The 57,671-nt window shown below is 46.4% G+C and carries 48 protein-coding genes (1 of these 48 running past the window's edge); 27 read left to right on the top strand and 21 right to left on the bottom strand.

The genetic code is table 11. From position 1 onward, the window contains the following. Positions 1 to 1,145, bottom strand: partial view of a glycoside hydrolase family 2 TIM barrel-domain containing protein gene (locus QUA43_RS19155; protein ID WP_333375900.1) — the start only. Its footprint begins 2,668 nt before the window's first position; the window shows 1,145 of its 3,813 coding nt (coding positions 1–1,145); it begins with the start codon at positions 1,143 to 1,145; the stop codon falls past the left edge of the window. A gap of 229 nt (positions 1,146 to 1,374) precedes the next feature. On the opposite strand from QUA43_RS19155, the gene QUA43_RS19150 reads away from it, so the two are divergent. The 6 genes from QUA43_RS19150 to QUA43_RS19130 all read left to right on the top strand — a co-directional run bounded on the left by QUA43_RS19150 (position 1,375) and on the right by QUA43_RS19130 (position 13,206). Beyond that, a complete protein-coding gene (locus QUA43_RS19150) occupies positions 1,375 to 6,498 on the top strand; it encodes a PAS domain S-box protein (RefSeq protein WP_333375899.1) in 5,124 nt (1,707 codons plus the stop codon). Between the two features lie 7 nt (positions 6,499 to 6,505). After that, a complete protein-coding gene (locus QUA43_RS19145) occupies positions 6,506 to 6,718 on the top strand; it encodes a hypothetical protein (RefSeq protein WP_333375898.1) in 213 nt (70 codons plus the stop codon). Positions 6,719 to 6,729: 11 nt separating this feature from the next. Further along, positions 6,730 to 6,981, top strand: a complete 252-nt coding sequence (locus QUA43_RS30895; protein ID WP_445301983.1) for a DUF6888 family protein — start codon at positions 6,730 to 6,732, stop codon at positions 6,979 to 6,981. After that, complete coding sequence (locus QUA43_RS19140; protein ID WP_333375897.1) at positions 6,968 to 7,453, top strand: DUF6887 family protein; 486 nt, start codon at positions 6,968 to 6,970, stop codon at positions 7,451 to 7,453. The genes QUA43_RS30895 and QUA43_RS19140 overlap by 14 nt, the downstream gene beginning before the upstream one ends. Positions 7,454 to 7,528: 75 nt before the next feature. Continuing rightward, on the top strand, positions 7,529 to 11,659 hold the full coding sequence (locus QUA43_RS19135; protein WP_333375896.1) for an ATP-binding protein: 4,131 nt from the start codon (positions 7,529 to 7,531) through the stop codon (positions 11,657 to 11,659). A gap of 206 nt (positions 11,660 to 11,865) precedes the next feature. Further along, positions 11,866 to 13,206, top strand: a complete 1,341-nt coding sequence (locus QUA43_RS19130) for a response regulator (protein ID WP_333375895.1) — start codon at positions 11,866 to 11,868, stop codon at positions 13,204 to 13,206. Positions 13,207 to 13,440: 234 nt separating this feature from the next. Here the strand turns inward: QUA43_RS19130 and QUA43_RS19125 are convergent, their stop codons facing one another. Next, a complete protein-coding gene (locus tag QUA43_RS19125; protein ID WP_333375894.1) occupies positions 13,441 to 13,980 on the bottom strand; it encodes a GIY-YIG nuclease family protein in 540 nt (179 codons plus the stop codon). A 59-nt stretch (positions 13,981 to 14,039) separates the two neighbouring features. After that, on the bottom strand, positions 14,040 to 14,366 hold the full coding sequence (locus tag QUA43_RS19120) for a hypothetical protein (RefSeq protein WP_333375893.1): 327 nt from the start codon (positions 14,364 to 14,366) through the stop codon (positions 14,040 to 14,042). A gap of 314 nt (positions 14,367 to 14,680) precedes the next feature. Here QUA43_RS19120 and QUA43_RS19115 point away from each other — a divergent pair, with 314 nt between their 5' ends. After that, complete coding sequence (locus QUA43_RS19115; protein WP_333375892.1) at positions 14,681 to 15,478, top strand: hypothetical protein; 798 nt, start codon at positions 14,681 to 14,683, stop codon at positions 15,476 to 15,478. Between the two features lie 171 nt (positions 15,479 to 15,649). Here the strand turns inward: QUA43_RS19115 and QUA43_RS19110 are convergent, their stop codons facing one another. Together QUA43_RS19110 and QUA43_RS19105 are read right to left on the bottom strand one after the other, a co-directional pair. Beyond that, a complete protein-coding gene (locus QUA43_RS19110) occupies positions 15,650 to 16,513 on the bottom strand; it encodes a sulfite exporter TauE/SafE family protein (protein ID WP_333375891.1) in 864 nt (287 codons plus the stop codon). Positions 16,514 to 16,621: 108 nt separating this feature from the next. Continuing rightward, a complete protein-coding gene (locus QUA43_RS19105) occupies positions 16,622 to 17,464 on the bottom strand; it encodes a pentapeptide repeat-containing protein (protein WP_333375890.1) in 843 nt (280 codons plus the stop codon). A 413-nt stretch (positions 17,465 to 17,877) separates the two neighbouring features. On the opposite strand from QUA43_RS19105, the gene ilvD reads away from it, so the two are divergent. Next, a complete protein-coding gene (gene ilvD / locus QUA43_RS19100) occupies positions 17,878 to 19,563 on the top strand; it encodes a dihydroxy-acid dehydratase (protein ID WP_333375889.1) in 1,686 nt (561 codons plus the stop codon). A gap of 249 nt (positions 19,564 to 19,812) precedes the next feature. Here ilvD and QUA43_RS19095 read toward each other — a convergent pair whose 3' ends face one another. Together QUA43_RS19095 and QUA43_RS19090 are read right to left on the bottom strand one after the other, a co-directional pair. Continuing rightward, on the bottom strand, positions 19,813 to 20,343 hold the full coding sequence (locus QUA43_RS19095) for a hypothetical protein (protein ID WP_333375888.1): 531 nt from the start codon (positions 20,341 to 20,343) through the stop codon (positions 19,813 to 19,815). 350 nt (positions 20,344 to 20,693) lie between these two features. Beyond that, positions 20,694 to 22,625, bottom strand: a complete 1,932-nt coding sequence (locus QUA43_RS19090) for an ATP-binding protein (protein ID WP_333375887.1) — start codon at positions 22,623 to 22,625, stop codon at positions 20,694 to 20,696. A 342-nt stretch (positions 22,626 to 22,967) separates the two neighbouring features. Here QUA43_RS19090 and QUA43_RS19085 point away from each other — a divergent pair, with 342 nt between their 5' ends. From QUA43_RS19085 to QUA43_RS19075, 3 genes are all read left to right on the top strand, one after another. Continuing rightward, on the top strand, positions 22,968 to 23,108 hold the full coding sequence (locus QUA43_RS19085) for a hypothetical protein (RefSeq protein ID WP_333375886.1): 141 nt from the start codon (positions 22,968 to 22,970) through the stop codon (positions 23,106 to 23,108). A 93-nt stretch (positions 23,109 to 23,201) separates the two neighbouring features. Beyond that, positions 23,202 to 24,845 (top strand): GTP-binding protein, encoded by a 1,644-nt coding sequence (locus tag QUA43_RS19080; protein WP_333375885.1) that lies wholly within the window; start codon positions 23,202 to 23,204, stop codon positions 24,843 to 24,845. A 234-nt stretch (positions 24,846 to 25,079) separates the two neighbouring features. Continuing rightward, complete coding sequence (locus tag QUA43_RS19075) at positions 25,080 to 26,009, top strand: phosphoribulokinase (RefSeq protein ID WP_333227394.1); 930 nt, start codon at positions 25,080 to 25,082, stop codon at positions 26,007 to 26,009. An 86-nt stretch (positions 26,010 to 26,095) separates the two neighbouring features. Here the strand turns inward: QUA43_RS19075 and QUA43_RS19070 are convergent, their stop codons facing one another. Beyond that, the gene (locus tag QUA43_RS19070) at positions 26,096 to 26,284 is read right to left on the bottom strand and encodes a hypothetical protein (protein WP_333375884.1); all 189 of its coding nucleotides are present in this window, start codon (positions 26,282 to 26,284) and stop codon (positions 26,096 to 26,098) included. A 110-nt stretch (positions 26,285 to 26,394) separates the two neighbouring features. Between QUA43_RS19070 and QUA43_RS19065 the strand changes: the two genes are divergently transcribed. After that, positions 26,395 to 27,375: an ABC transporter ATP-binding protein gene (locus QUA43_RS19065; protein WP_333375883.1), complete on the top strand. Its 981-nt coding sequence runs from the start codon at positions 26,395 to 26,397 to the stop codon at positions 27,373 to 27,375. On the opposite strand, the gene QUA43_RS19060 is transcribed toward QUA43_RS19065, so the two are convergent. After that, positions 27,360 to 29,210, bottom strand: a complete 1,851-nt coding sequence (locus QUA43_RS19060) for an ATP-binding protein (protein ID WP_333375882.1) — start codon at positions 29,208 to 29,210, stop codon at positions 27,360 to 27,362. The two genes, QUA43_RS19065 and QUA43_RS19060, sit on opposite strands and share 16 nt — an antisense overlap. A 364-nt stretch (positions 29,211 to 29,574) precedes the next feature. On the opposite strand from QUA43_RS19060, the gene QUA43_RS19055 reads away from it, so the two are divergent. Beyond that, the gene (locus tag QUA43_RS19055) at positions 29,575 to 33,783 is read left to right on the top strand and encodes a CARDB domain-containing protein (protein WP_333375881.1); all 4,209 of its coding nucleotides are present in this window, start codon (positions 29,575 to 29,577) and stop codon (positions 33,781 to 33,783) included. Between the two features lie 190 nt (positions 33,784 to 33,973). On the opposite strand, the gene QUA43_RS19050 is transcribed toward QUA43_RS19055, so the two are convergent. After that, a complete protein-coding gene (locus tag QUA43_RS19050; protein WP_333375880.1) occupies positions 33,974 to 34,519 on the bottom strand; it encodes a transposase in 546 nt (181 codons plus the stop codon). Between the two features lie 240 nt (positions 34,520 to 34,759). Between QUA43_RS19050 and QUA43_RS19045 the strand changes: the two genes are divergently transcribed. Beyond that, on the top strand, positions 34,760 to 35,056 hold the full coding sequence (locus QUA43_RS19045) for a hypothetical protein (RefSeq protein ID WP_333375879.1): 297 nt from the start codon (positions 34,760 to 34,762) through the stop codon (positions 35,054 to 35,056). A gap of 78 nt (positions 35,057 to 35,134) precedes the next feature. Here the strand turns inward: QUA43_RS19045 and QUA43_RS19040 are convergent, their stop codons facing one another. Beyond that, entirely contained in the window at positions 35,135 to 36,151 is a 1,017-nt protein-coding gene (locus QUA43_RS19040) for an adenosine kinase (protein ID WP_333375878.1), read from the bottom strand. A gap of 153 nt (positions 36,152 to 36,304) precedes the next feature. Between QUA43_RS19040 and QUA43_RS19035 the strand changes: the two genes are divergently transcribed. The 4 genes from QUA43_RS19035 to QUA43_RS19020 all read left to right on the top strand — a co-directional run bounded on the left by QUA43_RS19035 (position 36,305) and on the right by QUA43_RS19020 (position 39,727). Beyond that, a complete protein-coding gene (locus QUA43_RS19035; RefSeq protein WP_333375877.1) occupies positions 36,305 to 37,864 on the top strand; it encodes an AAA family ATPase in 1,560 nt (519 codons plus the stop codon). Between the two features lie 86 nt (positions 37,865 to 37,950). Next, on the top strand, positions 37,951 to 38,277 hold the full coding sequence (locus tag QUA43_RS19030) for a hypothetical protein (RefSeq protein ID WP_333375876.1): 327 nt from the start codon (positions 37,951 to 37,953) through the stop codon (positions 38,275 to 38,277). A gap of 141 nt (positions 38,278 to 38,418) precedes the next feature. After that, positions 38,419 to 39,213, top strand: coding sequence for a YdcF family protein (locus QUA43_RS19025; RefSeq protein ID WP_333375875.1), 795 nt, complete (start codon positions 38,419 to 38,421; stop codon positions 39,211 to 39,213). Positions 39,214 to 39,493: 280 nt separating this feature from the next. Next, positions 39,494 to 39,727, top strand: coding sequence for a hypothetical protein (locus QUA43_RS19020; RefSeq protein WP_333035767.1), 234 nt, complete (start codon positions 39,494 to 39,496; stop codon positions 39,725 to 39,727). Between the two features lie 92 nt (positions 39,728 to 39,819). On the opposite strand, the gene QUA43_RS19015 is transcribed toward QUA43_RS19020, so the two are convergent. Both QUA43_RS19015 and QUA43_RS19010 read right to left on the bottom strand, forming a co-directional pair. Next, positions 39,820 to 40,053: a ferredoxin-thioredoxin reductase variable chain gene (locus tag QUA43_RS19015; RefSeq protein ID WP_333085253.1), complete on the bottom strand. Its 234-nt coding sequence runs from the start codon at positions 40,051 to 40,053 to the stop codon at positions 39,820 to 39,822. A gap of 279 nt (positions 40,054 to 40,332) precedes the next feature. Next, entirely contained in the window at positions 40,333 to 43,104 is a 2,772-nt protein-coding gene (locus QUA43_RS19010; RefSeq protein ID WP_333375874.1) for a DUF3536 domain-containing protein, read from the bottom strand. A gap of 550 nt (positions 43,105 to 43,654) precedes the next feature. On the opposite strand from QUA43_RS19010, the gene QUA43_RS19005 reads away from it, so the two are divergent. The 5 genes from QUA43_RS19005 (at position 43,655) to QUA43_RS18985 (ending at position 46,137) form a co-directional block, all read left to right on the top strand. Continuing rightward, positions 43,655 to 43,870, top strand: a complete 216-nt coding sequence (locus QUA43_RS19005; protein WP_333375873.1) for a hypothetical protein — start codon at positions 43,655 to 43,657, stop codon at positions 43,868 to 43,870. A gap of 55 nt (positions 43,871 to 43,925) precedes the next feature. Beyond that, positions 43,926 to 44,066, top strand: a complete 141-nt coding sequence (locus QUA43_RS19000; protein WP_333375927.1) for a DUF1016 N-terminal domain-containing protein — start codon at positions 43,926 to 43,928, stop codon at positions 44,064 to 44,066. A 233-nt stretch (positions 44,067 to 44,299) separates the two neighbouring features. Beyond that, entirely contained in the window at positions 44,300 to 45,046 is a 747-nt protein-coding gene (locus tag QUA43_RS18995) for a DUF4145 domain-containing protein (protein ID WP_333375872.1), read from the top strand. Between the two features lie 55 nt (positions 45,047 to 45,101). Further along, a complete protein-coding gene (locus tag QUA43_RS18990) occupies positions 45,102 to 45,617 on the top strand; it encodes a DUF4365 domain-containing protein (protein ID WP_333375871.1) in 516 nt (171 codons plus the stop codon). After that, the gene (locus QUA43_RS18985) at positions 45,595 to 46,137 is read left to right on the top strand and encodes a hypothetical protein (RefSeq protein WP_333375870.1); all 543 of its coding nucleotides are present in this window, start codon (positions 45,595 to 45,597) and stop codon (positions 46,135 to 46,137) included. Before QUA43_RS18990 ends, QUA43_RS18985 begins: the two co-directional genes overlap by 23 nt. A gap of 27 nt (positions 46,138 to 46,164) precedes the next feature. On the opposite strand, the gene QUA43_RS18980 is transcribed toward QUA43_RS18985, so the two are convergent. From QUA43_RS18980 to QUA43_RS18955, 6 genes are all read right to left on the bottom strand, one after another. Beyond that, a complete protein-coding gene (locus QUA43_RS18980) occupies positions 46,165 to 46,980 on the bottom strand; it encodes an alpha/beta hydrolase (RefSeq protein WP_333375869.1) in 816 nt (271 codons plus the stop codon). A 32-nt stretch (positions 46,981 to 47,012) separates the two neighbouring features. Continuing rightward, positions 47,013 to 48,212, bottom strand: a complete 1,200-nt coding sequence (locus QUA43_RS18975) for an FAD-dependent monooxygenase (protein WP_333375868.1) — start codon at positions 48,210 to 48,212, stop codon at positions 47,013 to 47,015. Positions 48,213 to 48,290: 78 nt separating this feature from the next. Continuing rightward, positions 48,291 to 48,887: a Uma2 family endonuclease gene (locus QUA43_RS18970; protein ID WP_333375867.1), complete on the bottom strand. Its 597-nt coding sequence runs from the start codon at positions 48,885 to 48,887 to the stop codon at positions 48,291 to 48,293. A 67-nt stretch (positions 48,888 to 48,954) separates the two neighbouring features. Continuing rightward, positions 48,955 to 49,371 (bottom strand): VOC family protein, encoded by a 417-nt coding sequence (locus QUA43_RS18965; protein ID WP_333375866.1) that lies wholly within the window; start codon positions 49,369 to 49,371, stop codon positions 48,955 to 48,957. A 172-nt stretch (positions 49,372 to 49,543) separates the two neighbouring features. Beyond that, positions 49,544 to 50,188 (bottom strand): MAE_28990/MAE_18760 family HEPN-like nuclease, encoded by a 645-nt coding sequence (locus QUA43_RS18960; RefSeq protein WP_333375865.1) that lies wholly within the window; start codon positions 50,186 to 50,188, stop codon positions 49,544 to 49,546. Further along, positions 50,185 to 51,297, bottom strand: coding sequence for a DUF262 domain-containing protein (locus QUA43_RS18955; RefSeq protein WP_333375864.1), 1,113 nt, complete (start codon positions 51,295 to 51,297; stop codon positions 50,185 to 50,187). The genes QUA43_RS18960 and QUA43_RS18955 overlap by 4 nt, the downstream gene beginning before the upstream one ends. A gap of 80 nt (positions 51,298 to 51,377) precedes the next feature. On the opposite strand from QUA43_RS18955, the gene QUA43_RS18950 reads away from it, so the two are divergent. The 3 genes from QUA43_RS18950 (at position 51,378) to QUA43_RS18940 (ending at position 55,958) form a co-directional block, all read left to right on the top strand. Next, positions 51,378 to 51,560, top strand: a complete 183-nt coding sequence (locus QUA43_RS18950; RefSeq protein WP_333375863.1) for a hypothetical protein — start codon at positions 51,378 to 51,380, stop codon at positions 51,558 to 51,560. Between the two features lie 86 nt (positions 51,561 to 51,646). After that, positions 51,647 to 52,768: a calcium/proton exchanger gene (gene cax / locus QUA43_RS18945; RefSeq protein ID WP_333375862.1), complete on the top strand. Its 1,122-nt coding sequence runs from the start codon at positions 51,647 to 51,649 to the stop codon at positions 52,766 to 52,768. 1,120 nt (positions 52,769 to 53,888) lie between these two features. After that, positions 53,889 to 55,958, top strand: a complete 2,070-nt coding sequence (locus QUA43_RS18940) for a serine/threonine-protein kinase (RefSeq protein WP_333375861.1) — start codon at positions 53,889 to 53,891, stop codon at positions 55,956 to 55,958. A 265-nt stretch (positions 55,959 to 56,223) separates the two neighbouring features. Here the strand turns inward: QUA43_RS18940 and QUA43_RS18935 are convergent, their stop codons facing one another. Then, complete coding sequence (locus QUA43_RS18935; RefSeq protein ID WP_333375860.1) at positions 56,224 to 56,862, bottom strand: transaldolase family protein; 639 nt, start codon at positions 56,860 to 56,862, stop codon at positions 56,224 to 56,226. A 276-nt stretch (positions 56,863 to 57,138) separates the two neighbouring features. Here QUA43_RS18935 and QUA43_RS18930 point away from each other — a divergent pair, with 276 nt between their 5' ends. Then, on the top strand, positions 57,139 to 57,363 hold the full coding sequence (locus QUA43_RS18930) for a hypothetical protein (RefSeq protein WP_333375859.1): 225 nt from the start codon (positions 57,139 to 57,141) through the stop codon (positions 57,361 to 57,363). Between the two features lie 116 nt (positions 57,364 to 57,479). Here QUA43_RS18930 and QUA43_RS18925 read toward each other — a convergent pair. Further along, on the bottom strand, positions 57,480 to 57,671 hold a 192-nt coding region (locus QUA43_RS18925), incomplete at its 5' end, for a hypothetical protein (RefSeq protein WP_333375858.1).

The following is a 57,671-nucleotide window of genomic DNA, read 5'->3' as shown; positions in this document are numbered from 1 at the left end:
TTAAAACCTGCTTTTACGTAGCCATCAATTAGGCTGTCAGCAACTTCTAATGTGCCCCCTTGCCAAGTATCGGAGTGCAAGTTTGGTCGCAGCCGAAATTCAGTTCCATTTAAGAAAAATTTGCGCCCTTCTATCCAAAATTCGCGGAAGCCAAAAGGTTGGTAGTATTGGGTGTCAATGCCGCTGCCTTTTACTTCTAATTGCAGGGTGTAAAGGTTTGGTTGCCCGACATCCCAAAGACGGGGATTTGACCAATTCCACTGAACTTGTACGGTTTGAAGTGGTTTAGCTTGAACCTTGGCAGTGGCGGTAAATTTTTGTTGTACTTTGCCTTTTTCATCGAGCATTTGCGCGATTAATTCAACTTGACCGGTTTGAGCCACGTCTTTGAGTTCTACATCTAATTTAACTTGCTTTTTTCGGGTGGAAGTTTGGACGAATACGTCGTTAATTAGCGGGCCTGGGGGAAGGCTCAGAAGCCGTACTTCGCCGATGATTCCCCGCGATTGTAACTGGGATTTTTCTGTGTAGATTTCTGTGGGGCCCATGATGACGGCTTTTTCCTTTTCATCGGATACTGCCACGACTAAAATAGATAGGGTGTTTTGACCGGGTTTTGCTGCTTTGGTAATTTCAATAGTGCCGTAGGGCCAGGGGATTTGACCGCAGTTAATGCCGTTGACAAAGATGACTGCATCGGTGCTGACTCTGGCTAAGTCGATAAATATGCGGCGGTTTGTCCAGTCGCCGGGAATGTCTATATTTTTCTGATACCAAGCTTTTGATAGTTGTTTACTGTTGAAATTTTCCCAATCTTTGCCGCTGCCGCGAGTGATGATTCCTGGTACGGATTCGTTATTTTCTTTTTGCCAGTCTCCAGGCACCCAGATGGAGCCCCAATTTGGGGAGACGGGGGGGTTTTGGGGGTTGCCAACTGCGGGGACAAATTGCCAAGTTCCGTTGAGATAGATTTGGGATCGTTTGTTGTCGATCGCTCCGGCGGCCGCGATGGTAAGATTGGGGAAGCCGATCGATATCGCTGAGTTGCTGGCGAAGTTGGGATTTTGCAGCGCGTAACCGACGAATCCAAAGAGGGTGGCGGCTGCGAAAAATAATCCGATAATTTTGGCCAGCTTGTGATTCACTCGCTTATTTCTCCCAGAAATTAGATAATCTAATTTGTCCCTTGATCTATGATAGCAGTTGATTCAGCACCAATCCCGCAGCCAATCTGCCTCTGGGAAGATGGCACAGAGCCGACAAATGTGGTTTGGTAAAAAAAACATAGATACTTAGTTTTAAGTTAGTTTTCACAGGGTTGTTTCATCGATATAAGCAATAGCGCGATCGCGGCATCGCTACAGGTCAACAAAAATGAGTCGCTTTCAGGTCTTGGCCTTACACATTAAATCTTACAGCATTGCTACATTTAGCGCTGGCATCGCATTACTGCTGACAACTATGTTACTGTTGGCACTCAAGGCAACTGCTACAATCTTCTTACTTTTTGGGGCTGCAATGGTTAGCGCTTGGTATGCTGGCTTAAAGTCCGCAAAACAAGAACTAGAAATAGAACGTAAGATTATTTCCAAAGTAATTGACACGACGGCTTGCTTGATTGTAGTTCTCGACAGCGAAGGACGGATTGTTCGCTTCAACCAAGCTTGCGAAAAAACCACAGGCTACTCGACAGCAGAAGTTCTCAATAAATATGTTTGGGATTTGTTTTTAATTCCGGAAGAAATAGAGCCAGTTCAAACAGTTTTTACCAAACTCGGCACGGAAAAATCTTACAGCGAGTATCAAAATTATTGGCGCACGAAAAACGGCGGCAAGCGCTTCATTTCTTGGTCTAATACTGTGAGCATCAATAGCGAGGGTTTGGTGGAATATGTAATAGGAACTGGTATTGATATTACCGATCGCAAAGAAGCAGAAATAGCCCTGGCTTTATCCTACACTAACCTAGAAAGCCGCGTCAAAGAACGCACAGCAGAACTGACAGTAGCTCAAGAAGCGCTGCAAGCTCAAGAAGAACGATTTCGCTGTTTAAGTTCCTGTTCGCCTGTCGGCATTTTTATTGCAGATTGTGAGGGGCGTTACACCTATGCAAACCCTCGCTGTCAGGCGATTTGCGGCTTAAGTTTGACAGAACTTTTAGGAGACGGCTGGGAGAATTGCATTCACCCGGAAGACCGCGATCGCGTATTGAGCCGATGGCTGGATTATACTCGGCAAGGTGGGGAATATGCGATCGAGTATCGCCTGCAAACACCAGAGGGGATTGTACGCTGGCTTAACGTTTGTTCTTCGCCGATGTGCTCCGACTCCGGCGAACTCATCGGATACGTGGGTACGGTGAGAGATGTCACCGAAAGACAACAAGCGCAAGCAGCATTGGCAAGCAGCGAACAACAACTGAGAACGCTACTAGAAAATACACCAGATATAATTATTCGCACCGACAAAGAACGGCGTTTTATTTATGTCAATAAAGCAGTTGAAACAAGCCAAGGAAAACCAATTTCATTCTTCCTGGGTAAAACCAGTCAAGAAATAGGAATGCCGCCGGAAGTGTGCCAGAGGTGGGATGAAGCCCTGCACAAAGTATTAGAAACAGGTCAAGAAGAAATTATCGAATTTCAGGGTTTCTCAATCAACGGCCTCCGAAGTTATCAATCCCGCGTAGTTCCAGAATTTGACAAAAATGGCGTACCAGAATCAGCCTTAATTGTTGCCCGCGATATCACAGAAATAAAACTTGCGGAAACTCAAAGATTGCAGTTAACAATCGAGCAAACAGCAAGGGAAAAAGCGGAAATAGAACAGCAGCGCTCGGCATTTTTAGCAGAAGTCAGCAAAATGCTGGCTGCTGCGTTTGACGGGGAAACGGTGCTGCAAAAGGTAGCAGAATTAGCAAGAAATTCGATCGCCGACGGGTGCTGCATTCATTTGACCGAAACCGACTCAAAAGTGCGTCTAGTCGCTGTGGCTCACGCAGAACCCTCCACGGTTGAGGCTATTAATAACTTCAGCATCCGCAGTTCGATCGCGGACAATGCTGTTAACGGCTATCCGCTGGTAATCAGCAGCGGAAAATCCGAACTAATTGCCGAAGTGGATGAGGAGATTTTAGCAGCAGGAGCCGAAAATGCAGCAGAATTGGAAATATTGCGATCGCTCAATATCGGATCTCACGCTTGCGTACCGCTGATGGCTCGCGGGCGGGTAATGGGTTCCATCACTTGCTTTACCTCGAAGTTCGGCCGCCGCTACAGTGCAGAAGACATGGCAATGTTAGAAGATTTAGCATACCGCGTGGCGATCGCCCTCGACAACGCCAGACTTTACACAGAAGCGCAACAAGCACTATCTCAAACATCGCAATCCTTTGCCTTAATTGACTCGCTATTAGAAGCATCTCCCCTAGCGATTTGCTTTCTGGATCGCGAAATGCGCTTCATTCGTATCAATCAAGTATTAGCAGAACTCAACGGTTTGCCGATAGAACAGCATCTCGGCCAAGACTTCCGGCAATTGTTGCCAGAATCCGCAGCCAAATGGGCACCAATAATTCAGCAAGTTTTAGAAACCGGTCAGCCTGTTTTAAACTTAGAAATGAGCGGCGAACCTGATGGGAAACCGGGGTATTTCGGCTACTGGGTAGCCAACTACTACCCAGTGAAAAATGAAAGAGGAGAAATAATCGGAGTCGGGCTAATTATCACAGATAATACCGCTGCCAAACAAACAGAATTAGCTTTGCGGGAAAGCGAAATGCGCTGCCGCAGCGTGGTAGAATCTAACATGATCGGCATCGGTTTTTGGGAAGCAAACGGCGAAATCACTGAAGCTAACGACGCCTTGTTGGAAATGATTGGATATACGAGGGAAGACTTAGTTTCAGGAAAGATTCGCTGGCTCGATATCACGCCACCGGAATACGGAGAAATCGATCGAGCAGCCATAGCGCAAGTCGCAGCATCAGGAAGTTGCGCGCCTTATGAAAAAGAATTCATCCGCCCTGACGGCACGCGCTTCCCAGTTTTAGTCGGGGGCGGAAACTTCCAAGGATGCACAGACAAAGGAGCATTCTTCGTACTAGATATCACCGATCGCAAACAAGCCCAAAATCAACTTCGAGAAAACGAAATACGCATTCGCCGCCAACTAGCAGAAATCGACTTAGTTTACAACACCACACCAGTCGGGCTGTGCTTTGTCGATACCAATTTGCGCTACATCCGCATCAACGAATGCCTCGCTGCGATCGACGGCCGATCGATCGCAGATCACCTCGGGCATACCGTTAGAGAAGTGATTCCCGAAATGGCCGATATGCTAGAGCCGATTTATCACCAAGTGCTGGCGACGCACACCCCCGTGCTCGACTTAGAAATTAAAGCCGAAACCAGTCAACAGCCGGGAGTTTTGCGAGATTGGCAAATTAGCTTTTACCCCGTCAACGATGAATCGGGAACGCTTTTGGGAGTCAGCACCGTGGTTGCCGAAATCACCGATCGCAACCAAGCAAAACGGGTAATACAGCAAAGCGAAGCCATATTCCGGCGGCTGTTCGAGTCAAATATTTTCGGAGTTGCGATCGGCGATTTTAGCGGCCGCATCGCCTACGCCAACCAATCCCTGCTCAACATGGTCGGCTACACCCGCTCAGACTTGCTCTCCGGTCAAATGCGGTGGGACAGAATGACCCCCCCCGAATACCTGCACCTCGACGCCGTGGCGGCCGGGGAACTGCGGGCTAAGAGAGTGGCAACTCCTTTCAAGAAAGAGTACATCCGCAAAGATGGCAGCCGCGTGCCAATTCTGATGGGCGGAACCACTCTGAACCCGGACGATCGCGAACCAGAGACGATCGTCGCATTCTACATCGACTTAACCGAGATCTCGCGGGTGGAAGCAGAACTCAAACACAATCAAGAACGGCTGCAAATCGCTCAGCAAGCAGGCAAAATCGGAACTTTTGAATGGAACATCCAAACCAATGAGATCGCGTGTACGCCGGAGTTAGAAGCTTTGTACGGGCTGCCGGTCGGCGGTTTAAACAGCTATGAAACTTGGCTGGAAATGGTGCATCCAGACGATCGCGCTGTTACCGAACAGCAGGTAAAAGCTGCGGGGGCTTCCAGGGAGGAATTAAACATTGAGTTCCGCATCTGCCGCCCGGACAAAAGCTTGGGCTGGATTGCTTGCAGGGCTAAGGTGTTTCAGGACGATCGGGGTTTGCCTTTCCGGATGATCGGGGTGAACGTCGATATCACCGATCGCAAACAAGCAGAAGCAGCGCGATCGCAAATCCATCAAACTTTAGAAGCCTTGATTCAGGCTTGTCCCCTAGCAATTACCGTTTTCAGTGCCGACGACGGGACTGTGAAAATGTGGAACCCAGCAGCCGAGAGGATTTTTGGCTGGCATGAATCAGCAGCGGTAGGTCAATTTGTGCCCTGCGTTCCCCCAAACAAGCGGGAGGAATTCACGGCTAATTTGAAAAAAATTCGCGCAGGAAACGCGATCGTCGGCATGGAAACCCAGCGCCAAAGGAAAGACGGCAGCTCGATCGACATCAGTTTGTGGGCAACTCCAGTCCGCGACAGCAACGGCAAGATCAACTGTATGTCGATCGTCGCCGACATCAGCGATCGCAAGCAAGTCGAGGCCCAACGTGCTCAGTTGCTAGAGCGCGAACAGGCCGCGCGGGCGGAAGCAGAAGCGATCAGCCGCCGGAAAGACGAGTTTCTAGACTCTCTTTCCCACGAATTGCGAACGCCTTTAAATGTGATTCAGGGGTGGGCACAGATCCTGCGCGCCCACCCCAAAAACGAAGCTAAATTAGCTTCGGGTTTGGAAGCCATTGAGCGTCAGTCGAAGGTGCAGATTCAGCTAGTGGAAGATTTGCTCGACGTTTCCCGGATTATTCAAGGCAAGCTGGCCCTGAAACCCGGCTGGTTCTACATGGTAAGGACGATCGAGGAGGCTCATAATTCAGTTCGTTCGGCAGCCGAGGCCAAGTCTGTCACCGTTTCGTTAGAACTTGACCCCGCAGTCAGCTTGATGTGGGGCGACGCCCAGAGGTTGCAGCAGGTAGTGTGGAATTTGCTGACTAACGCCGTGAAGTTTACGCCTTCGGGGGGAACTGTGCAACTGCGCTTGTCTGCGGTAGCTGTTAGCGATTCCTCATCACCCAATTACGTGCAAATTATTGTCAGCGATACCGGAAAGGGCATTCCTGCTGAGTTTCTGCCCTACGTGTTCGATCGCTTCCGACAAGCAGACGCCTCGAAAACTAAGGCTGACAGCGGTTTGGGACTGGGATTGGCGATCGTCGAGCACTTGGTGCAACTCCACGGGGGCACTGTGACTGCGGAAAGTCCCGGTAAAGACCAGGGTGCGACATTTACGGTGACACTGCCACTCAAACAGCCTCGGACTAAGAAGGGGCAGTTGAGAGGAGTCGCCACCGGATATTTTAGTCAGTGATATCGGTATGGCCGTTAAGGACGGCTACTCGCTGATCCGCAAAGTGCGATCGTCCGAATCCGAGAAAATCAAGCGCTTGCCGGCCGTGGCGCTGACAGCTTATGCTAGCGAACAAGACCGCGATCGGGCGATCGCCGCCGGTTACAACGAACACTTAACAAAGCCGATCGAACCCGCTCTCTTCGCCACCGTTTTAGCCCAGTTAACAAATGGGCATTAGGGCGATCGGGCATTAGTGCAAACTTTGACTGCTGTATACTAAACAACAAAGAGTGGGAGAGTGAAGGAGCAAAGATTATTCCTACAGCAGCGCAGTTACTCAAATGCTTTGTAGTTTGCTACGAGTTAACAAATATGTATCAGCCTATCTACATAGTGCGCCTCGATGAACGCACAAATAACGTATACATTTTGGCTGGTGAAACTATCGAAATAGAGATTTATCCTAACGGGCAATGGAGATACTCTGATGAACCGACCTAATTTTCAAACTATGAGCAGAAAGGAATTGCGAGCTTACGTACTTGCTCACCGAGAAGATAATGAGGCTTTCTATGCTTTTGTCGATCGGCTGCATGAATCTGTAGCCGTAACAGAGGCAGCAGTTGTTAAATGGTTGCACTTCCAGCACCCGAATCAAACTATTAATAAACTTCCCGAAAGCTACTCTAGCTTGACTTTGACAGATTCAGAGGGAAATCAAACAGAAGTTAAAATTCAAAATATGGGCAGTTCTCTGCCAACCAATAAGCCATTGATAGAGCTTTTAATTAACGACACGATCGCCGAGAGACACAAAGAAATTAGAAAAGTGATCACAGTTTTTGTAAGTAAAAATGAATCAAATGCCAAACAGCTAGAAACAGAACTGACAGAAGCAAATTTTGACAGCAGGGCCCAATCGTCGCTGGTAGTTGGCTATATTGAACCCGGAGGAACATTTCAGAGCCTGTAGGGCGCGCCAATTGCCGGGGGTAAAGGCAGACTATAGCAGTTAGAATTCGATTACCAGCGCAATTCCCTCACACCCATGCCCATTTATCCCTTCAACCGCCTAACCGCCAAATTTTTCAGCAAGCTGCCACTGCGAACGGTTCTGATTGTTCCGTTTGTTTTGCAAACGGTAAGTGTAGTTGGGCTAGTGGACTATCTTTCTTTCAAAAGTGGTCAGGAATCAGTCGAGGATGTAGCGCATCAGCTAATCGAACAAGTAGGAGAACGTACCCGCGATCGCCTCACGGATAATAATGGGCCCTCGGCAATCAATACCTTTCTGCCTAGGCTGCAATTCTCGGCGTCAGGACAAACTTTTATTATGGATCGATCGGGCAATCTGGTTGCCACATCCACACTAGAAACACCCTTGGTGACGCCAACAAAAAAGCAACCGACGCCATTGCTAGCCACTAACAGCAAGGATGCCCGCACGCGAGATATTGCTCGACAACTCGCCAACCGATTTGGCAACTTCCGCACGTTGCAAACAACCGAGAAATTGACTCTAGCGAGCAAACGCGATAGGCAGTTTGTCCGTGTCACTCCCTATCGAGATTTCCGTGGCTTGGATTGGTTGATTGTGGTGGTGGTACCAGAGTCTGATTTCATGGCTCGCATTCAAGCAAATACGCGCCATACATTGTGGTTATTGGCCGGTACACTGCCGCTGGCGATCGCGATCGGATTTTTGACTTCCCGTTGGGTAACAAAACCAATTAGGCGCTTGAATACCGCAGCCAAAAAAGTTGCCACAGGAAAATGGGATCAACCTTTAGAAATTAGACGCTTCGATGAAGTCGGAGAACTCGCCACTTCCTTCAATTTTATGGCAGCGCAACTGCAACAGGCTTTTGCAGACCAAAAATCTTTAAATGAAGCTTTAGCGCAAAGAGAGAGCCAACTCAAGCAATTTATCGAAGCCATACCTGCGGGAGTATCTATCCACGATGCGTCGGGTAAAGTCGTTTACTTCAACCAAACTGCCAAGCATTGGCTCGGCGTAGAAACTATCCCCGATTCGACTTTAGAAGAAGCTGTAGAAGTTTATCAAATCTACCGCCAAAACGAGCTTTATCCCACTGAAGAACTGCCCGCATTCCGAGCACTGCGCGGCGAAACAGTATTCCTTGAAGATGTAGAACTTCATCGAGATGGGAAATTTATTCCTTTTGAGGTGCGCGCCACACCAATTTTCGACGAAGGCGGAAACATTATTTATGCCATCACTGCTTTTTCTAACATCGCAGAGCGCAAACAAGCTGAAAAAATATTAACTGACTACAATCGCACTTTAGAAGCCGAAGTTTCCGAACGTACCGGCGCCTTAGCTCGTGCTAACGAACTATTACAATATGAAATTGCCGAGCGCAAATTGCTAGAGCAAAAACTTTACACTTCTACTGAGCAAATTGTAAAAATATTTGAGTCGATAACAGATGTTGTATTGATTTTTAACCAGGCCGAAAAAAGCATCCAAATTATACCTACAAAGGGGATTTCTCAATACAACTATCAGACTAATCAGATCAACTCCATCATCGAACAATTATTTCACGAGGAAAACAAGGAGATTTATTTCGCTCAAGTTCAACAGGCATTGGAAACCCAACAAACTATTAATTTTGATTACAGTCTGCGGATTAATAACAAAGAAGTTTGGTTGGCTGCTAAAATTTCGCCACTATCGGATAGCTCTGCGGTTTGGGTAGCGCGCGACATTAGCGATCGCCAGTTGGCGGAATCCCGACTGCTGGAAGCCCAAAAAATTGCCCGTATTGGCAGTTGGGAATACGATATTGCCACAGCAACAACCACTTGGAGTGAAGAACTCTATCGCATTTATGAGCTCGATCCGACTCAAAAACCGCTGCTAAACGAACAATTAATCGAGCGTTTTCATCCAGAAGATCGATCGCGCTATCTGGCAATGGTGCGCGATCAAGCGATGAAGGGACAAAGCTTTGAAATCGATCTGCGGCTGATCCGAAGAGATGGCTCGCTCAGTTACATTGAAGTCCGAGGGAAACCTGTTTATGATGAAAAAGGGCAGTTGAGCCGTTTGTTCGGCACTGTCTTGGATATTAGCGAGCGCAAACAAGCCGAGTCAGCTTTGCGAGAAAGCGCCCAGGGAGAACAAGCTATCGCCCGATCGATCGATCGCATCCGTCAGTCCTTAGATATTGACACAATATTCAAAACCACAACATCTGAACTGCGACAAACCCTAAAATGCGATCGTGTCGGTATCTATCGCTTTAATCCTGATTGGAGCGGGGAATTTGTTGCCGAGTCAATGGCTCCGGGCTGGATATCTCTGATGCAACAACCCGGCGATTGTAATGTGCCAAACTATCTCGTCGAAGACTCTCGCTGTACCGTGAAAACTATGCAAGCCAGCGGTGAACCAGTGCTGGATACCTATCTACAAAGAAATCAAGGGGGTATGTATGCTAGAGGCGTTCCTTACCGCATAATTGAAGACATATACACCGCTGGGTTGAGTCCTTGTTACCTAGAACTTTTAAAACAATTTCAAGCTAGAGCCTACGTTATTTTTCCCATATTTTGCGGCAGTCAACTTTGGGGTTTGCTCGCCAGCTATCAAAATTCTGCACCCCGCACTTGGCGCGAAGCAGAAATCAATATTGGGCTGCAAATTAGCACTCAACTGGGAGTCGCCTTACAACAAGCTCAATTGCTCGAAGCCACTCAACAGCAAGCAGTACAGCTTCAACAAGCCGCCTGGGCCGCAGAAGCCGCCAACCTTGCCAAAAGCACTTTCTTAGCAAATATGAGCCACGAACTCCGCACCCCGCTCAACGCAATTCTGGGATTCTCCCAATTGATGCAGCGCTCTACCAACCTCACTCGCGAACAACAGGAAAATATCCGCATCATCAACCGCAGCGGAGAGCACTTGCTAGCTCTGATCAATCAAATATTAGATTTAGCAAAAATAGAGGCGGGACGCATTACAACCAACCCAACCGATTTTAAATTAAGCAGCCTGCTGAACGATTTGGAAGAGATGTTTCAACTCCAGGCACGAGAGCAACAATTACACTTACTATTTGACTGCTCTAGCGATATTCCCGAATACGTGCAAACCGATCAACTTAAGTTACGTCAAGTTTTAATTAATCTGCTTTCTAACGCCATTAAATTTACGAAAGAAGGAGGCATTGCGGTAAGAGTAAGTGCGGTTAGGGAGGGTGAAAACCAGCAATTACCCATCAGTAATTACCAATTACATTTTGAAATAGAAGACAGTGGCTCTGGCATAGCTGCTGATGAGTTAGAGTGGCTTTTTCAACCGTTTGTGCAAACCAAAACAGGGACAACATCTCAGCAAGGAACAGGCTTGGGACTCGCTATCAGCCAACAGTTTATCAAGCTGATGGGCGGCCTGATTACTGTACGCAGTGAAGTAGGACGCGGCACCACCTTCGCGTTTGATATCCCCGTCAGCGCCGTTGATGCCCCGGCGACTCAACCCGTACAGCCACCGCGTCGGGCGATCGCCCTGGAACGCAACCAGCCACGCTATCGTATTTTGATTGTGGACGATCAATTAGATAACCGCCAATTGCTGATTAAACTCCTCGCTGTCTTTGACTTTGAACTCAAACAAGCCAGCAATGGCATGGAAGCTATTGAAATGTGGTCGAGTTTTGAGCCAGACTTAATTTTTATGGATATGTGGATGCCCGTGATGGATGGACATGAAGCAACCAAACGCATTAAAGCCACCGTTAAAGGTCAAGCTACGGCAATTATTGCCGTGAGTGCCGGTAACGCCGAGGAAGCGCAAACCGTTACTGTATCAGATGATTGCGATGACTTTATCCACAAACCCTTTCGAGATGCAGAAATTTTTGCCACCCTGCACAAACATCTGGGAGTGCGTTACATTTACGATGAACCGGAGAGTGTTCCCGATTCAACTCAAATCGAGGCTCCGACTCCAGAGACTCTTGCAGCTTTACCCGCAGATTGGCTGGCAGGTTTAGAGAAAGCCACAATTGAGTGCGATTTAGAGTTAATTCTGATCCAAATTGAGCAAATTCGCGATCGTAATGACGCTTTAGCTAGTGCTCTAGCCGGATTTGCTAACCAATTTCAGTTCAATCAAATACTAGCTCTCATCCATCCCGAACCAAAATAATAAGGATATGAGATAGGTTTGTAATGAGTACGATCGTCCTCATAAAACCCCATCGGGCGATCGTACTCACTACAAACCTATAGCCATCCTAAATCATTTGTGAATTTCTTACTCCCTCCCCTTGATCAGGGGAGGGTTGGGGTGGGGTCAAAAATTTACGACTCCTGCAAGGATTGCTATATAAAGGTTATTCTACCGAACTAGATATGAATTACGAACCAACTCCCGTCATAAAAGGGAATATTTTAATTGTTGATGATATTCCGGCTAATTTGCAACTTTTAGCTCAAATACTCTCGCAGCAAGGGTACAAAACACGCACCGCACCCGACGGCAAACTAGCGCTGCGGTCGATCGAGTTAACTCCTCCTGACTTGATTTTGCTCGACATCATGATGCCCGGTATGGACGGCTACAAAGTCTGCCAAGCATTGAAAGCTTCTCCCACAACCAAGGACATTCCGGTTATTTTTATCAGTGCTTTGAATGAAGTATTAGATAAAGTCAAAGCCTTTGAAGTTGGTGGTATAGATTATATCACAAAACCCTTTCACGAACAAGAAGTTCTCGCTCGCGTTTCAAATCAACTCGTGCAGCGCCAGTTGTTCCAGCAAACACAATCCTATGCCCAGCAACTCGAACAAAGCGTAACTGAACTAAAGAAAACTCAAGCTCAGTTAATACAGAAGGAAAAAATGGCTTCTTTAGGTCAGCTAGCGGCAGGAATTGCTCACGAAATCAACAATCCCGTCAGCTTTATCTACGGTAATATTGCTCTAGCGGCGGAGTATGCACGAGATTTGCTTCGCCTCGTTGAATTGTACCGACATTACTACCCGCACCCCGTTGCAGAAATTATCGGCGAATTGGACGAAATTCAACCCGAATTCATCGCAGAGGATTATCCAAAACTGCTGAATTCGATGACACAGGGTGCTTCTCGGATTAGCGAAATTGTGATGTCTTTGCGGAACTTCTCCCGCCTTGGCGAACAAAAGTACAAGCCAGTGGATATTCATGAAGGCATTGACAATACTTTAGTTATTTTGCAACATCGGCTAAAGGGAACAAACAAAGCTGGTGAGATAGAGGTTATTAAAAACTACAGCCAACTGCCAAGAGTCACCTGTTACGCCAGTGAGTTAAATCAGGTGTTCATGAACCTGCTAAGCAATGCTATTGATGCCCTGGAAAATCAATCATCTCCTCGAAAAATTACCATCAGCACTTCAGTAGGTTTTGAGTCAGAAGCTGCGCTGCACAATCAAGATTCAATATTACCCACTCAAAACAATCAATCCGTTGTGATTAACATTGCCGATAACGGTTGTGGGATGAGTGAGGAAGTGCGCCACCAGATATTTGACCCATTTTTTACTACGAAGCCTGTAGGCCGCGGTACTGGATTAGGGTTGGCAATCAGTCACGATATTATAGTGGAAAAACATCGAGGTCAAATCAGTTGTATTTCTGCTCCGGGCAGAGGAACCGAGTTAATTTTGCAGATTCCGATATCTGTTAAATCAATTCCGGTTGCACCGGAATGACTGTTGACTGTTGACTGTTGACTGTTGACTGTTGACTGTTGACTGTTGACTGTTGACTGTTGACTGTTGACTGTTTGGAAATTTGAACAATACCGATGCAACCGGAAACGATATTAAATGTTAAAATATTTTAAATATTATAAGTCCGCAGTAAGGAGTTTAGTCCTGAAAGAGAGGACTAAACTCCTTACTATAAACAGGTGCGTAATAAGGACTAAACTCCTGAGTTTGTATTTACTTTAAATCCAGCAATCCGCTAGTTTTCAGCTTGGGATTAAACCGGATTTCTTCAGTTACGCCGCGAGCTTTCAGCAGCGCGAAAATTTCATTTTCCACGCGCCGCGCGACATTTTTCAACAATTTATCTTTGGCAATTTCATCGGCGAAGATACCTTCATAATTTGCCGTTTCTTGGGCAGTCATTACAGTTTTGGTGTCGATGGGATCGTTCCACTTGGCAGCATCGGCACCGTTACCCTGGGGTTGGGAACCGTTTTCGGCAATCCAACTTGATCGGATGCTTTCTAGGATAGTGCGGCTGGGCTTGTCAATAGTTTGGACTTTCAGCCAGTAGCAATACTGGGTTTGGCGTACCAAATGCTGTTTGAGGCTGAGGTAAATGTCCCGAGAATAGCCGACAAATTGCAGGACTTTCTCGCTGTCAAAAATCGCGTAAACGCCGATTTTTCCCTGGATAAAATCGGGCAATTTCCCCTCGGAGTCAATGTAGGGAATGAATTCTAAGCTGGCGAGAGATTGAATGTCTTCTGTCATCCGATTTTAGATTTTAGATTTTAGATTTTAGATTAAACCACAGATGAACCAGTCTTGACCTAACTCTTGAAAACGCGATAAACGGCACAGAGACGGCTGGGTTTAAATATTTTGGCTTGGAACATGAAATTAGGCGGCACGTTGACGATCGCAAAATCGCTCGATTCATGATACTTTTCAAATTCCGCAGGCATTCCCTTCGGCGTCTCGCTGCTGTAAGGGACTGGCTGAAACAGTAACTCGGCAAACTCAATGCGCGAGCAGTGCAATTGTAGCGCTACTTGTTTGACAAAGCTTTCACCGGTTAATAAACCGAACAGTGCAGTTTTAGCATCGGGTTCGAGGACAAAACTGCTATCGTAGCTTTCAATAATCTTAAGACCCATTTTCTATATACTCCTGACAGACGGCGGTGAACGCTTATTGATTAACTGTTGAGCGATCGACTTAATCCTGAATTTTACCTGAGATTGACCGTTTTGAAGGCAGAAGGTCAATCGATTTTAGATTTTAGATTTTAGATTTTAGATTAAAGAATTGAAGCATTCACCCCACGGATGAATCCGGGGGCTTGTATCCTGGATGCTTTCGGTCAATAAAAATACCACAATCAGGAAATTTTGACAAATAGCCCTGATTTATTTGCCGATCGCTTTTATCATGTCGGTATCGCCATCTATCCGACTACGACTAAAAGGCTATGCAGAAGATTGAAAAAGCATCATTCCCAGCTTTGAGAAGTGCCCCGAACCAGCCGGACTGGCTAGAATTGGTAGAATACGCCTCTGTTGCTGGTTCCGCTATTGGCACGATTGCTGCAGGATTGTCGGGCCAAATTGTCTACGCTGCCGCCCCCTTAACCGCAGCACTCTCGCTAAATCTCGCCAATCGCCAGCGTTTCGAGCAACAAATGCAACAAAAGGCAAATTCTGCAATTACGGACGTACAGGCCGCAGTAGAACGTCGATCGCAGCAAGTTCAGATACTACCTGGAGAACCTGCGGAACTCTACACCGCCGTCTCCGACTTACAGCAGAAACTAAGCGGCTTGGAATCCGGGGCCATAGCCGAGGTACAAGCTGCCGTAGCCTCCCTCGAACGCCAAGCCCAGGCGCTTCCGGCCGACTCTCAGGATTTCAACACGCAACTGTCAGATTTGCAGCAAAAACTCCGCATTTTGGAAACTAGCGCCCTCAGAGAGCATGATTGGGAAAATGTCAACGTCCGATTTTTATTGATGGGCGAAAAGTTAACTGAAGTTAAAACTATTACGGCTCAGTTGCAGGAGCGATCGAACGAAGTAGACTTGGATACAATCCAAGGTTCTCTCCAGCAATTGCAGGACTTGCTCGATCGACCCACAATAGACACAGGGATGCTGCAAACCGAGATTCAGCATTTGCAGCAGCAAGTTTCCGAATTGCAGCGGCAAAATCAAGAAATTGTCAAGCCTTATTTGCAGCGTCTGACTCGCGCCGTGAAGAAACTTAGTCAGTAGTCATTAGTCAGTAGTCATTAGTCATTAGTCAGTAGTCAACTGTCAACTGTCAACTGTCAACTGTCATTTTAGCCATAACCTTGTTCCCAGGCTCTGCCTGGGAATACATACCCGGAGGCTCTGCCTCAATAACCAATGACCAATGACCAATGACCAATGACCAATTATCAATTACCCGTTACTAAATTTTTGCCAAGCTTGCCAGAAAACATAAATCGATAACACTGCCAAGAGCGATCGAAAAGCTAAACTAACAATACGATCGGGCAATCTCGGCAAAAACCGCGTACTCACCTGCGCGCCCAACAAACCGCCGCCCCCCAGAATCAACCCCACAACCCACAAAACATTCCCGCGCGCCGCGTGTCCCGCCGTCGCCGAAATTGCCGTGATGACGATGACGCCCAAGCTGGTTTGAATTGCAGTTTTAATGCTTTCTCCTAATAGCAAAATTTGCAGGGGAACCATAATTACGCCGCCGCCTACGCCAAACAAACCCGCTAATAAACCCGCCGCACTGCCGGTAGCAATTTTAGCAAAAGTTGGATGGAATAAAATATTTGAATTATGGGGTAATTCGTGATTGGTAATTGGTAATTGAGCATTTTCTCCTTGTCCCGCTTGTCCTCCCAGTTCCCCTTGTTCTAGTTCCGCTTTCTTCTTAGCTGTCAGGTGCTTGCGAACTTCAATCAAATAAATATTCAACCACAGCAACAACCCAAAAGTAAGTAACAGCAAGTAAGGCGGAAATATCCCCGCCAAATAAGCACCGATTTGTGCTGTAATGACGGCGGGAAATCCGATGCCTGCGACTTGACTCAAGTTGAGGTAGCCCATGCGCCAATTCTGGATGCTGCCAGAAATAGCTGTAATCACGATCGACAAACCGCTAGTAGCAACCGCTTGCACCGGAGCGTAATTGAGAGCCACCAACAAAGGCACGAGCACCGTACCGCCGCCGATACCCAAAAATCCAGCTAGAATTCCGGCAAAAATTCCGGCCGCACCCAACATCAATAATTCGCTGACAGTCATTTGTTATTAGTCATTTGTTATTAGTTATTTGTTAACAGTTAACAGTTAACAGTCAACAGTCAACAGTTAACAGTCAACAGTCAACAGTCAACCGTCAACAATCAAATTTTAAGAATCATTAGTCGTGCCATCGGGCATAATTGCCCGCCTCAAATCTGCATCGCGGAAGTTAGTTCGATTGAGATTAGCATCAATCAAAACCGCTTCCACCAAAACAGCCCCGCTAAAATTAGACCAGCACAGCTTTGCCCGGTACAAATTAGCACCGCTCAAATTAGCTCTTGCCAGCGTTGACCAACTCACATTAGCAACTCTCAAATTAGCATTGCTCAGATTAGCTTCGGTGAGATTAGCTCCAACCATAGTTACTTGGCGCAAGTCTGCACCAGTCAGGTTGGCCCCGCTCACCATCGCCCCGCTGAGAATTGCCTGAGTCAGATTAGCTCTTTCTAAAAGCGACTCGCTGAGGATGGCATTTGTCAGGTTTACCGCTTTGAGAGTTGACCAACTCAAATTTGCTTTCATCAAATTAATGCGAATCATGCTAGCGTCGGTTAAGTTGGCCGCAAACAAATTCGCTTCGGTAAAGTTGGCTTCGGTCAAATTAGCTTCGGTCAAATTAGCCTTGGTCATGTTGACTTCTCTCGCCATTGAGCCGCGCAGGTTGGCTCCCATCAGGTTAGCCCCGCTGAGATTGGCGCGGCTCAAATCAGTACCGATGAGATTTGCTTCGCTGAGGTTGGCTTCCGTCATATCCACCCCTGCCAATTTCACCTCGCGCAAGTTCGCTCCTGTCAGGTTAGCGCCTTTGAGGTTTGCGTCTTGGAAATTCGCTCTGGTAAAGTTAGCCTCGCTGAGGTTTACCCCTTTTAAGTCGGCCCCGGCGAGGTTAATTTCTCGAAAAATTCTTTCTCCGGCCGCATATTGCCTCAGAATTCGATCGGCCTCCATGTCATTCGCCTCGCAATTTTTTTTAAACGTTAGTAGTGATGGGTGTTACCACATCATCCCAGATAACCACGGTATTCACCCTGCACGCTGTAGTATCTGTAGAATTTTTGCATTGCTTTCGGGCCACTGCGGTGCTATTCGCTCCTAAAGGGCCTGACAAAGATCAAAGCTTCTGAGAAAATCAACAATAGGGTAAAACTCTCGGCGCTCGGCACTGAGTCAGTCGATTTTAGATTTTAGATTTTAGATTTGCTCCACAGATTCATCTGGGAGCCGGAACTTTGGTCTAAAATTATGGGCTCACCACGACGATTATCGGAAACTTGTATTCGTTTTTGGGCGAGCTGGCAGTTGACAACTGACAACTGTCAACTGTCAACAGACAACAGACAACAGAGAAAGGAAATTTTAAAATGCCTGAAAATTTGAGAAGCCAAGCTGTGACTGGAGGCGTGCAGCGCGCGCCCAACCGAGCAATGCTGCGGGCAGTCGGTTTTGGTGACGGCGATTTCACCAAGCCGATTGTGGGGATTGCCAACGGGTACAGCACGATTACGCCCTGCAATATGGGATTGAACGACCTCGCTTTGCGGGCTATTGCGGGTGCAAAAGAAGCTGGGGCGATGCCGCAGATGTTCGGTACGATTACTATCAGCGACGGGATCTCGATGGGAACTGAAGGGATGAAATATTCTCTGGTGTCGAGAGATGTGATTGCTGATTCCATCGAAACTGTTTGCAACGGCCAAAGTATGGACGGGGTGCTGGCTGTGGGCGGTTGCGATAAAAATATGCCGGGGGCGATGATTGCGATCGCCCGCATGAACATTCCTGCTATTTTTGTTTACGGCGGCACCATCAAACCCGGACACCACAACGGACGCGATTTAACCGTTGTCAGCGCTTTTGAAGCAGTCGGTCAATTCAGCGCGGGAAAAATTGACGAAACAGAACTCAATGCAGTCGAACAAAAAGCTTGTCCGGGTGCGGGTTCTTGTGGCGGAATGTTCACGGCAAATACGATGTCTAGCGCTTTTGAAGTGATGGGTATGAGTTTGCCTTATTCTTCGACAATGGCTGCTGAGGATGCCGAAAAAGCTGACAGCGCTGCTGAATCTGCAAAAGTGCTGGTGGAAGCTGTCCGCAAACAGTTGTTACCGAGCCAAATTTTGACGCGCAAGGCCTTTGAAAATGCGATCGCCGTCATCATGGCAGTCGGCGGTTCAACCAATGCTGTGCTGCATTTATTAGCCATTTCCAATGCGATCGGAGTTGAACTTTCCCTCGACGATTTTGAAACTATTCGAGCAAAAGTACCAGTGCTGTGCGACCTCAAACCCAGCGGCAAATATGTAGCAACAGATTTGCACACAGCCGGCGGCATTCCTCAAGTAATGAAAATGCTGCTAGAAAAGGGTTTGCTGCACGGAGACGCGCTGACAATTACCGGTCAAACTGTTGCCGAAGTGTTAGCAGATATTCCAGCCGAACCCCGCACCGACCAAGATGTCATCCGCCCTTGGAACAACCCGATGTACGCCCAAGGACATTTAGCAATTCTCAGGGGAAATCTGGCAACAGAAGGAGCCGTTGCTAAAATTACTGGCGTTAAAAAACCGCAAATTACCGGCCCGGCGCGGGTATTTGAATCTGAAGAAAATTGTTTGGATGCAATTTTAGCCGGCAAAATTCAAGCTGGAGATGTGATTATCATCCGCTACGAAGGGCCCAAAGGCGGGCCGGGAATGCGCGAAATGTTAGCACCAACTTCGGCAATTATTGGCGCCGGTTTGGGCGATTCTGTAGGATTAATTACTGACGGTCGCTTCTCTGGCGGAACTTACGGCATGGTGGTCGGTCACGTTGCACCAGAAGCACAAGTTGGCGGGACAATTGCTCTGGTAAAAGAGGGCGATTCAATTACGATTGATGCTCAAAATCGCTTGTTGCAGCTCAATGTTTCTGATGCAGAATTGGAGCAGCGGCGCGCTCTTTGGCAGCCTCCTAAACCTCGCTATACTAGGGGCGTTTTGGCTAAATACGCTAAGTTGGTTTCTTCTAGCAGTATCGGTGCTGTGACTGATTTAGGTTTGGGTTAAAGTAGGAGTTTTTGAAACCGCAGATGAAGGCAGATTAACGCAGATGAACGCAGATAAAATCCTATCTGCATTCATCTGTGTCCATCCGCTGATATCAAATCCGTTAGCATCGGAATAGTAAATTCGAGTTGACTGTTCACGGCGTTGACGGTTGACTGTTCACGGCGTCAACAGTCAACCGTCAACAGTCAACATCATGTATGAGTGTAACCGGAAATGATATGATATCTGCGGTTACAAAATCCCAAATTAACTGCGCTGATTCAAAAAGCGGCCAGCCATCGACATGGCGTCAGTAATATCTACATCGCCGTCTCCATCTGTATCTAAAAACGTATTCAAAACGGGATTTCCGCCCTGGGCTGGATTTTGGGCGTTGCCGCCGGTTTGTAGCAAATTCAGTATGAGCGGCACCAAAACAGGTATCATCGCCTGCACTGTGGCGTTATTCAAACCGGTTCTTTGGGCGATATCGGCCACTATCTGCGTGAGTTGGCCTGCTCCGAACAAACTCTGTACCGCTTGGGGATTAGGATTTGTGCCGCTAAATTGGTTGACAAGTTGTTGAGCTTGTGCGTCTCCTGACTGCGATCGCACGTCTTGCAATGCCGATCGCACGTATCCGCCTAAAACCGACATCGCCAACTGAGTCGTACCCGCATCGACGCCCTGGTTGCCACTCAACTGCTCTACCGCACCGAGAATGTTGCCCAACTGATTGGGACTTGCTTGTTGGTTGGGATTGTCGATCGCGCTCAAAATTTGGTCAAATAGTCCCATAATTTTCGCTCCGTACAGTTGTTTCTCAACTTTAAATTATAGCAAATCCTGTTTTTCAAGATTACGAAAAATAGTTTTGATTTGGGTCTTATCGCTCATTTAGTGGGGTAAGGTGTCGCGAATTTAAATTGTATATTCAGGGCGGGCGGGACACCCCACAAGACTTTAATTTTTTTTGACCTACAATTTAAATGCCGCCACAGCTTAGCGACAGCCAGTTAGTAAGCAATCTCATACCATTTTAAATTTTAGATTTTAGATTTTAGATGTGGAATGAATTCTCACATCAGATTGCGGAGCGTGCTTGCAGTTGCATTCTTTTTTGAAACAGGCATTAAAACGAATAATTTTTAAGTTTTTACAGTTCCTCTTTTTTTGGGCTTAGTTGGCACGTTCTCGTTGCCGAGGGAATTATATTCGCGAGCAACTGGAGGTTGTAAGAGCGTATTTTGCCTTAAATTCTCATGCTTAATCGGCAGGGCGATCGTAAATTCTGTCCCCGTTCCCACCTCCGACCAAAAGTTTATTGTCCCCCCGTGTTTTTTAACGATAATTTCGCGACCAATTGCCAATCCCAAACCCGTACCTACACCTCTCGGTTTAGTAGTAAAGAATGTTTCAAACATTTTTTCTTGACTTGCTGGCGCTATTCCCGTACCGTTATCGGAAATTCGCACTACCACTGAGTCGTCGTCTAAGTATTCTGTAGCAATCACAATCCTGGGCAAAAAACTCGGTGCTTCCTGTTTGATCGACTCCGAAGCCGATTGTTTTTTCGCCTCCTCAAAACTTGTTTTCTCACTTTTTGCTTTCTCTTCCACAGCATCTAGTGCATTGTTGAGAAGGTTCACAAATACCTGGTAAAGCAAACCCATATAGCCTTCAACATTCGGAATGTTCCCGTAATTTCGCACCACTTCAATGCCCTGTTTGATGCGGCTGTTGAGAATCAGCAAACTGCTGTCTATGCAGGCGTGCAAATCGACGGGATGAGGGGCCGCCTCGTCGAGGCGAGAAAAATCTTTCAAACTTAAGATAATAGCTTTTGCTCTTTCCGCCCCTAGTTGCATCGAGTCAAATATTTTGCTCAAATCTTCTTTGAGAAAATCGATGTCTACTTCTTCGCCTTTCGTGATAACTGCGGCCGGGGGGTTGGGAATTTCTGTTTCGTAAGTTTTGAGCAAATCTAAAATATCTTCAACATAATTTCTGGCTGGGTCGATATTGGCATAGATAAAATTGATTGGGTTGTTAACTTCGTGAGCAACCCCAGCCAACATCCGCCCCAAACTGGCCATTTTCTCATTTTGAAGTATCTGGCTTTCTTGTTCAGATTTCAATTCTTCTAGCAACTGATTTACTTTCTGAATCAGTTGATTCAGGGAAGCTGCTAATACTCCTACTTCATCGGTGCTGGTAACTGGTACTTGCAACTGAAAATTAGATTCTTCAGTCACTCGCTGAGCGATTTTAGTTACAGCGGCGAGGGGTTTGGCGATCGCCCGACTGGTGAAGCCCGCCAGCACTGCTGCAACGACGATCGACAGTACCATGCTACCCAAAATTATTTGCACCCGCAGCGTCTGGGCTCGCAGCAGATCCTCCCGCCCTGCATCTTCTTGCTCTTGGGCGCGATCGATAATTTCTGCTATATCATTGACCGCCCTATCTAGTTCCAACCCTATTTTATCTCGATCTAAATTCGAGAGCAACGTACGTTTTACAAGTTGTTTAGCGGGGTTATTTGGCAATACAATGATTTTTTTATTAACTGTTTCTATTCGAGCAAGATAATTAGACAATAGCGAATCGCAAGTTTTTTTAAATTTTTCTATGCCTTCTATGTCTTCCATGTATTTAGAGTCCTTGACTTCAGATAATAACACCTTCAAGTTGTAAATATTGTTTTGTAGTTGTTCGTATTTGTTGTCAAAAATTTTGGGCTGTTCTAGCCCGTAAATAAGCCATTCTTGGCTATTTTTAGTTCGCAGTAAAGCCACCTGTAACTTATTTAAAAGCTGAGTTTCTCGATCGATGTGTACTTGATTGTTAGTTCTGCGATAGTAATGAGTGCCCACCAACATCCCGATAGTCGTTCCTCCAATCGCAACACAAAGAGCCAGTGCGTACCCACTGCTGATTTTGTCGCGAATACTGAGGTTGCCCAAGGAATGGGCTATGTGAGCGAAATAATTGGGCTTGAGTGGCTGGCTCTCTTTGATGTGATGCTCGCAAGAGGTAGAGAGTTCTTGTGAAGGCTGATTCAGATGTTTGAGCTGCATAGATGCTAACCTGTGAATAATTCACGCACTGACAATTCAGTCTAACTTAACTCGCGGCTGATTTGAGAGTACCGCATTGATATTTAATGTGATAATTTTTGTAAATTAGGATGCTCTTACCTTGCCTAAGAAACCCGGTTTCTCGTTTCTACTTTCGGAGCTTCCGGGAGGCGCTGGTGTTACAAAACCGGGTTTATCTGTACTTAATGTCATATTTGTTTCTTAATAAAAAAGTATTGCTAGACTCGCGATCGAATAAATCACCGAATAAATAAATAAGTAGGTAGATGCAAATAAACCAGTCTGCGGTTCCGGCGGGTGATAAGCTGTAGCTGAGTTATCGTGCAAGCTACAATTGCAGCAAGAGGGCGATCGCACAAATCTGCACCCGCTACCACTAAAACCCCGCAAACCGCGCCCGCAGTGCGACAAAATCGGGATTTGCGGGTTCGCGCAGTACGATCTGGCGCTTCGCCATTTTAGATTTTAGATTTTAGATTTTAGATTGGGAATGACTGATGACTATCGGCGTAATGTAAAAATCAAAGCATAACCCTTTTATTTGCCACTTTCCTCATGCCTTTGCCGCGCCTGTTAACCTTAATTGCTGCTTTCTGCCTCGCCCTGGGGCTGATTATTGGGCTGGTGAGTTCCTTAACAGGGCTTTACAGTCAAGTTGCGTGGTCTGCTTCTCCGCTGCTGGCTAATTTGCTGATTTTCCTGATAATTGTACTTTTGGCAACGCTAATTTTTGCGCTGGTTTACTATTTTAGGTTGCTGCAACGCCCTCAGAAAGTTAAGGGAAAACGGCCGATTACTCCGAAGATTCCTGTTGTGAAAAGTGAAGCAGCTTCGGAAAATCTTAAAGCAATTCGGCAACAAGTCGATCGCATTCAAGATGAAGTAGCGCGGCAAGCTTTGCTGTTGAGAGCCCGCGAAATTGAAGCTAGCATGGCTAGGGGCAGCGTTCGAGTGGTTGTTTTCGGCACCGGTTCTGCGGGCAAAACTTCCGCTGTCAATGCGCTGGTGGGGCGGATGGCGGGACAGGTGGGTGCGCCGATGGGAACTACCGAAGTTGGGGAAACTTACACTCTGAAATTGAAAGGAATCGATCGAGAATTAGCAATTACTGATACCCCAGGGATCTTGGAAGCGGGAGTAGCGGGAACTTACAGAGAAGAATTGGCGAGGCAGTTGGCGGCGAGGGCAGATTTGATCTTATTTGTTTTGGACGGCGATTTGCGAAAATCCGAGTACGAACCGCTGCGGACTTTAGCGGAAATTGGCAAAAGGTCGATCGTGGTTTTTAATAAAGTTGACCTTTATCCTGACACCGACAGAGATGAAATTCTCGATCGACTGCGGCAGCGAGTCAAAGGTTTTGTATCAGCAATGGATGTAGTCGCCATTAGCGCCAATCCGCAAAAATTTGTGCTAGAAGATGGCACAATTTTTCAGCCAGACCCGGATATTATGCCATTAATTCGGCGCGTCGCTGCGATTTTGCGAGCCGAAGGCGAAGACTTAATTGCGGACAATATTTTGCTGCAATCTCAGCACTTGGGAGACCAAGCGCGCAAGTTAATTGATGCTCAAAGAAGGCGGCAAGCTGATAAAGCAGTAGAGCGATTTCAGTGGATCGGAGCCGGAGTAATTGCTGTCACGCCTTTGCCAGTTGTGGATTTGTTAGCGACAGCAGCAGTTAACGCTCAAATGGTAGTAGAAATTGCCAAGATTTACGGCTGCGAATTAAATATCGACCGCGCCAAAGAATTGGCATTGTCTCTAGCAAAAACCCTAGCAAGTTTGGGCATAGTTGAAGGTGTAATTCAAGTAGTATCAAGGGCGCTGCAGTTAAGCGTAGCGGGGTTTGTACTTGGCAAAGCAATTCAAGCCGTCAGCGCGGCTTATTTAACCAGAATTGCAGGTAAAAGTTTTATTGAATATTTCCGTCATGACCAAGATTGGGGCGATGGTGGCATCGCCGAAGTCGTGCAAAGGCAGTTTCAGTTAAATCGGAAAGACGAGTTTGTCAAAGCATTTGTCAAAGATGCGATCGCCCGCGTTGTCGAACCTCTGAACATTTATCAGCAGGAATCGGAACCAGAATTAGAAATGTCAGCCGAATTGGAATCAGAAATAGAACCAGAACCATTGTATCAGCCGCCGCAACACGACGATTGGGAAACTTACAACAACAAACGAAAGGATGACTGGTAATGGGCCAAACAGGGAATTGGGCAAACAGGGAATTGAGAATTGGGTAATTACGATCGTTCAATGAGATGTTCCCTGAGTATGCTTTGTTGAATTTTATTAAGAAATTTTACAATAATTTTACACATGGGAAGACTCCGGGGGGAGTAAGTCAAACCGATCGCTCGGATGGAACACAATTTTGATAAGATTTAAGCTTGACAACAAAATTTGCTATTGTGCGTCCGGGTAAAAACAATGAGCGATCGACCAATTATTCTCGGTATTGTCGGAGACAGCGCAGCGGGCAAGACCACCCTGACGCGGGGAATTGCCCAAGTATTGGGGCCAGAAAATGTCACTGTGATTTGCACTGACGACTATCATCGCTACGACAGAAAGCAGCGGGCAGAAATCGGAATCACAGCATTGCATCCCGACTGCAATTATCTCGATATCATGCAGCAGCACCTCAGCCTGCTGCGTACCGGACAAGCAATTCTCAAACCCATCTACAACCACACCACAGGTACATTCGACCCACCGGAATACATCAAGCCCAGCAAATTTGTCATAGTTGAAGGTTTGCTGGGTTACGCAACCAGAACAATCCGCGATTCTTACGACGTAAAAGTGTATCTTGCTCCTCCCGAAGAGTTGCGAACTCAGTGGAAAGTTAAGCGCGATATCATGAAGCGCGGCTATACTGAAGAACAGGTGCTTGCAGAAATAAAAAAACGGGAACCGGACTCTGAAGACTTCATTCGTCCTCAGCGCAAATCGGCCGATGTTGTAGTTAGTTTTTACCCGCCCGAAGCGGAAAATGAATCCAATTTGAGCGTCCGTTTAGTGCTCAGACCGACAATTCCTCACCCTGATTTCACTGAAATTTTAGGTCGAGGCAGCGAGAGTTTTAAACCTGCAATTCGCTTGGGACTCGATCGGGATATGGGCAAACCAGTTGACGTTTTGGAAGTAGACTCCCACGCTACCAGCGAGCAAGTAAACGAACTGGAAATGATGTTGTGCAGCGAGTTGCCGCACCTGCGGGGATTTTGCTCCGCCCAAGGCAACCCGGAAATTGGCAAACTGATCGGCACAACGGGTGAAGTTTTGCAAAGTTACCCCCTAGCTTTGACGCAGTTGCTAGTTGCATATCACATGATGAAAGCAATTCATGTGTATTAGTTAGTTAGTTGTTAGTTTTTAGTTGGCCGTTGTTGGTTGTTAGTTGTTATTGCAATGATTAATAACCAATAACCAATAACCAATAACTAATGTACTCGCAAAGTCTGGTTGGCAGTGCCTAATTGCTGAATTGGCATGGAGACTGGCAACTGACTTTGAGGTGCGGGCACCATTTCGCCTCGGAAGTCGAGGATGGTGACAAGCAGCAGATAGGCAACTGCTAACATTATAGAAATCACTCCAGTGATAATAGCAACAAGTTTTGAACGATCCATATTCAGCAAATTTTAACTACAGCTAATATTAGTTTAACATTAAAAATAGCAATTATTACTTAACTTATGCAATAGAATATAATCAGGTGCTAGTTATTTCTCTGACAAAAATGGAACCTCTTGTAGATGCGCCAAATCCCATCGAGATGCCCAGAGCTACCCCAGTGGTGGAAACATTTAATCTGGGGAAGTTCTACCGTACCGGCTTCTGGATGAATGAAAAAATTGAATCGCTTAAAAATTGCACTCTGACTGTCTCTGAGGGGGAAACTTTCGGGTTGTTAGGGCAAAATGGAGCGGGAAAAACTACGCTGCTGAAAACTTTGCTGGGTATAGTGCGCCCCACTTCTGGGCGGGCGCTGCTGTTGGGGAGGCCTTTGGGCGATCGCACTGTGAAGCAGCGAGTCGGCTACTTGCCAGAAAATCCCTATTTTTACGATTATCTCACGGGCTGGGAATTCTTGCAATTTGCGGCGGGGTTATTTCAAATTCCCCCCTCGATTCAGCGGCAGCGAATTCCGAATTTGCTAGACTTAGTTGGGCTATCTCAATCGGCAGCAAGAAAAAAACAGTTGCGCCAGTATTCTAAGGGAATGCTGCAACGGATCGGCATGGCTCAAGCTTTGATTAACAATCCCGATGTGGTATTTTTAGATGAGCCGATGTCGGGTTTAGATCCGATGGGACGCTATCAGATGCGGGAGATAATTTTATCGCTAAAAAATCAAGGAAAAACAATTTTTTTTAATTCGCATATATTGTCTGATGTGGAGAAGATTTGCGATCGAGTGGCAATTTTGGCGAAGGGTGAGTTAATTTGCATTGGTGCGATCGACGAACTCTTGGGTAATACTGAAACTTACCGGGTTGAAGGTAGAGGCGGCCACTTGAATATCCTGCAAAAATGGATACCGGATATGGAAGTTGATAATGATTTGTGGTACGGTCATTTGCAGGGCGATCCGAAGGAGTTTATTTCTAGTCTGAGCGGTACGGGAGGGCAGCTAATTGGGATGAATTTGGCTAAGCCTAGTTTGGAAGAGTTTTTTATGCAGCAACTGCAAGAAAGAGGGATTTATTCTAGTGGTTGAAGTCTATACATCAAGTTGATTGTGGGGAGTAGGGGTTGGGCATCTTGCCCGCCCTGACTAATAAGAAAACGGGCAAGATGCCCGTTCCACAGCACATCAAATTTATTGTGGGTGGGCATCTTGCCCGCCTCTGAAAGGCTAATGTTTTTTACTTCCTTTAACAATGGCAACTGTAGATTTACACAGACTAACTCTGCACAATTCCATTGCCGCAGATACTCACAAACTTCAGAAATAATGGCATTTGCCGCATCTAAATCTCCTGCTTGAGAAGCATGATAGTGCGCTCTGATTAGCGGCCTAATATCCTCGATTTCTTGCCATTCCGATTTTGGTTTGAGCGGAATGCTGATATAATAGTTATAGGCTTGGCGGTGGGCGGTACGGAGATTTTCAGGGTTTTGATTTAGCAGGTACTCGCCCTTTTCTCGGACTAGCGGATGCAAGTGATAGGATTTGAGGTGGCGATCGTAATATAGCAATTGTCGGCGCTTGAGTGCCTGAATAATGTTTTCTTTGAGTTCATACTTGCTAACTTCTGGCATTTGAGCGCTAATTCCTGCCAAAGATAGCGGATATTCTGAGGTTTGGTAGACAGAAATTCGGCTGAGACAAGTTTGCTCGCCGTCGCTGAGACGCGCTATCATTTTATCAATTAATCTCTCAATATCTCGAATCAGCAACCAGTCTCTCTGGTGCAGAAAAATCCCGACATTTCCCTGAAACTCGGTATCATCTCGAATCAAAGCTGCGATGAGTTGTAAGGCTTTGGGATGTCCTGAATAGCGATCGCCCATTTCGGCTAATTCCTCTGCATTTGCAGTCAAATTAAAAGATTGCAATAGGGAAATTGCAGCATCTCGATCCAATCCGTTTAGCTGGATTTCGCGGGTGACTGTTGACGGCAATTCGGCTAAGCTTTCGCGACTGGTGAAAATAATTTTGCTTTGATGTTCTGTTTCTAATAGTTGTTTGAATAACCAAGCATATTCTGCACAATCCTCTGCGAAATAACCAGCGGCTTTGGCTTCTCCTGTTTTCAAAAGTGTGTCGGCGCGATCGAAAACGAGCAAGCAAGGTTTTTCTCTGAGGATTTTGAGGAGATTTTCGGTTTTTTTGAAGTAGTCATTTTGAGGATTTACGGTTGCGGTAATGTCGCCGTTGGAGAGGGTGAATAGCAGGGAGTCAATTGTGCGATCGAAGGGGGGTGCTTTGCCTGTTGCAGATTGCAAGGATTGCCAAGCGGCGCAGGTGAAGGGGGTATTTTCTGTGTGGAGTTGGCGAATTAGTTGGCTGGCGAGGGAGGTTTTTCCGATGCCCGGTAATCCGACAATTGAGATGGCGATGGGAACCTCGCAGGGCGGGAACGGGGGCACGGGCGGGCACGGGGGCACCGCCCCTACATTCAAACCGGGCGGGCACGGGGGCACCGCCCCTACAGGTTGGGGTTCAACAATTAGGGTTTTTAAGGTGTCGATTTCTTTGGTGCGCTGTACCCAATTTCTGACGGGGGGTAAGTTTTCTGGGAGGGGGAATGTGCGATCGGTTTGGGAGTCGAGAGGGATATCTGCGATCGCGGCGGCTAAAAGTAATTCTGTTTTCTTGATATCATTGCGCTCGATAATATCTTCCCAGTTATTGATTCCTACAGCCTTGCAAATATCGATAAATGTTTCGCGTCGAATTCGGTTTTGCGCCCAAAACCTCCTTAAAGTGGCTTTGGAAGTTAGAGCGACTTTACACCAGGTATCCTCACTTTTATTCCATCCCAGATTGCGCCTTACCATGTCAATGATTTTTAGCCCTTCTTCGGATGCTCTGAGCAATCCTGCCATTGCTACTCCTCTACGGAAACTCTGCCTTAGTAAATAATGTTACATGATTTGGTGAGCCAAATGAGCCAAATGAGCCAAGTGAGCCTTTGATGTTGAGCCAAATGGTGAGCCGTTAAGCCTATACAGATTCAGGATTGTGGAGTATTGTGAAATGATGTGTTTGGTTGTCAGGTACGTTTGACGGTGCATCTGGCGGGCGATCGGGGATACAGCTTATCTGCTGTTGGGAGCAATGTAAAGTTTTGTTACAAGAATAGGGCGAACTGCATAAAAAGCAGAGGAAGGCCCTGATAAACATTTAGGAAGGCTTGCAAGGCGGGCTTTGCTGGTTTTGACGCAACTATATTTGTGAGGAGATGGGATTATGACGGAATCTATAATTGCTACGCGAGATGGAAAAATCGGAACAGTCGATGGAACATCGGGAAACTTTGCACAGATAGCAACAAGTAACCTAGACTTCTCTGACATTGCCTTATCTAATAGCGATCAGCTTTTCGGTATTACGTTTGGCAATTTATATAAAATAGATCGAAATTTAGGCGATGCTTCACTTGTTGGCAACTTTGGTTTAGGTTTTTTTGCTGGGTTGAATGCTTTAGAATTTGCCAACAATATACTTTATGGTGCTGGTGGTTCTAATTTGTACACCATTAATAGCAGTACCGGCGAAGCAACTTTAGTCGCCAACTTGGGGTCAGACTTTGAGAGTAGTGGTGACTTAGTATTTGATGCTACTAATAATCTATTTTTGGCCACCTCAAACGGCTCAACAAGTGATAGCTTATTTTCCGTATCGCTGACAGGTCAAGCAACCCAAATCGGTAATATTGGCTTTACAAATGTTTTTGGTCTATCATTTGAAAATGGCAATCTTATCGGTTTCACGGAAGATAGAAAGCGAATTACTATCAATTCCACAACGGGAACAGGTACACTGGATAAAAGTCTAACGGGTGTTAGCGATCGAATTGGGGGAGCATCGTCTATTCCATCTGCAACACCGACTCCGACGACTCCAACACCAACTCCTCCAACACCGACTCCAACACCAACTCCTCCAACACCGACTCCAACACCAACTCCTCCAACACCGACTCCGACACCAACTCCCCTAACTCCGACTCCGACACCTCCGACACCAACTCCCCTAACTCCGACTCCTCCGACACCTACTCCGACACCTCCGACACCAACTCCCCTAACTCCGACTCCTCCGACACCTACTCCCTTAACTCCGACTCCGACTCCAACACCCCTAACTCCGACTCCAACTCCGACACCTACTCCCCCTTCTATTAGCGAAGTGGATCTAAATCCGCTCCGGCTCAAGGTAGTTGACGGTCAATTCGTATTCAACAATACGAGCAAACGCTATGAGTCATCCGGTACTGTTCAAATAGGGTTAAAAAATGGCTCTTTTCCGTTGTTGAGTGTTAATGGCTCTGTTAGTTACGACAACCAAACCATAAAAGCTAATGGGATCTTCTCGCCGACTATTGGTGGCTTAACAGTACCGTTATATCAAGGTGATTTAGAATTTGACGTGGGAAAAGCGGTTGCAAAATCAGTGAGAGAAACTACCCAAGCAGTAGCAAACCAGTTTAAGCTAGCTGGAACAGAAGTTCAGTTTAGCAACTTAGCTTTTACTGAAAAAGGAATTGAATTAGAAGGCACACTTCAATTCCCACCAGAACTGTTTGGCGGAACGAAGCTAGACATAAGGGACAACAATAAAATCCTGATTAGTAAGGATGGCGTGAGCTTGACCGGAGGAAAAATTGATTTCCCAGATGTCAACTTTAATATAGAAGACTTACTGGAGGTTAAAGGGACAGGTTTAGCGCTGGGATATACTACTGAGCAAAGAGCAGGAATTACGCTTCAAGGTAAAGCCGAGTTGGTTGTATTTGATCCCAGTCCCACTCCTACTCCCACCCCCCCTTTCACTGTTACTGCCGACTTTGCTGATCCCAATTACATTAAGATCAACCGTGACTTTAGCCCCATTGTGGATGTCAATGGGTCAATTTCTGTACAAAATATCAAGCTGATCCCCAAAGTGTGGGAGATTAAAAATGCAAAATTATCTGTGAATACAGAAGCCAAAGAAGTTAAGGGTGAAGCTACGATGCTTATTCCGGCAGGAATTGAACTCAGTGGCGGTCTTGGTTTTGTTGATAAAAAATTAAACTTTGTCAAGATAGGAGGAAGTAACCTCAACAAACCTATTGGTGCTACTGGTGCTTTTCTTCAGAGCATATCGGGCCAAGTAAATAATCTCACCAAACCCGATCTCATTGAGAGCAGTCTTACTGATGTTGGTCTGACTGCTGGCCCTGAAATAAAGATATCATTGCCTTCTTGGGCGGGCGGAGATGTTTCTGGGTCTGCTGTTGAGGTTAATGCAAGCGGTAGCATCACTCGCGATCGTCTCAAGACAAACGGTACTATCAAAATAGCAGGTGGATTAGCAGAGGGCAAAGGTGAGGCTGAACTCAATTGGAATAAAAAGTTTTTCAATGCTGAGGCTGATTTCTCAATGCTTGGCGGTGTAATCAATACCAAAAGCAAATTTACTGCTGATTCTAAGTTCAATATCATGATGAGTGGTGCTGCCAACGTCAAACCCCCAGATATCTCCCTTGAAATTCCCAAAGTAAAAATTCTTGGAAATGAGGTAGGCGGTGGCAAAATAAACTTCAAAGGTCAGCCACTTGCACAAGCAGAATTTGCGCTCAACTACTCTAACGACAACAACTTATCTAATGACTTTGTTCAGGCCTATGGTAAGTTACCAACCATAGAAATTTTCAATCCTTTGAAGCCTCTTGAGCCTATCAAAATAGAATATGAAGCGACGATCAAAGTTTCCTTTGATGGTAAAGCTGAGGCCAGTGTAGGTAAACCAGTGCCAAGAACAAATAGCTCGATCGTTACATCTAACCAAATCGAAAGAGTTGCCTCTGGCAATCAGATCGAAGCTAGTGCAGATAAAACAGCTTCCGCCATACAAGGCTTTACTGTTGCCCCAGGCACACCGTGGATAATTCTCAACGCCAACTGGGATAATGCCACTGCTAATACTCCTGTTGAAATTAAAGCACCCACTGGCGCTATTTTCAAAGAGTCTGATTTTGCAGCCAATAATATTGCAATTGTTGATGCGCTCACAAGTGCAACTACCAAGGCAGTTATGATCGCCAATCCACAACCAGGTACTTGGGATATCAACTTAACGAATTCCGCTGCTTTAGGTAATGTAGAGTACAGTGCATTTCAAGATTCTCAGGCTCCTACTGTTCAAGTGACGGCCTTATCTAAAGATGTTAGCGGACAAAACGTCACCATCAACTACAGCGCTTTTGATGCTGACTCCACTGCCAAAGTTAGCCTCTTCTACGACAATGACAACCAAGGTTTCGATGGCATTCTCATCAAAGATGGACTTGAGGAAAAAGACGGTGCAGGCAACTTTGTCTGGAACACTCAAGGCATCCCCACAGGCGATTACTACGTCTACGCAATGGCGATGGATGAAAACAACGCACCTGTTTTTAGCTACTCACCGCTGCCGATTAAGGTGACAGAATCAGCAGATTTATCAGTCACTAAAACAGCCGATCGCGATACAGCAATACCCGGAACCAACCTCACCTACACCGTTGCAGTCACCAACAACGGCACTGATAACGCTAAAGGTGCAATCCTCACTGAAACCTTGGCAGAGGGTGCTAAATTTGTTTCCGCTAACATCGCCCCTACCAAGCAGTCAGGAAATGAACTCACTTTTGACCTTGGCGATCTACCCAAAGGTCAAATTTCAACTGTTAGCATTACCGTTACCGCGCCGACAACCGGAAACATCACCGGTACCTCTAGCATAACGAGTAAAACCTTCGACCCCGATATCTCCAATGATGTCGATTTCGCCAGCACTACAGTCACAAATGACGGTACTGAATCGGCGACAGATAATGTTGTACAAACCCCAACACCAACACCACCTCGTCCTCCACTGCGTCAAGTTTTAGGAACTCCTGAAAACGACAATCTAGTTGGTATTGATGCAGCAGATAGCATGGCTGGTTTCGCTGGCGATGACACCCTTGCCGGACTTGGCGGAGATGACATCATCTACGGCAATAAAGGCAATGATATCCTCACTGGCGACAGCGGAAATGACAATATCTTTGGAGGTCAGGGTAACGATATTATCTTAGGCGGTACAGACAACGATCGCCTCAAAGGGAACGAAGGCGATGACACCCTCAGCGGCGATTTAGGTCGAGATATCTTAATCGGCGGCCCCGGCAGCGATACCTTTGTCCTACCAAAAAATGCGGCCGTAACTGGTGATTTTTTGCCAGATGCTATCTTAGACTTCCAATTAGGTGCAGATAAAATTGGACTGACAGAAGGATTAACAGAATCGAACTTACTGCTGAACTTCGATCAGGGAAATACTGTCATCAAGATTGCAGGTTCCAATCAAATCTTAGGTCTTGTTGTCGGTGTATCACCGAGTCAGTTAAGCGGTAGTTTTGTCTCCATCAATCTGCCAGTGATTTAGGATAATTGAAAACGCACTAAAGCCCTAGTATTTGTAGGGGCAATCCCCCCGTGGTTGCCCATGTTTGCCACAACCAGGTCGCCTGTAGGGGCAATCCCCCCGTGGTTGCCCTAGGCCAGGGCGGGCACGGGGGCACCGCCCCTACATATCGGGTTGGGCACGGGGGCGGGCGGGCACGGGGGCACCGCCCCTACATATCGGGTTGGGGATGGTATTTTTCTAAATGCAAAGGTTCGTCTTCCCAAGCGATTGGATTGTTGAGGATATATTCACGAATTGTTTCGCAAGATTCCTCATCCCGGATAATATGTTCGTGATAGTTACGCTGCCAAAATTTTTTGGGGAAAGGTGTCCAACCTAACTTGGCAACACCATGCCGATATTTAGCAGTTGTCAGCGATTTGAAGCGGTGAACCACATCTGGCAATGTCATGGCTTTCTTAGGAGTAACGCCAGAAACATTGTCTGGAATCAAAACAATAATTCCGTGAAAATGATCTGGCATTACCACAAAAGCATCGACTTCTACACCTGGATAATTCAACGGCAATTCATCCCAAATAGTTTGCACCATCAGCCCTGGTTCGCTCAAATATATTTGGTTATTGCGGATTTCTCCTAATGTATGTAAACCATCTTTAATGCAGATAGTGACAAAATAAGCTCCGGCTTGAGAATAATCATATCCCTTGAGGCGAATAGAACGCCGATGATGTTTCGCAGCATCGTACTTCATGATAATTCAGTTGTGATGTCTATTCGATTGTACCGTAGGGGCGGTGCCCCCGTGCCCGCCCCATCCGATGCGTAGGGGCGGTGCCCCCGTGCCCGCCCTGGCTGTGGAAACGAGGGAGGATTGCCCCTACATATTTGGTACGATCGCTCTAACCGTGAGAGGGTGGCTCAGCACTCAATCTTTTGCAGAACAACAAGACTTTGGCATTAGAGTTATTATAGCTTTCGGAGGAACAGTTTAATGCTGACTCTAGATATCCAATCAATCCTCAATTCTATTCCCAATGAAATTAACTGGCAAGACATCGTACAGTTTGAAAATCTAGACGCTCGTGTTAGCATTGCTAATGACCTTTGTGCTAACATTATTGGTGTCAATGAAAGTACGATCGAATTGTGTCCTAATGAAAATCCTCCCGATCGTTTAGAACAACTGGTTTGGTGGTGGGTTGTGCGTCCAGATTTAGGAGCGGCGATTGCCAAAGAAGCTCCTCAAGAACTCAAAAATATTATCAGTCAATACATTCTGCAAAATTGACAAAAACCAGCGCTCGTCTGTGGTTCAAAAAAGAGCGATCGCCCTTAATCCAAAAAGTGCGATCGCCCCTTTCAATTCCTAACCAGAAATCACCTCACTCAAAAGATGAGCCTGAGAACCCTCCAGACGCGGCCCGTGAATCTGCACCACCCTAGAAGCCAAATAATTGCCCCAGCGAGCCGCTTGTACAGAACTCAAACCATTAGTAAGTCCAAACAAAACACCGCCCGCAAAAGCATCTCCAGCACCCACAGTATCGATCGCCTTTACCGGAAATCCAGCCACATCAACAATCTGTTTGTTCTCCACCACCATGCAGCCTTTATCCCCATTAGTGATAAAAGCCAAATCCGAAATCTCGCTCATTTTCCGAGCGCACTCTTCCAAAGATTCCTCCTTAAAAAAGCTCCGAACTTCATCAGCATTGCAAAAAATTACATCGCAATATTCCGAAACCACCTTGTGAAAATCATCAGCAAAGCGATCGACTAAAAAGCCATCCGAAAAAGTAAAAGCCACCTTCACACCCAGACGCTTAGACTGTTCCATCGTCTCAATGCTAGCCTTTCTCGGCTCCGGAGCATCCCAAAGATAACCCTCAACATAACTGTACTTGCAGTGAGCCAGTCGATCGACATCAATATCAGTCGTCGCCAGAGTAGTAGAAACCCCCAGATTAGTACACATCGTGCGTTCCGCATCCGGCGTAGTCAGCACAACACAAGTACCCGTAGGCCCGTTCGACTCAGCAGCAGGATGCACGTTAAAATCAATCCCCGCCGCCAGCAAATCTTGCCGATAAAATTCCCCGTTAGTATCCTTAGCAACCTTCCCCGAATAATACGCTTTACCGCCGCTCTGAGCCAAACCAATCATCGTATTGGCGGCCGAACCGCCCGATCGCATTTGCAGCGAATTGTGCTCTAAATCGTGCAAAATCCCCCCCTGCGTTTCCGAATTCATCAGCGTCATCCCGCCGCGATTCAGCCCGTGGCCGAGTACAAATTCATCTTCCACCAATGCTAGAATGTCTACAAGGGCATTGCCTACGCCAAACACATCCACCGAACGGGAATCTTGATTATTTTCTGTCATCGCTGCTTTTTTTTTACACTAACTATCAACTCTATAATAAATCGGATTAAAGTCAACATCCCCACTCCCAATCTAAAGTCCCCAACTTAAAATCTAAAATTCAAAATCCAAAATCCCCAATCTAAAATCTAAAATCCAAAATCTAAAATCGCTATGACTTGTCTCCCACCTCTGATTCAGCAAATGTTGCAGCCCGGTTTTTACCCGCACGGGGTGACAGAACCAGTGCAGCTAATTCAGACTCACGCTTCCTTTGTCCTGCTGACAGGAGATTATACTTACAAAATCAAGAAACCTGTCAATTTTGGCTTTTTAGACTATTCAACCTTGGAGAAAAGGCAGCATTTTTGCAACGAAGAATTGCTGCTGAACAGACGCACTGCACCGGAAATCTATCTAGAAGTTTTGCCAATTGTTCAAATTGGGGATTCGTTTCAATTTGGTAGCAACTTGCCTGCTAGAACTCCGGCTGAAGTTGCTGTAGAATACGCACTTAAAATGCTGGAGTTTCCTCAAGATTCGCTGTTGCTCAGTTTGTTGGAGCGCGGACTGTTGACTGAGCAACTTATGGCAGACTTAGGGCAGGAAGTTGCCAAGTTTCACAGCACGGCAATTAGTAATAGCTACATTCGCACATTTGGCGAAGTCAGTCAGATTCGTACAGCAATAGACAACAATTACCTGACTTCGCAAAAATATATCGGCGGGCCGCAGACTCAGGCACAATTTCAGGAAACTAAAGATTATACTGATGCGTTTTTTGCGGAAAATCCAGAGTTATTTAACCTACGGATTGCCAACAATAAAATTCGCGAGTGCCACGGAGATTTGCACTTGCGGAATATCGCATTGTGGCAAGAGAAAATATTGCTATTCGACTGCATTGAATTTAACGAGCCTTTCCGCTTTGTTGATGTCATGTACGATGTGGCTTTTACAGTAATGGATTTGGAATCGCGCGGACGCAGAGACTTGGGTAATGCTTTTCTGAATACTTATATCGAACAAACAGGGGATTGGGAAGGACTGCAACTGTTACCTCTGTATTTGAGCCGTCAAGCTTATGTTAGAGCGAAAGTAACTTCGTTAATGTTGGACGATGCCGCTATTTCAACTGCCCAAAAAGCAGAGATTTCACAGACAGCAGCTCATTACTATAAACTGGCTTGGGAATACACACAACCGCACCGGGGAAAGTTAACTTTGATGTCGGGTTTGTCGGGTTCTGGCAAGAGTACAGCGGCTCGATATTTGGCTCGCCACACTGGGGCAATTCACATTCGCTCCGATGCGGTTCGCAAACATTTAGGCGGAATTCCTTTAAATGAACGCGGGGGGCAAGATTTGTACTCGAATGAAATGACGGCACAGACTTATGGTAGATTGTTAGAGTTGGGGATAATTCTGGCTGACCGAGGTTGGGATGTGATTTTAGATGCCAAGTTCGATCGCCAAAACTGGAGAACCGATGCGATGAATCAGGCTCAATCCCACGGCTTACCCCTGCAAATCATTTACTGCACCGCACCAATTGAAGTATTGCGAGAACGACTGCAACAGCGCCGGGGCGATATTGCCGACGCGACAGCCGAACTATTGAGTTCGCAGCAAGCAGCTTTTGAACCTTTTACAGAATTAGAGCAAATTTCTGTAAACATTGTAGATACCGCCCAAGACTTAGAGGTACAATTAAATTCGATTTGTAGGGAGTAGTTGCAGAGCGATCGCCCTTGGCAATTTGATTGTCTGCTAATATTGTAAATATTTTACTGTGTTATTACAAACACAACTTGCAGCTTATGCCAAAATTTACCGGAGACTCCAAGGGCTTTAGCCCCGCGCTGATATGGTTTGTGTTGTTTACCGTTGGGTTTCGCTTAGTAGGATGTACGCTGCCCCTGAGTCTGGGCCTGGGTGTCATCGGTGGCGTGGCAGCAGGTTTAATTGTCGCTTGGTGGCACAACGAATTACTACTCAACCCGAATATAAATTCTCAGGATAAAACCTCGGATGCTATCCTCAACAAAGAAGTAGTGCAAAGGGACGGTCATAAATATAGCAAAACCTCTAGGGGTGATGCTGCTACATTTTTTGGCTGGTTATCTGGACCAGAGGATCGTCGCTAGCTTTAGTCATTAGTTATTAGTCATTAGTCATTAGTCATTAGTTAACAGTTAACAGTTAACAATTACTAATGCCCTTCCTCCCAATACCCAATACTTCGGCTACGCGAGCGTACAAGTTCCCCATGCCAAATTCCCAATTGAATGTTTGTATTTCTATCGAAACTTCTGCCACTGTTTATTTATCCTTTGGGGTTGAGTTGCCTGTTAATGATGGCGGCTTTAATCACACTTTGGAAACGTCCGAAATGGGCGGCTGCGCCCATGGCTGCGGCTCTAATTATTTTACTGCTCGGAAGTAGCGGTTGGGTTTCAAAATCGTTAGTTCGATCGCTCGAATGGCAAAACTTACCAACCGCCGAACTCCCCCAAGCTGAAGCGATTATCGTCTTGGGCGGCGGTGTCAAAGCAGCTTTACCTCCCCGTCCTTGGGTAGAATTAGCGGAAGCGGGCGATCGCATAATCTACGGTTCCCGACTTTACCGGCAAGGCAAAGCTTCCCTGCTAATTCTCAGCGGCGGTAGAGTAGATTGGAAAGGCGGCGGGGCTCCCGAATCGGCAGACATGGCAGAAATTGCCCAAACAATGGGTGTACCGGCATCAGCAATTCTGCAAGACCCCGATTCACACAACACTTATCAAAATGCTGTCAACGTGCGGAAAATTTTAGATGCTAAAGCTATAAAAGGGCCGGTTTTGCTAGTGACATCGGCGATGCACATGACTCGATCGCTCTTAATTTTCCAGCGTCAGGGAATAAAAGCAATTGCCGCACCAACAGACTTTCAAATCACGCAGCAGGATATCGCAGCATCCCAAAGCAATTGGCAAGCAGTCGCCTTGGATTTATTGCCGGATACCTATCAGTTAAACCAGTCAACTAAAGCTTTGAAAGAATACATCGGCTTAATCGTTTATCGTCTGCGGGGATGGCTTTAACAGAATTTTAGATTTTAAATTTTGGATTTTAGATTGAAGAATTTAAACTAATATCAAATCCGGTTGCATCCCAATTATAGGGGCGGGGCGGGTTTATATAATTTGTCTATACTTATCAAATATCTTGGCGAACCGGCCCCTACAAAACTTCATCAGATAAAATTCCAAATCAAACGGATACGATCTAAAATCTAAAATCTAAAATCTAAAATCCTATGATTTAGTGTGTTAGCTTAAAGTCATTACAGCCAATATTAGCCACCGTCGCCCCCAAACAATCATGCTGCCCCACGAGTTGCAAAACATTGCCCCAGAACCGACTCCCGCGGCCGAAATTTTTCAGAGACACCAAATTGTCCGCGAGTTTTACGACGAAATTAAGTACCGTCAAGAACTAGAACTTCACTGCCAGTGGTATTACGCTACAGCCAAGCAGCATCAGCAGGAATTGCAGAAAATGCAGGGAGATTGGAATATTTTAGGTTGGTTCAGCCGCAGACGGTCGAAAAATTAAGGATTAAATAAATTAGGAATATTAACTTAATCCCACTTTAAAAAACTGAACCGCAAGATCCCGACTTCTTTAAGAAGTCGGGGATTTAACAGCTAGACTTCAGAAGAGATCAATTCAACCTCATCTTCTTTGAAATGAGCTTTAAATTTTTTGTCAAACTGAACTAGAACCGGCCAATTAGCACTGACAGGTCTGCCGTGCCATTCCTGAACGATCGCCACGACTTCTCCTTCCATACCCTTAATATCAAATGGTTGACTGCGATTTTCAGGATGGTGGTAGACAACAACAGAGTTTTTAATGCAAACGCGATCGCCAACTTTCATAAATTTAAATCTTAGTGTTCTTTCTTCCAAACTCTACAAAGCGCGCAAGTGCAGAACACCTGTACGCTTTGGGGACAGTCTTTTTATCTTCCCACATAAGTAGATCGAAAACTTAAACAAAATTGGCGGTTCTCTGTCGGTGCTTCGATCGCCAGCCACGATCGGCATGGAGGCATTCAGGCCGATCTATTCTCGGTTGAACCCGCAGGCCCGATCGGCATTTCAAGCTCGATCGGGCGGATTCTCAAGGGCGGGAATTGATGCAGGCTAATCGGGAAACTATTTACTTAACTGATTTAACCAACACTCAACATCAACAGCCAAGGTTTGACCCAACTCCAGCAACTGCCGGATCGAAGACAACTCCCAGCCGCCGCCTGAACGCGCAATCTCCAAGGCAACAGCAGCCCCCGCAGTTTCGCCCGCCGAGGCATCTTGCAGTTGCAGCCAGCCCAAACACAGAGGCACAATTTGACTGTACAGAGAATCGAAATACAGTTCCTGCGATTTGTCCAAACACAAACCCAGACTCAGCCGATCGCCCACAGCAATCAAACGCTCGATCGTGCGGATATCAGCTTCTAACTGGACAGGCGAGAGATCCTCCGCGCCCGATCCTGCTTGCAGCAGCGCGTCAAGCGATCGCCAAACCATCTTCTCCAAAATTTCCTTGACTTCGGGAACGTTCAACCGACAGCGGAGATGGCCGGCTTCAGTGGCGATCGCCTCAATTTCCGCCAGCAGCGGTTCCACATCATCCGTTTCCACTTCCAGGGCCTTGGCCGCCGTCAAACAGCGATGTCCCAAAGCCACCTCAGCAGCCACCTGCAACTCTACTGGCACCGGCAACTCGTCTCGGTGGAACGCCATCATCACCCCGTAATTTTCGCGGTAAACCTGAGTGTAAAGCTGATCCAACCGAGTCAAATTTTCCTGACTCAGCAACTGCACGATCCGGTGGCGTTCCTCAGCGAATAAATCCCGCAAGCTAAAGGACTGATCCCCAAACAGCCGCACCATTTCCAGAATCGCGTGGGCCGCCGAAGCTTCTTGCATAACTCCAAACAACCGCTCTTTGAGCATAGTGTAAGACCGGCGGCTGCCAAAAGGCTGAATGCAGCAGTGGAAGTCCCAGCCGCCGAGGTGCAACGCAGCAAACACAAAAATCTCTGTTTCCCGCGTAATTTCCGAGGTTAACTCCAATTGACCCACAGCCAGAGTCATCGAGCCCATGCGCTGAATTTGGAAATCTTGCTGCTGGGCCTGATAGCAGTAAACTCGCTGTTCGCGAGGATATTTGGCAAACAGAGAACTGATCGCGTAGTGGGCGGCTACTTGTCGGAGACTAATTTGGGCTGTCAGCACCAGTTGGCGGTAAACTTCGGCCCCTGTTTTGAAACAATCAACGTTGCTGGGTACGAGGGCTAGTCGATCGACAAAATCCTTTTCTAGCTGTACGCCGGTAACTTCGCCCGCCAATTCCAGCGCCCGGGCTGCGTAACGCAGAATTTGCACGCCTTCTGGCCGCGAGATTTCTTCAAAAAACCAGCCGCAGCTAGTGAACATTAACAAAGCGTGGCGCTGCATTTCCAGCAGTCGCAGGGCGTCCACCTGTTCGGAGGCATCGAGGGGGCGCACTTGATGGCGTTCGAGGAAACTGTCAACGTTAGCGGGCGATCGATCGCGGATAACCTCAATATATTCATCTCTGGCTTTCCAGGGATCGCACAACAGCTTGCGCCCCGCTTCTTCGTAAATGGGAATCAGTCGATCGCGCAGCCAATTCAGAGTATCCCGCAGAGGGCGGCGCCATTTGAGGTGCCATCCGCCGCCACCACCGCAGCCACAATCATCTTGCCAGCGATCGACCCCGTGAGAGCAACTCCAGGCCGTCACGGGTTTGAGTTCCACTTCCCAAGCGCTCGGATTTTGACTTAAATAATGAGCAAAATTCGTCACCGTCCAGCCGCGCCGGGGAAACTCTTCTGTGAAGGCGTAAGCGAGGCATTTTTCGGTACTGTTTTTGTGGTGGCCGAAAGTTTCGCCGTCCGTCGCCACGCAGATTAATTGAGCCGGTCGGTGGTCTCCCCGTACTGCTTGACCCAAGCGCCCTGCCAAGTGGTGGCTGCTGCTGAGAACGTCGTTGAAGCCCATATCCCGCGAGATCGGGCCATCGTAGAAAAAGATATCAATGTAGGGAGTGTTGGCAGGTGGGGCTTCGGAATTTTGGAAGTGTCTGCGGCCAAAATGGTGAGTGCTCAGCGGCGAGAGTTGGTGCTCAGCCATCAACCGCATTTCTGGTTTCAAATAGCAGCGGTACGGGCGAGTCGGATCGATTTGACCGCCGCCGACTTCGTGCCATTCGGAATTTTCCGCTGGTTCCCCTTCGTGGTTTTGCCCGATTAGTGGGCGGCAGCGTTCGGCTTGGGAGGGGGCTAAGACAATGAAGCGGATGCCTTCAGCGACTAAAACTTCGAGGGTGGCGTAGTCTACGGCGGTTTCAGCGAGCCACATTCCTTCGGGATCGCGATCGAACCGGGAGCGAAAATCAGCGATACCCCAGCGAATTTGGGTGTATTTGTCTCGCTCGTTAGCGAGAGGCATGATGATGTGATTGTACACTTGGGCGATCGCGTTGCCGTGACCGTTGAGACGCTGACAGCTTTTGCGATCGGCTTCCAGAATCCGCTGGTAGACTTCCGGGTCGTAGCGTTCGAGCCAGCTCATCAGGGTCGGCCCGATGTTGAAGCTCATATACTCGTAGTTGTTGACTATCCCCGTGACTTCGCCGCGATCGTTGAGTATGCGGGCAAAGGCGTTCGGGCGGTAGCACTCGTTGTCAATGCGTTCGTTCCAGTCGTGGGCGGGAGAGGCGCTGGCTTGGCGTTCGATCGCGTCCAAGTAAGGGTTTTCCCGGGGCGGCTGGTAAAAGTGACCGTGAACCGTCACGCACACCCCAGTTGCAGCAGCCACGCTGGTTTGGGTTGCAGCGGTTACGGTTGGCGAAGACAAAGGCAGCACATCGGATTGAGTAGTAGAAATCGAAACCATGCGATCGAATCCTCAAGTAGTTAAAGACAATAAAACCAGCCTAATTACAAACTGAAACCTTACGCAGCAAGAGTTTCAGCTAGGCATATGTTCGGGCTAAATTTTGGCAGATAAGTTTTGATACATTTGTAGTATTGCGAGCAAAGCATTCGTTCCAAGATGCCAACCGTCGATCCCTGGGTTTTTCTGCCAATGCTTTGCTGTTGAAAGACTTAAAAAAGGTAGCTTTTGCTGCTTTTTGGCACTTGCGACCCATTTCGGGTTCGTGCTTGCAGGGCTGCTCATTGAGATTTTGATTTACATAGCTGGATTTTAAAGTCTTATTCACTAAATAGCAAGTTTTCGCCGGAAAGATTTAATTTTTGGCAATAAATCTTGGCGGTTGTGGGTATCGGTTTAATGCCCGATCGATTTATAGAATAAGAGTTTGGCCCGAGTTTCGCATCATACTTTAGGTGCTTTTTACCTAAGTTCTGGAGAACTTAGGCCGATTGGGTTAGGGCGGGGCAGATTTGCTGCAAATGTACTTTCCAGAATAGTTGTAACACTGGTGCAGAGTCAAAAGGCAACAAAAAAGCAAAACGGTAAGTGTTATGTTTTAACTTCTGAGAGGTATGTGGGGGCGGAGGCGGAGGAGGAAGAGGAGGAGGGTTTGGACGAGAAGATGCTGCATTTGACGGCGAAGTTGGAGAGGCAATTTGCCGAGAGTGCCAAGTTAGAGGCGATGATTCGGGAAAATCTGCCGAGGGTGGGTTCTGGCCGATAGTTCGTCAATTGCTGAAGATTATCATGATTTTTTGCGACAACTTAAGGAACGTATTGTGCAATATCAAGTGCGGGCCGTACTTTCTGTTAATCGCGAATTAGTGTTGCTTTACTGGTCAATTGAACGGAATATTTTAAACAGGCAACAGCAGCGAGGATGGGGAGCAAAAGTTATAGACAATTTAGCTGTTGACTGAGAAACAGCTTTTCCTGAAAGGATGTTTACCGACGATTGAGCAGTTGGAAGCTGAGTTAGAAGCGGTGGATGTGGAAATTGAGGAGGAATGATAAAATTGGAGAGTGCGAAGTCAAGATAACTCTTATCGAAAATCGCGCACACTTGGAGCCATTCGCGATACCCTACTCCGCAAGGTTCTCTTGAGCGAGCTTCGTGTGAAAGATACGGATTTATTTTTGAGGCATCATTGTAATGACACTACCACCTAGCCTTTTCAACCAATATCTCGATCGGTTTGATGAACTTATACAAGAAGGAGAAAGGATTTATAAAGTTATTAAAGATATTCCCACTCATCACTTCGGCACCTCGTCGGATGAAGTAACTAGACCTCTAACTCAACAAGAACTTGAAGATCAACAAAAACTAGAGGGGTGGAATGTAAACTATTTATCGTTACTAGATCGAATCATTTCTCCAAGGAATGCTCATCGAAACTTATTGGATGAAAAAAGAGAAAGAGTTGCCAATTTTCCCAGTACATTGAATACCCGCATTTCTCGATTAAAAGGATTGAAGGATGACTTTCAAAAAGGTTTTTTAGGAGATTTGGGACTTGAGATAGAAACTGCAATAGCCGCAGATTATATGGGTCAAGCAGAACAGTTGTTAGCAGAGGGTCAGTCTGGTAAATATGACCATGTACCAGCAGCCGTATTAGCTGGAGCTGTTTTAGAGAAATCTCTACGAACTCTCTGTGATAAGCAGAGTCCGTCCATACCAACAGTCAATGATAAGGGTAAACCCCTAACACTCACCCCTTTGATTGATGTCTTGAAAAAAAATAACGTATTTAATGAACTAACAGCTAAGCAGCTTAGAGCTTGGGCTGATATTCGGAATAGTGCAGCTCACGGAAATTTTGATGAGTTTAATCGTAGCCATGTGGATCAGATGATTCGAGGAATTAATAATTTTTTGGCACTCCACATGATATGAATTTATCTATAATGTCCTACCAAATAGATTAATAAGAATAATCGCTACGTAAAAAGTGGACATCAACCAACAAAAAGAACTATTCAGCAACATCTACCTGCAAGCTGTCACCACCGTTGCCGGCTATTCCCTCTACAAACCATTCGTAGACGATTATAGCGTAGACTGGGGGGTAGCTGCGAAAGGCGGGACAGGCCCCATTAGAGAACCTCGCTTAGAATTGCAGTTAAAATCTACATCAAGAGATATCCAAGACGATAACTCCATCCGCTACCCTCTCAAACTCAAAAACTACGACGACTTAAGAATGGATAACTTCGCCATTCCCCGAATTTTAGTTGTCGTTTTAATCCCCGAAACACCCGAACACTGGTTAACCCAGTCCGAAACAGAACTCTGCATCAGAAACTGCGGATATTGGATCTCGCTGCGGGGAAAGCCAAAAACACAAAACATAAACGCTGTCACCGTCGCCATCCCCAGAACCACCAATTTACAGTTGCCGCCCTTCAGTCAATTATGGAGGGAATTAGCCAAGGAGTTCAACCATGAAAGTCACCGTAAAAGATAGCCAAACTCTCGAAACAATCGAGCTAAATCAACTGAGAAATTACTTACAAACTCACGGCTGGCATGAAGGCAAACCTTTCTTAGATAATGCCACACTTTGGCACAAACCAACAGCCGATGCAGAAGAATTTGAAATATTACTACCTAACCGGGAAAACCTGGGAGATTATGCAGCCCGCATCCGCGAGGCAATCCAAACCCTAGAAAACGCAGAAAATCGCCCTCAAATGGAAATTTTAAGCGAACTACTTACCAGCATTCCCAACACGATAATTCAGGGAATTGTCATGCAAATTTACACCCCAAATACCCAAAAATTAAGTGGCGAAATTACTCTCCTCGGCCTTGTAGCTGACAAATTGCGGAAAATTAAAACATCTCTCGCAGACCTTGATTACATCCTGGCGATTAAAGCTTATCAAGAACGCTTACCGATTCTCTGTAGCGGTGACTTAATCAAAGACAACAACGCCTTCATCCTCAAAAACCCCCACAACTTAACTCTCGATGAATTGTGCTAAAACTAACAGATTTTGTCGAAATCTATATTAAACAGCTTCCAAACAGATATCAAGTTCCCTAGCAAAGGCCTCCGGCGCATCCAGCATCAGCCAGTGTCCAGTATCGGGTAGCGTACTTGTCGTCAGTGTGGGACGGAGGATGTGGAGGCTGAACGGAAAAGTGTTTGAGGGAGCAATAATGGCGTGGGCCTGCGTTCCAGGGGCTGCTAGGTAGCGATCGAGAGCATTAACTGCTTCAAAGGCAAACATCCCGCGAGACATTCCACACAGACAATCCTGTGGAGTCGCCGCCAAGCAAGCGAGTATCCGATCGCGCGTATCGGCCCTGCTTCCTGTCAGCGCCTCATTGAAGCTGGTTTCCACAGCCGCCCGCCAATCCTCCGTCTCCAGAGCCCTCTGGTAGGGAACGATGCGTTCCTCGTGCACATCTGCAGCCACCTTGGTAAAATCTCCAGGTGGATCTGCCAGAATCAACTGCGCGATGCGGTGTGGGGCGCTGGCTGCTGTGGCGAGGGCAATACAAGCACCGAAACTGTGCCCGACGATCGCCACTCGATCGAGTCCCAGCCCATCCAGTACCGCGAAAACATCCGCTGCACAGGAGGCGGGCGCATAGTTGCCGTCCTCCGGCGGTGCAGAATCGCCGTGTCCCCGCATATCCAGGGCGATCGCACGTCGGGTACGGGCGACATGGGCAAGCTGGGCATCCCAGATGCTCGCAGAAACCGTCATACCGTGCACGAACACCACCGGCAGCGCCTCGGATTCCCCAGCGGTGACAGGGGGGCTGGCTTCGATGATGTGAATATTGCCGATCGGTCCTTTGATAGTTGTCGATCGCATAAAATCTTCTCCTAAATTTGAATTTCCTCTTTTTACACAACCAATTTTACCTGCGTTACTCCTTGGCGCAATTCATACTGTCCTTTCACCCAAAATTGTTTAATTTTTTCACCCAAAAACGGAGCAGCTTGCATCATCAACAAACGCAATAATCCATTTTTTCGCAGTTGTTCGCCTTTCCAGGCTTCTTGTGCTTGAAGTTGTTGGGCGCGAATAATTTCTGGTTCGCGTTCTGCCTGAATTCGCGATAATGCTAAGTCAATATCCGGGTAATTAGCCCCTGCTTTCAATAAAGGTACAAGGTGATTAGCGGCAACAATTACATCGCGCAAAGCCATGTTAATTCCTTGAGCGCGAACAGGAGACATGGGATGTGCCGCATCTCCCAAAAGTATGATTCCTGGTCGATGCCAGCGCGGACAGCGACCAACCACAACAGATAATCGCATCGGAGATTCGATCGTATCGGCACAGTTGCGGAAATGTTCTGCCATCCACGCAGGCGATAGCGATGCGAAAGTTTCTGCCCAGTCTGTGTGTTTCCAATCAGTTTTGTCATCTGCCGATAGCACCCAAGCCAGATGAAGTTTTCCTGATTCTGCCCCATGAAAGACACTGAATCCGCTACCGCCATTCAGGATAGAAGAAAATACATTATCCGCCACAAACCGAGGATGAGCAGCAAGTTTAAACCACAGAACATCTATACTATTCTGCTGTTTTACTAACTCTAATTCTGCACGTTGTCGTACAACCGAGTTTCTACCATCTGTACCAATCACAAGTGCAGCAGGAATCTCTCGCCCATCTCCTAGCTTTACACCCGCAATGCGATCGTTGCTGTACAGTAAATCTTTTACGGAAACACCTCGGATAAATTCAAACTCTGGATGCAACTGAGCTTCTGAAATTAGTGTTTCTAGCAAAGGCGGTTGCGATACCAGTGTACAAGGTCGATTTGACCCCATTGGCTCCTCAACTCGAAATAGTTGCCGATCGCCCACAACGAACTCCCAGGCATCAATTTGTCGGTGTGGAACACCTTCTAGCATAGTGGATAAACCCATTTGGGCGATCGCATCCAATCCGCTGGGCATTAACGCTTCACCGCGAAACACTCGGTAGGAATCTTTTGCAGCCTCAACCAACGTTACAGAAATACCTCGTTTCACCAGCAGCAAGGCAAGTGCCGCACCAGTTGGTCCCGATCCCACAATTACAACTTGCGTCATTGCCATTCCCCATTGTTTTTTGCGGATATTGAAATGTCAACAAAGGTGGTGAAAGGAGGCGCAATCCCCTATTCCCAGCTATTTTTGGAGTGCCTGTTGAAAAGTCTTAACTGCATCAACATGATTCACCATATTGATGCAACGCAACAACAAATCCAAATCGATTCCTTTCACTTCCTCACTACTGGAAACCTTTTCATAGTGAAGCGCATCGCCCTCTCCCCGCAGGTGATAAACCTCTAACAATCCATCTTCCCAAAACCACACTTCAGGAATTTTCAGCCGCTTGTAGGCTTTCAGTTGGTTGATGCCACCACTGGAAAACACGATCTCGATCGCCAAATCGGGTAGCCTACGACCAGGAGCAAGTTTATAAGATTCATCCGCCTCTCGCTTGACTTTTCCCGTTTCACTTTCCAGAGTCATTGAGCCAGTTGGAGTAAAGTCAAACCCCGCTATCAGCAGGTACAGTTCCACCAATGCGGCAATTCTCTTCTTAACGGTTTCGTGGGGTTCTCCAGGCATTAGTTTAATCTCCAAAACTCCATCCAGGAAAGAAAGTCGATATCCTGGACGGTCTAACAATTGCTCAACTGCTTTGAACTCTCTCCAAGTGAGTCCCTCAAACAGAAGGGGTGATTCTTTTCTGGGTGGTGCGATGATTGCTGCGGTCATTTGATTCTCCAGTCTATTTCCAGATGAGAAACGATCGGGTTTGGAGGGCGATTTGTTTATTATAACTTTAAGTGGCATCCTCCACTGTAAATCCGATTTCTTGCCCGTAGGATAGTTCCAGCGTGTGACCGTCCGGGTCTCGCAAAAAAGCCCAGTAGCCGATCGGATATCCAGAATCTTTTGGTTCCTCAAGCAGTACGCCTTCTTGACGTGCTTTGTCGCAGAGTTCGTCCATATATTCGCGGCTTTTGCAACCTACTCCGAGGTGTGCAAAGGGAGACAGAACGGGATGTACGGAGTCTGTTTGAATTAGCACAATTACAAAAGGGCGGGTGCGATCGGAAAGCCAGACCACAGCAACTCCAGCTTCTGCATCGATGCGGCGGTGAACGACCTGCATTCCAGCATACTTAGAGTAGAATTCGATAGTGCGATCGACATTTGCAACTGGGAGCGCGATGTGTGTGAGACCTATATCAATCATATGTTATGTTCCTCCAGTCATATTAGGCTTAACATCAAGAATTGCCACTTCCCCTATCATAATTTTAATGATATCCTTGCCACTTTGTCGCTGTCAAATCAATTTTTTTTGAAAAAATCTAGTTTTTTTGATATGGCTGAGAATTATTGAATCCTGTTGTCATTATCTAAGGTCAAGCCTGCCTAAATTTTTTCTGAATAGCAGCATTTTCTATATCGGTACAAAATATATCGAGCATTCCTATAATGTCTCTGTGTAGCTCTAGATATTCATCCCTATCAAACACCGAATCCTCACCGTGGGCAATTTCGTTCCTTGTCTTTAAAAGCTGGGTATCAATTAATGGCGATTTAGTAGAGTATATTGAAAAGTCAATTCCGAGAATATAAGTTATTTCTTTTAAAATCTCAGAAGATAAATTCGATGCAGTAGATATTACATCTTTAGGTAGGATACATCTCTGATTTAATTCGGAAAGAAAGAACTCACAAACAGGTATATACAATGACGGCTTATGTGTCTCTTTTGCCTCTTTAAGTTTTTCTTTCATGGCCAAAGCTAAAAAATTACTAGAAAGATCCTGATACGTAAGCTTTTTTGAGATAACATATTCTAGATAAGACTTTGCTGCTAACTTGACAAAACCTTCCCAATGGGAATAGAGAATACATACTCCACTCCGAACTAATGCTTTATGTCTTTGGTCATAAAAATTTATCGCTTCTATCAAAGATTTCATTTCTGAAAGTTCCTTCTTTCGCCAAGCAAGATCCGTTGCCAATCTATCGCTTAATTGTTCCGCTGTTCGGATGCTCATGAAGGGGAAAAGACCTTTCTACCAAGCGGAATAAGATACGGTAAGCGTCTTGCTGCATTCTTTCCTGCTCCCGACCATTTTTGATAAATTGGATTTGACCAAATACTTTTTATACGATTAGGTATTTGGTCTGTTGGAATTGGATTTTGATAATTGTATCCAATTCCTAGTGCTACCACCTCATATGCAGATAATAGAAACCCTCCAAGGAATTTATCATTCTCCGATTTATATCGCTTGAAGCTGTCGTCTCCCATAGCTTCATTAAGCATATTGAATGTCACATCAAATGCTCTCTCTATGTGGGTGCTATCCAAATTTTTTTTAAGAGCCATTTCATACATTCTAGCCGTTAGGAACTCGCTAACATCACCGCCCAGCCTTTGAAGACTTGCATAATCTATATCGAAGAAAAGAATAAAACGCAATACTAATTCCATATCATACTGTTCTTCGTAAAGTCTATCGCTCAAAGCAATGCAGCTTTTAAACGACTCGCGATCGGCAAGTGAACGCATTAAATTATATAAATCTTTATTCAACATTAAAAGAATGCAATTTCTTACTTCTTGCGGTGTAGCAATCGATCCTCCTGTATTCAGCCGCTGAAATAGCTCATATTTAATCATTTCATCACTTTCTTTTTCAACAATATTGACGGATATTTTGGTTCTTTTTATCAATAAACGCTGCGCCTGAGTTAAAGAGTTATCTTTATCGTCAGGATCGTTCCATTTTTTACCTTTTAAGGAAGGTAAGTAAGTTGTTTCTTGTAAGGCGACAGCAGAAAATGTATCTTGCTCTTGATTGTGGGGTTTCAAAATACCTACAAATTCATATATGGTTGAGAGTCTCTGCAAACCATCGATCACATCCCAAATCCCATCATCTCTTTGACTGACAAAAATTGGTGGAATCGGTATACCTAAAAGAAGTGATTCTATAAACCTGGATTTTTGAAAATCCGACCAACGAAAAAGCCTTTGAAATTCTGGGTGAATATCGATTTCCTTACTCTCATAAAGACTGATCCACTCGCCAATAGACATTGAGTAGCTATCAGTCCGAATTTCTTGCCTTGTTTTGTCAATCTCTTCTTGTAGAGGCATGGCTGAAGCAGTCCTAAGTATTATGTATAGCTATACTTGCAGAATGGCAATATTTAAAGATTATATAACTAGACGAAGATATGAAAAAACGATCGCCCAGAAATAGTCAACTTTGCTCTCAAGACAATGCGGAACCTGATGCGATCGAGCGGGTAGAATACAAAAATCCATTGAGCCGATCGGCTAAACAAATCGCTCTCCTAGTTTGTCACATCCGTGAAAGCGGCAATGCAGCGATCGCCCGACGCCCACCCCCAGCTTGAAGCGAACATCCAAATCCCTCGCCCTCACCCTTTTTTTCCTTTTGCTACAGGCTATCATTGTCAGTTGGCAGCTTTTGAGAATCTAAATGCTAAACACAAATACAATTATTTCCAGCCTGCTGTTATTTATCCCAGTTTCCATCGCAGGACACTTTCTCGGCTGGGAATCCTCCACAATCTTTATCACCTCGGCTTTAGCCATCATTCCCCTAGCCGCCTGGATGGGGACGGCCACCGAAGAAATCGCCGTCGTCCTCGGTGCAAATTTGGGGGGTTTGCTGAACGCTACCTTCGGAAATGCCACGGAACTGATTATCGGCATCGTCGCCCTCAACGCCGGACTAATAGATGTTGTCAAGGCCAGCATCACCGGTTCAATTATGAGCAACCTGCTGCTGGTGATGGGATTTGCGATGCTGCTGGGCGGCTTGCGCTACAAAGAACAAGAATTTCAGCCGATAGTCGCCCGGTTGAACGCTTCCGCGATGAACTTAGCCGTGATTGCCATTTTGGTGCCGACGGCAGTTAATGCCACCTCTACGGGCATCCCTGCAGAAACTATGCAGAACCTCTCTAGCGCTGTTGCTATAGTCCTGATTGTCGTCTACGTGCTGACGCTGCTGTTTTCGATGAAAACCCACAGTTATCTGTACGATGCAGGGGTGGCAGAAATAGAAATGCTTGAAGAATTAGCCGAAAGTAACTTAGCACCAGACAGTCCTGACCACAAAGTCAATCTGCCGCTGTGGATTGGGGTGCTATTGGCCTGTACCCTGATGGTAGCTGTCGAGTCGGAACTGTTGGTGGGTACTCTCGAAGAAGCGACAGCGCGTTTGGGGCTGACATCACTGTTTACCGGGGTGATTTTAGTGCCGATTATTGGCAATGCGGCCGAACATACGACGGCGGTGACGGTGGCGATGAAAAATAAAATGGATTTGTCGGTTTCTGTGGCCGTGGGTTCGAGTTTGCAAATTGCTTTGTTTGTTGCCCCGGTGTTGGTTTTGGCAGGTTTTGTCTTGGGCAAACCGATGGACTTGAATTTCAACCCGTTTGAACTTGTAGCCGTTGCGGTGTCGGTGCTGATCGCCAATTCTATCAGTTCTGACGGCAACTCTAACTGGCTAGAAGGTACTTTGCTGTTGGCAGCTTATACGGTTTTGGCGCTGGCGTTCTACTTCCATCCGGTAATCGAGGGACTTGTTTAAAAGGCTTTCTTCTGCTGAAGGAAGAGGGAAGAGGGAATCAGGAAGAAGGCAGATTTTTTCACTCCCTCACTCCCTCACTCCCCCACTCTCAATTCTTTCTTCGAGAGTGGTGCTTGCGATCGTACAATTGAAATGTGGCTGCTCTCTCGTTATTAGTTCTGGTCTGTTTGTACATTATGTGCTGTGATCAGGGATTTGTGACCTCGATCGGCTATGACAAACAACAAAAGCTTTGGCATCAACCCGATCGTTAGATCGCAGTGCCCCCGGTTATAAAAAAACACGGGATGCTGAAGTCAAGCGAGACTAAAACCTCCCTTGACTTCAGAGACGCTGCAAGATTTAAATCAAGGGTGCTGATGAGTCTTTTACTAGGTGTGCTACGATCGTCATAAGTTGAAAATTGAGTTTGACTTGCATAGCCAAAAAGTTCACCAAAGTTAGTCATACTTAACTTGACTGATTAACATTCTGGGCGGTATGATTAAATCAATGCCGAAAAAAAGGCTTAATTATCTGGGAGAGTAAACCGAGCATGCAAGTCAAAAATGACCAGCCTGTCACAAGGTAGAACGGGAGCCCGCGTTTCGTTAAATTGGTTGAAAATAGTGGATGACTCATGGCTACAAGCTTCAACTAAAATTAATTCAATTAGGGCGTTGCTCCGCCCGAATTAACGCCTGTGGACAAGAAAGAGCCGACTCCCTTGGGTGAAGCAGGAAACAGACCCTTCAGGAGTAATTCTGATTGAATGGTGATGCTTAAATAAGTTTAGCCAAGTTTGGTGTAGCAGAAAACGACGGTCGATTTAAAACTGACCAGCCTATAAAAAGGTCGAACGGGATACCACGATTCGTTAAATTGGTTGAAAATAATGGTTAAACAATGGCTAAAAGCTTCCACAATAATAAATAATAGTTGTACAGACTTCAAAAATAGGGTGCTGCTCCACCCGAATTTACGCCTGTGGACAAGTAAGAGCCGACTCTCTTGGCAGAAGCAGGAATCAGACCCTCTAGAAAATACTTCTAGTTGAATGGTGAAGCTTAAATAAGTTTAGCCAAGTTTTGTATAGCAGTGTCAAAGTAAAACTTGATAGAGCAACCTCAATCAGGGTTATGTGGCTTCTGTGAGTTATTGCCTCAATCCCAAATGCCCGAATCCCTCCGATCCAGCCAACTCTGGCAAATCCGCGTGTATCCACTGCGGGTCAGAACTTTTGTTGCAAGGTCGATATCGGCTAGTCGCGCCTCTCGGAGGCGGTGGCTTTGGTAGAACATTTGAAGTGGACGACAACGGCGCCCGAAGAGTGCTCAAAGTCCTGCTCAAAGAACATCCCAAAGCTGTAGAACTGTTTAAGCAAGAAGCCGACGTATTGGTCAGGCTCAGACATCCAGGTATTCCAAAAGTCGATCGCGACGGTTATTTTACATTTACCCCCGCTCACAGCACAGAGTCTTTTCACTGTCTGGTGATGGAGAAAATTGCTGGGGCCAATTTGCAAGATTGGCTGAAACATCGGGGCCGCCCCATCAGTCAAGAACAAGCTGTGAACTGGCTCAAACAACTGTCGGAAATTTTAGACCAAGTTCACCGCCTCAACTATTTCCATCGGGATATCAAGCCGCACAATATTATGTGCAAGCCAAACGGGCAGTTAGTGCTGATTGACTTCGGGACTGCTCGGGAAGTGTCGGCGACTTATTTCGCTAAGGTGGGTCAGGGGCAAAATGTGACTGGTATTGTTTCCCCCGGCTACACGCCGCCGGAACAAACAAATGGCAAGGCTGTTCCCCAGTCCGATTTTTTTGCTCTGGGGCGCACTTTTGTTTATTTGCTGACTGGGAAGCCGCCGACTGCGTTTCCAGAGAACCCGCGCACCGGCAGATTAATGTGGCGCAAAGGAGCTCCTCAAGTTTCCGACTCCGTGGCTAATGTGATCGATTACCTGATGGCGCCTTTTCCGGGAAATCGACCTCAAAGTCCGCAGATGGTTTTGCAGTGCTTGGAGGAAATTAATCTCGACGGCGCAGAAACTCAGGTGCCGACTCAGTTGCCGACGACGGGGCAAACTAAAATTCGCGCAACTGCCGGGGAGGGTGGGGCGAAGAAGCAGAGTTCCATAAACCGCCTCAGACCTCTGAATTCGGGATTGCATAAGACTGAGAAAGATGTTTTTGATTGGAAAAAGAAGTTGCTGGCGGGCACGGCTGTTTTGATGGTGGGTATTGGCGCGTCTCAAATTTACGGTTCGCTGCGTTACGGGGTGTTTCCGGCCAACCCCGTGTGGCTGCTTTCTACATTACCTACCACTCATTTTTTGCAAAAAAGTTTGGATAATGTCGGGAGTGTAAATGCCGTCGCCCTGTCCCCGGACGGTCAAAATTTGGTGAGCGCAAGCTTTGGGACGATTAGAATTTGGAATGTGAGAACGGGACGCCTGGTGCGGACTCTCAATTCGGTGCATTCTAAAAAATCGGTCAACACGCTGGCGGTGAGCCCGAACAGCTCGATTTTGGCCAGCGGCGGCGGCGACAATAATGTGATTCTCTGGGATTTGAAGACGGGGCGACGGATGCGGACGATTGCCGCTCACAAAGCCGCCGTCAATGCGATCGCTTTTAGCAGGGACGGTCAAACTCTGGCTAGCGGCAGCGATGACAAAACTATTCGCTTGTGGAATGTCAAAACCGGCAGCAGGTTGCGGACTTTGAGCGGCCACGCCGGAGGAGTAAACGCGATCGCTTTGAGCCGGGACGGTACAACTCTCGCTAGTGGCAGCCAGGACAAGACTGTGCGTTTGTGGAATCTCGGCACCGGAGAAGTCAGAAGAATTATCACAGGTCACGGGGGCCCGGTTAATGCTGTGGCTTTTAGCCCGAACGGGCAAATTGTGGCTACTGCTAGCACCGACAATACGATCCGTTTGTCGAACGTGCAAGACGGGAAGCGCACCCGCACTTTTAAAGGGCATTCGAGCTGGGTGAGGACGATCGCCTTTAGCCCGGACAGCCGCACTTTGATCAGCGGGGGCGGAGATATTATAGTTTGGGATTTGAAGACGGGAAAAGAAAGAAGCACTCTTTCTGGTCACAGTCAGTTTGTGAGTTCTGTTGCTATTTCCAGAGATAGCAAGACTTTTGTGAGTGGCAGTCCCGATCGCACTATTAAGGTTTGGCGAATGCCATAGTCAGCAGTCAGTAGTCATTAGTCATTAGTCATTAGTCATTTGTTAATATTGATACTCCAGGACGCACATTTGCCTTGCTCAACCCGGTTTCTACGAAAAAATATCTGGTTTATTAACCATAAATCTAGGAATCAACCGGGTTTATAGCTCCCCATGCGTCCCGGACTGAGTTATTCTAAACCAATGACCAATGACCAATGACCAATAACTAATCCCCTATTTGCAATTTTAAAATAATCAATAGATTATGCAAATAAATTTGGTATTATCCAAAAATTCCCCGGCCGTTTTTCGCAAATTCATCAACTGTTTGCTGGGACAATTCGTGAACTGCGATCGCCTGCAACACGTCAAAAGGCAATGTCAAATGATGGGCTCCAGCTAACAAAGTCTTCACCGCTTCTTCCGGCGATTTAATGCTAGCTGCCAAAATCTCAGTATTACTTCTCTGCAACACATTTGCCATATCCCGCACTAAGGCAAAACCGTCTCCGAGGAGTCTGGTGGCGCGATTCACGTAGGCGATCGCATATTTTGCCCCCGCTTCTGCTGAAACAACTGCTTGTGATGCGCTGTATATCGCCGTCACCGCGCAAGGAATTTCCGGTGACAAATGCGCGACTGCTTGGAAACCAGCCGCCGTTGCTGGAACTTTCAACACTGTTTGCTGTCCAATTAATTCAAAAGCCGCTTTTCCTTCTGCTACCATGCCATCAAAATCAGATGCAGTTAGCTGATAATACACTTCTCCGGGAATAAGTTTAGCCAGTTGTTTGAGCGTCACATCGGGAGCTAAATTGCTTTTTCCCAGGAGGGTTGGATTAGTAGTAATACCCGAAAGCCAGCCGAACTTGCTCGCTTCTTTTGCTTCTGCTACAATTGCAGTATCGAGATAAATTCCCATCAGCTCTACACCTTTATTTTCTTAGTTTATTCTGAGTTTTCCGAGGCTTACTTTCAATTTGATTTCACTGATCAAGTTGATTGTTAGGTATTAACTGTAGCAGATTTGTGAAAACATCGCTAGTAAGTAAAAATAACAATTAAGTGATGGGGATCACCTCACTTGCTGATTACGATCGTCATGTAAGAAAACTTCGATCGCCAAGTGCCGGAAACAAGCAATTTATATTTGTAGTATGGGTTATGTATGCAATAACTCAAGGAGGTGACTCATAAAATGAGAGAAAAAGAAAATCATCAGTCACAAGTCAGTCTTGAGGAATCTTGTGACAAAGCGGAGTTGAAAAAACCAGCAGCCACTCAAGACTTGTCAGAAAATGATAATTCTCAAACCGAGTCTCAAGCATTTGAAAATCACGGTGAAGATGGTTTGAAGGCTCTAGCACGCTTAATGATGGTGAGTCTAACTTGGTCGCTGGCAGGACTTTCTAAACCCAAGTAAATTTTTGGGCTATTGGTTATTGGTTATTGGTTATTGGTTATTGGTTATAAAGATTGGTTATAAAGATTGGTTATAAAGATTGGTTATTGTGCCAGAGTGCCATGAATCTTTAAGTTTTAATATCCAATTCCTAATCTCTCGCCTGTGCTTTTTATAGTACAGGCTTGCCCATTTCCCAATCGGATGGGACTCCATGCCTCATCCCTGGGCTTCGCCCAATTCCCCATATCAAACCCACATTCCGCAGATGTGGGTGGAATTTTTTTATCAGTTGTAAAAAGTGGGAACCCCAAAGTTTTTCCGTTGAA

It is taken from the genome of Microcoleus sp. N9_B4 (genome assembly GCF_036701635.1).
GTDB lineage: Bacteria > Cyanobacteriota > Cyanobacteriia > Cyanobacteriales > Microcoleaceae > Microcoleus.
Note: the sequence above shows the minus strand (reverse complement) of the source record. Positions and strands in the feature narration are given on the sequence as shown.

Bases quoted from the DNA above. Each gene is read 5' to 3' on its own strand.
- QUA43_RS19150 (WP_333375899.1), top strand. From the start codon at position 1,375: ATGAGTCGCTTTCAGGTCTTGGCCTTACACATTAAATCTTACAGCATT.
- QUA43_RS19145 (WP_333375898.1), top strand. From the start codon at position 6,506: ATGGCCGTTAAGGACGGCTACTCGCTGATCCGCAAAGTGCGATCGTCC.
- QUA43_RS19140 (WP_333375897.1), top strand. From the start codon at position 6,968: ATGAACCGACCTAATTTTCAAACTATGAGCAGAAAGGAATTGCGAGCT.
- QUA43_RS19135 (WP_333375896.1), top strand. From the start codon at position 7,529: ATGCCCATTTATCCCTTCAACCGCCTAACCGCCAAATTTTTCAGCAAG.
- QUA43_RS19130 (WP_333375895.1), top strand. From the start codon at position 11,866: ATGAATTACGAACCAACTCCCGTCATAAAAGGGAATATTTTAATTGTT.
- QUA43_RS19125 (WP_333375894.1), bottom strand. From the start codon at position 13,980: ATGACAGAAGACATTCAATCTCTCGCCAGCTTAGAATTCATTCCCTAC.
- QUA43_RS19120 (WP_333375893.1), bottom strand. From the start codon at position 14,366: ATGGGTCTTAAGATTATTGAAAGCTACGATAGCAGTTTTGTCCTCGAA.
- QUA43_RS19115 (WP_333375892.1), top strand. From the start codon at position 14,681: ATGCAGAAGATTGAAAAAGCATCATTCCCAGCTTTGAGAAGTGCCCCG.
- QUA43_RS19110 (WP_333375891.1), bottom strand. From the start codon at position 16,513: ATGACTGTCAGCGAATTATTGATGTTGGGTGCGGCCGGAATTTTTGCC.
- QUA43_RS19105 (WP_333375890.1), bottom strand. From the start codon at position 17,464: ATGGAGGCCGATCGAATTCTGAGGCAATATGCGGCCGGAGAAAGAATT.
- ilvD (WP_333375889.1), top strand. From the start codon at position 17,878: ATGCCTGAAAATTTGAGAAGCCAAGCTGTGACTGGAGGCGTGCAGCGC.
- QUA43_RS19095 (WP_333375888.1), bottom strand. From the start codon at position 20,343: ATGGGACTATTTGACCAAATTTTGAGCGCGATCGACAATCCCAACCAA.
- QUA43_RS19090 (WP_333375887.1), bottom strand. From the start codon at position 22,625: ATGCAGCTCAAACATCTGAATCAGCCTTCACAAGAACTCTCTACCTCT.
- QUA43_RS19080 (WP_333375885.1), top strand. From the start codon at position 23,202: ATGCCTTTGCCGCGCCTGTTAACCTTAATTGCTGCTTTCTGCCTCGCC.
- QUA43_RS19075 (WP_333227394.1), top strand. From the start codon at position 25,080: ATGAGCGATCGACCAATTATTCTCGGTATTGTCGGAGACAGCGCAGCG.
- QUA43_RS19070 (WP_333375884.1), bottom strand. From the start codon at position 26,284: ATGGATCGTTCAAAACTTGTTGCTATTATCACTGGAGTGATTTCTATA.
- QUA43_RS19065 (WP_333375883.1), top strand. From the start codon at position 26,395: ATGGAACCTCTTGTAGATGCGCCAAATCCCATCGAGATGCCCAGAGCT.
- QUA43_RS19060 (WP_333375882.1), bottom strand. From the start codon at position 29,210: ATGGCAGGATTGCTCAGAGCATCCGAAGAAGGGCTAAAAATCATTGAC.
- QUA43_RS19055 (WP_333375881.1), top strand. From the start codon at position 29,575: ATGACGGAATCTATAATTGCTACGCGAGATGGAAAAATCGGAACAGTC.
- QUA43_RS19050 (WP_333375880.1), bottom strand. From the start codon at position 34,519: ATGAAGTACGATGCTGCGAAACATCATCGGCGTTCTATTCGCCTCAAG.
- QUA43_RS19045 (WP_333375879.1), top strand. From the start codon at position 34,760: ATGCTGACTCTAGATATCCAATCAATCCTCAATTCTATTCCCAATGAA.
- QUA43_RS19040 (WP_333375878.1), bottom strand. From the start codon at position 36,151: ATGACAGAAAATAATCAAGATTCCCGTTCGGTGGATGTGTTTGGCGTA.
- QUA43_RS19035 (WP_333375877.1), top strand. From the start codon at position 36,305: ATGACTTGTCTCCCACCTCTGATTCAGCAAATGTTGCAGCCCGGTTTT.
- QUA43_RS19030 (WP_333375876.1), top strand. From the start codon at position 37,951: ATGCCAAAATTTACCGGAGACTCCAAGGGCTTTAGCCCCGCGCTGATA.
- QUA43_RS19025 (WP_333375875.1), top strand. From the start codon at position 38,419: ATGTTTGTATTTCTATCGAAACTTCTGCCACTGTTTATTTATCCTTTG.
- QUA43_RS19020 (WP_333035767.1), top strand. From the start codon at position 39,494: ATGCTGCCCCACGAGTTGCAAAACATTGCCCCAGAACCGACTCCCGCG.
- QUA43_RS19015 (WP_333085253.1), bottom strand. From the start codon at position 40,053: ATGAAAGTTGGCGATCGCGTTTGCATTAAAAACTCTGTTGTTGTCTAC.
- QUA43_RS19010 (WP_333375874.1), bottom strand. From the start codon at position 43,104: ATGGTTTCGATTTCTACTACTCAATCCGATGTGCTGCCTTTGTCTTCG.
- QUA43_RS18995 (WP_333375872.1), top strand. From the start codon at position 44,300: ATGACACTACCACCTAGCCTTTTCAACCAATATCTCGATCGGTTTGAT.
- QUA43_RS18985 (WP_333375870.1), top strand. From the start codon at position 45,595: ATGAAAGTCACCGTAAAAGATAGCCAAACTCTCGAAACAATCGAGCTA.
- QUA43_RS18980 (WP_333375869.1), bottom strand. From the start codon at position 46,980: ATGCGATCGACAACTATCAAAGGACCGATCGGCAATATTCACATCATC.
- QUA43_RS18975 (WP_333375868.1), bottom strand. From the start codon at position 48,212: ATGACGCAAGTTGTAATTGTGGGATCGGGACCAACTGGTGCGGCACTT.
- QUA43_RS18970 (WP_333375867.1), bottom strand. From the start codon at position 48,887: ATGACCGCAGCAATCATCGCACCACCCAGAAAAGAATCACCCCTTCTG.
- QUA43_RS18965 (WP_333375866.1), bottom strand. From the start codon at position 49,371: ATGATTGATATAGGTCTCACACACATCGCGCTCCCAGTTGCAAATGTC.
- QUA43_RS18960 (WP_333375865.1), bottom strand. From the start codon at position 50,188: ATGAGCATCCGAACAGCGGAACAATTAAGCGATAGATTGGCAACGGAT.
- QUA43_RS18955 (WP_333375864.1), bottom strand. From the start codon at position 51,297: ATGCCTCTACAAGAAGAGATTGACAAAACAAGGCAAGAAATTCGGACT.
- QUA43_RS18950 (WP_333375863.1), top strand. From the start codon at position 51,378: ATGAAAAAACGATCGCCCAGAAATAGTCAACTTTGCTCTCAAGACAAT.
- cax (WP_333375862.1), top strand. From the start codon at position 51,647: ATGCTAAACACAAATACAATTATTTCCAGCCTGCTGTTATTTATCCCA.
- QUA43_RS18935 (WP_333375860.1), bottom strand. From the start codon at position 56,862: ATGGGAATTTATCTCGATACTGCAATTGTAGCAGAAGCAAAAGAAGCG.
- QUA43_RS18930 (WP_333375859.1), top strand. From the start codon at position 57,139: ATGAGAGAAAAAGAAAATCATCAGTCACAAGTCAGTCTTGAGGAATCT.